Annotated in this window: 51 protein-coding genes and 2 tRNA genes (2 of these 53 only partly in view); 28 read left to right on the top strand and 25 right to left on the bottom strand. The window is 43.1% G+C overall.

Annotation, left to right across the window (positions count from 1 at the left end; genetic code table 11):
* From NI389_RS01005 to dapA, 8 genes are all read right to left on the bottom strand, one after another.
* On the bottom strand, positions 1–176 hold the start of the coding sequence (locus tag NI389_RS01005) for an ornithine cyclodeaminase family protein (protein ID WP_308361186.1). 760 nt of this gene lie to the left of the window's left edge; 176 of the gene's 936 nt are visible here — the first part of the coding sequence; it begins with the start codon at positions 174–176; the stop codon falls past the left edge of the window.
* Between the two features lie 3 nt (positions 177–179).
* The gene (locus tag NI389_RS01000; protein ID WP_308361185.1) at positions 180–1259 is read right to left on the bottom strand and encodes a M24 family metallopeptidase; all 1080 of its coding nucleotides are present in this window, start codon (positions 1257–1259) and stop codon (positions 180–182) included.
* Positions 1256–2281 carry a proline racemase family protein gene (locus tag NI389_RS00995; RefSeq protein ID WP_308361184.1) on the bottom strand — a complete coding sequence of 342 codons (1026 nt, stop codon included), beginning with the start codon at positions 2279–2281 and terminating at the stop codon, positions 1256–1258. Before NI389_RS00995 ends, NI389_RS01000 begins: the two co-directional genes overlap by 4 nt.
* 99 nt (positions 2282–2380) lie before the next feature.
* The gene (locus NI389_RS00990) at positions 2381–5377 is read right to left on the bottom strand and encodes a TonB-dependent receptor (protein WP_308361183.1); all 2997 of its coding nucleotides are present in this window, start codon (positions 5375–5377) and stop codon (positions 2381–2383) included.
* Positions 5378–5763: 386 nt separating this feature from the next.
* Positions 5764–6426, bottom strand: a complete 663-nt coding sequence (locus NI389_RS00985; protein ID WP_308361182.1) for a GntR family transcriptional regulator — start codon at positions 6424–6426, stop codon at positions 5764–5766.
* Between the two features lie 193 nt (positions 6427–6619).
* The gene (locus tag NI389_RS00980; RefSeq protein ID WP_372588639.1) at positions 6620–8119 is read right to left on the bottom strand and encodes an aldehyde dehydrogenase (NADP(+)); all 1500 of its coding nucleotides are present in this window, start codon (positions 8117–8119) and stop codon (positions 6620–6622) included.
* A 9-nt stretch (positions 8120–8128) separates the two neighbouring features.
* The gene (locus NI389_RS00975; RefSeq protein WP_308361180.1) at positions 8129–9130 is read right to left on the bottom strand and encodes a 4-hydroxyproline epimerase; all 1002 of its coding nucleotides are present in this window, start codon (positions 9128–9130) and stop codon (positions 8129–8131) included.
* A 4-nt stretch (positions 9131–9134) separates the two neighbouring features.
* Entirely contained in the window at positions 9135–10073 is a 939-nt protein-coding gene (dapA, locus tag NI389_RS00970; RefSeq protein ID WP_308361179.1) for a 4-hydroxy-tetrahydrodipicolinate synthase, read from the bottom strand.
* Positions 10074–10325: 252 nt separating this feature from the next.
* Here dapA and NI389_RS00965 point away from each other — a divergent pair, with 252 nt between their 5' ends.
* The 5 genes from NI389_RS00965 to NI389_RS00945 all read left to right on the top strand — a co-directional run bounded on the left by NI389_RS00965 (position 10326) and on the right by NI389_RS00945 (position 14281).
* The gene (locus NI389_RS00965; RefSeq protein ID WP_308361178.1) at positions 10326–11588 is read left to right on the top strand and encodes an NAD(P)/FAD-dependent oxidoreductase; all 1263 of its coding nucleotides are present in this window, start codon (positions 10326–10328) and stop codon (positions 11586–11588) included.
* A gap of 9 nt (positions 11589–11597) precedes the next feature.
* Positions 11598–12827: a M24 family metallopeptidase gene (locus tag NI389_RS00960; RefSeq protein WP_308361177.1), complete on the top strand. Its 1230-nt coding sequence runs from the start codon at positions 11598–11600 to the stop codon at positions 12825–12827.
* Between the two features lie 113 nt (positions 12828–12940).
* Entirely contained in the window at positions 12941–13141 is a 201-nt protein-coding gene (locus NI389_RS00955; protein WP_308361176.1) for a ParD-like family protein, read from the top strand.
* Positions 13134–13931: a type I methionyl aminopeptidase gene (gene map, locus NI389_RS00950; protein ID WP_308361175.1), complete on the top strand. Its 798-nt coding sequence runs from the start codon at positions 13134–13136 to the stop codon at positions 13929–13931. Before NI389_RS00955 ends, map begins: the two co-directional genes overlap by 8 nt.
* Positions 13931–14281, top strand: coding sequence for a RidA family protein (locus tag NI389_RS00945; RefSeq protein WP_308361174.1), 351 nt, complete (start codon positions 13931–13933; stop codon positions 14279–14281). The genes map and NI389_RS00945 overlap by 1 nt, the downstream gene beginning before the upstream one ends.
* A 213-nt stretch (positions 14282–14494) precedes the next feature.
* Here NI389_RS00945 and NI389_RS00940 read toward each other — a convergent pair whose 3' ends face one another.
* On the bottom strand, positions 14495–15343 hold the full coding sequence (locus NI389_RS00940) for a hypothetical protein (RefSeq protein ID WP_308361173.1): 849 nt from the start codon (positions 15341–15343) through the stop codon (positions 14495–14497).
* Positions 15344–15999: 656 nt separating this feature from the next.
* On the opposite strand from NI389_RS00940, the gene NI389_RS00935 reads away from it, so the two are divergent.
* Positions 16000–18480: a hypothetical protein gene (locus NI389_RS00935; protein WP_308361172.1), complete on the top strand. Its 2481-nt coding sequence runs from the start codon at positions 16000–16002 to the stop codon at positions 18478–18480.
* Between the two features lie 102 nt (positions 18481–18582).
* Here NI389_RS00935 and NI389_RS00930 read toward each other — a convergent pair whose 3' ends face one another.
* Positions 18583–19815: an amidohydrolase family protein gene (locus tag NI389_RS00930; RefSeq protein ID WP_308361171.1), complete on the bottom strand. Its 1233-nt coding sequence runs from the start codon at positions 19813–19815 to the stop codon at positions 18583–18585.
* Positions 19816–19826: 11 nt separating this feature from the next.
* Positions 19827–21209, bottom strand: a complete 1383-nt coding sequence (locus NI389_RS00925; RefSeq protein ID WP_308361170.1) for an amidohydrolase — start codon at positions 21207–21209, stop codon at positions 19827–19829.
* 354 nt (positions 21210–21563) lie between these two features.
* On the opposite strand from NI389_RS00925, the gene NI389_RS00920 reads away from it, so the two are divergent.
* Entirely contained in the window at positions 21564–21914 is a 351-nt protein-coding gene (locus tag NI389_RS00920) for a DUF3718 domain-containing protein (protein ID WP_308361169.1), read from the top strand.
* 62 nt (positions 21915–21976) lie between these two features.
* Here the strand turns inward: NI389_RS00920 and NI389_RS00915 are convergent, their stop codons facing one another.
* On the bottom strand, positions 21977–22669 hold the full coding sequence (locus tag NI389_RS00915) for a DUF445 domain-containing protein (protein WP_308361168.1): 693 nt from the start codon (positions 22667–22669) through the stop codon (positions 21977–21979).
* A 120-nt stretch (positions 22670–22789) separates the two neighbouring features.
* Here NI389_RS00915 and NI389_RS00910 point away from each other — a divergent pair, with 120 nt between their 5' ends.
* A complete protein-coding gene (locus tag NI389_RS00910) occupies positions 22790–23644 on the top strand; it encodes a fructosamine kinase family protein (protein ID WP_308361167.1) in 855 nt (284 codons plus the stop codon).
* Between the two features lie 73 nt (positions 23645–23717).
* Entirely contained in the window at positions 23718–23921 is a 204-nt protein-coding gene (locus NI389_RS00905; RefSeq protein ID WP_208843230.1) for a CPXCG motif-containing cysteine-rich protein, read from the top strand.
* On the opposite strand, the gene NI389_RS00900 is transcribed toward NI389_RS00905, so the two are convergent.
* Positions 23918–24547: a riboflavin synthase subunit alpha gene (locus NI389_RS00900; RefSeq protein ID WP_308361166.1), complete on the bottom strand. Its 630-nt coding sequence runs from the start codon at positions 24545–24547 to the stop codon at positions 23918–23920. The two genes, NI389_RS00905 and NI389_RS00900, sit on opposite strands and share 4 nt — an antisense overlap.
* A 130-nt stretch (positions 24548–24677) precedes the next feature.
* Here NI389_RS00900 and NI389_RS00895 point away from each other — a divergent pair, with 130 nt between their 5' ends.
* The 4 genes from NI389_RS00895 (at position 24678) to NI389_RS00880 (ending at position 27325) form a co-directional block, all read left to right on the top strand.
* Positions 24678–26033: an MATE family efflux transporter gene (locus NI389_RS00895; protein ID WP_308362595.1), complete on the top strand. Its 1356-nt coding sequence runs from the start codon at positions 24678–24680 to the stop codon at positions 26031–26033.
* On the top strand, positions 26005–27024 hold the full coding sequence (locus tag NI389_RS00890) for a DUF3080 family protein (protein WP_308361165.1): 1020 nt from the start codon (positions 26005–26007) through the stop codon (positions 27022–27024). Before NI389_RS00895 ends, NI389_RS00890 begins: the two co-directional genes overlap by 29 nt.
* A 137-nt stretch (positions 27025–27161) precedes the next feature.
* A tRNA-Val gene (locus NI389_RS00885) sits at positions 27162–27238 on the top strand.
* Positions 27239–27248: 10 nt separating this feature from the next.
* Positions 27249–27325: transfer RNA gene (locus tag NI389_RS00880), tRNA-Val, on the top strand.
* A gap of 145 nt (positions 27326–27470) precedes the next feature.
* Here NI389_RS00880 and ltaE read toward each other — a convergent pair.
* Positions 27471–28484, bottom strand: a complete 1014-nt coding sequence (gene ltaE / locus NI389_RS00875; RefSeq protein ID WP_308361164.1) for a low-specificity L-threonine aldolase — start codon at positions 28482–28484, stop codon at positions 27471–27473.
* A 189-nt stretch (positions 28485–28673) separates the two neighbouring features.
* On the opposite strand from ltaE, the gene NI389_RS00870 reads away from it, so the two are divergent.
* Positions 28674–29153: a DUF1842 domain-containing protein gene (locus NI389_RS00870; protein ID WP_308361163.1), complete on the top strand. Its 480-nt coding sequence runs from the start codon at positions 28674–28676 to the stop codon at positions 29151–29153.
* 47 nt (positions 29154–29200) lie between these two features.
* Here the strand turns inward: NI389_RS00870 and NI389_RS00865 are convergent, their stop codons facing one another.
* Positions 29201–29974, bottom strand: coding sequence for a peptidylprolyl isomerase (locus NI389_RS00865; protein WP_308361162.1), 774 nt, complete (start codon positions 29972–29974; stop codon positions 29201–29203).
* Between the two features lie 203 nt (positions 29975–30177).
* Here NI389_RS00865 and NI389_RS00860 point away from each other — a divergent pair, with 203 nt between their 5' ends.
* Positions 30178–30621, top strand: a complete 444-nt coding sequence (locus NI389_RS00860; protein ID WP_308361161.1) for a BLUF domain-containing protein — start codon at positions 30178–30180, stop codon at positions 30619–30621.
* Positions 30622–30638: 17 nt separating this feature from the next.
* On the opposite strand, the gene NI389_RS00855 is transcribed toward NI389_RS00860, so the two are convergent.
* The gene (locus NI389_RS00855) at positions 30639–30878 is read right to left on the bottom strand and encodes a DUF2960 domain-containing protein (RefSeq protein WP_308361160.1); all 240 of its coding nucleotides are present in this window, start codon (positions 30876–30878) and stop codon (positions 30639–30641) included.
* A 287-nt stretch (positions 30879–31165) separates the two neighbouring features.
* Between NI389_RS00855 and NI389_RS00850 the strand changes: the two genes are divergently transcribed.
* A complete protein-coding gene (locus tag NI389_RS00850) occupies positions 31166–32272 on the top strand; it encodes a 5-methyltetrahydropteroyltriglutamate--homocysteine methyltransferase (protein WP_308361159.1) in 1107 nt (368 codons plus the stop codon).
* A complete protein-coding gene (locus NI389_RS00845) occupies positions 32265–33218 on the top strand; it encodes a GGDEF domain-containing protein (RefSeq protein ID WP_308361158.1) in 954 nt (317 codons plus the stop codon). The genes NI389_RS00850 and NI389_RS00845 overlap by 8 nt, the downstream gene beginning before the upstream one ends.
* Here the strand turns inward: NI389_RS00845 and NI389_RS00840 are convergent.
* The 4 genes from NI389_RS00840 to NI389_RS00825 form a co-directional block, all read right to left on the bottom strand.
* Positions 33215–34357, bottom strand: a complete 1143-nt coding sequence (locus tag NI389_RS00840; protein WP_308361157.1) for a DUF4124 domain-containing protein — start codon at positions 34355–34357, stop codon at positions 33215–33217. The genes NI389_RS00845 and NI389_RS00840 overlap by 4 nt on opposite strands.
* A 35-nt stretch (positions 34358–34392) precedes the next feature.
* Positions 34393–35478, bottom strand: a complete 1086-nt coding sequence (locus NI389_RS00835) for an HNH endonuclease (RefSeq protein ID WP_308361156.1) — start codon at positions 35476–35478, stop codon at positions 34393–34395.
* Between the two features lie 2 nt (positions 35479–35480).
* Positions 35481–36071 (bottom strand): class I SAM-dependent methyltransferase, encoded by a 591-nt coding sequence (locus NI389_RS00830; RefSeq protein WP_308361155.1) that lies wholly within the window; start codon positions 36069–36071, stop codon positions 35481–35483.
* 175 nt (positions 36072–36246) lie between these two features.
* Positions 36247–37764 carry a calcium-binding protein gene (locus NI389_RS00825; RefSeq protein WP_308361154.1) on the bottom strand — a complete coding sequence of 506 codons (1518 nt, stop codon included), beginning with the start codon at positions 37762–37764 and terminating at the stop codon, positions 36247–36249.
* Between the two features lie 187 nt (positions 37765–37951).
* Between NI389_RS00825 and NI389_RS00820 the strand changes: the two genes are divergently transcribed.
* Positions 37952–38407, top strand: a complete 456-nt coding sequence (locus NI389_RS00820; protein WP_308361153.1) for a hypothetical protein — start codon at positions 37952–37954, stop codon at positions 38405–38407.
* Positions 38408–38543: 136 nt separating this feature from the next.
* Positions 38544–39392 carry a hypothetical protein gene (locus NI389_RS00815; protein WP_308361152.1) on the top strand — a complete coding sequence of 283 codons (849 nt, stop codon included), beginning with the start codon at positions 38544–38546 and terminating at the stop codon, positions 39390–39392.
* Between the two features lie 60 nt (positions 39393–39452).
* Here the strand turns inward: NI389_RS00815 and NI389_RS00810 are convergent, their stop codons facing one another.
* A complete protein-coding gene (locus NI389_RS00810; RefSeq protein WP_308361151.1) occupies positions 39453–40883 on the bottom strand; it encodes an alanine/glycine:cation symporter family protein in 1431 nt (476 codons plus the stop codon).
* A 101-nt stretch (positions 40884–40984) separates the two neighbouring features.
* Positions 40985–42010, bottom strand: a complete 1026-nt coding sequence (locus NI389_RS00805) for an energy transducer TonB (protein WP_308361150.1) — start codon at positions 42008–42010, stop codon at positions 40985–40987.
* 388 nt (positions 42011–42398) lie between these two features.
* Between NI389_RS00805 and NI389_RS00800 the strand changes: the two genes are divergently transcribed.
* From NI389_RS00800 to NI389_RS00770, 7 genes are all read left to right on the top strand, one after another.
* A complete protein-coding gene (locus NI389_RS00800; RefSeq protein WP_372588638.1) occupies positions 42399–45338 on the top strand; it encodes a TonB-dependent receptor in 2940 nt (979 codons plus the stop codon).
* Between the two features lie 65 nt (positions 45339–45403).
* Positions 45404–46945: a tryptophan halogenase family protein gene (locus tag NI389_RS00795; RefSeq protein ID WP_308361148.1), complete on the top strand. Its 1542-nt coding sequence runs from the start codon at positions 45404–45406 to the stop codon at positions 46943–46945.
* A gap of 16 nt (positions 46946–46961) precedes the next feature.
* A complete protein-coding gene (locus NI389_RS00790) occupies positions 46962–47669 on the top strand; it encodes a SapC family protein (RefSeq protein ID WP_308361147.1) in 708 nt (235 codons plus the stop codon).
* A 3-nt stretch (positions 47670–47672) separates the two neighbouring features.
* A complete protein-coding gene (locus NI389_RS00785; RefSeq protein ID WP_308361146.1) occupies positions 47673–48689 on the top strand; it encodes a cupin-like domain-containing protein in 1017 nt (338 codons plus the stop codon).
* A 20-nt stretch (positions 48690–48709) separates the two neighbouring features.
* A complete protein-coding gene (locus NI389_RS00780) occupies positions 48710–50200 on the top strand; it encodes a tryptophan halogenase family protein (protein WP_308361145.1) in 1491 nt (496 codons plus the stop codon).
* Between the two features lie 90 nt (positions 50201–50290).
* Positions 50291–50506: a hypothetical protein gene (locus NI389_RS00775; RefSeq protein WP_308361144.1), complete on the top strand. Its 216-nt coding sequence runs from the start codon at positions 50291–50293 to the stop codon at positions 50504–50506.
* Positions 50507–50578: 72 nt separating this feature from the next.
* Positions 50579–50848 carry a hypothetical protein gene (locus NI389_RS00770; RefSeq protein WP_308361143.1) on the top strand — a complete coding sequence of 90 codons (270 nt, stop codon included), beginning with the start codon at positions 50579–50581 and terminating at the stop codon, positions 50846–50848.
* Positions 50849–50908: 60 nt separating this feature from the next.
* Here the strand turns inward: NI389_RS00770 and NI389_RS00765 are convergent, their stop codons facing one another.
* The 3 genes from NI389_RS00765 to NI389_RS00755 are packed head-to-tail and all read right to left on the bottom strand — an operon-like array spanning position 50909 to position 55700.
* Positions 50909–51850 (bottom strand): glycoside hydrolase family 16 protein, encoded by a 942-nt coding sequence (locus NI389_RS00765; RefSeq protein ID WP_308361142.1) that lies wholly within the window; start codon positions 51848–51850, stop codon positions 50909–50911.
* 52 nt (positions 51851–51902) lie between these two features.
* Positions 51903–54428 carry a glycoside hydrolase family 3 protein gene (locus tag NI389_RS00760; protein WP_308362594.1) on the bottom strand — a complete coding sequence of 842 codons (2526 nt, stop codon included), beginning with the start codon at positions 54426–54428 and terminating at the stop codon, positions 51903–51905.
* A gap of 33 nt (positions 54429–54461) precedes the next feature.
* Positions 54462–55700 carry a sugar MFS transporter gene (locus NI389_RS00755; protein WP_308362593.1) on the bottom strand — a complete coding sequence of 413 codons (1239 nt, stop codon included), beginning with the start codon at positions 55698–55700 and terminating at the stop codon, positions 54462–54464.
* Positions 55701–55874: 174 nt separating this feature from the next.
* On the opposite strand from NI389_RS00755, the gene NI389_RS00750 reads away from it, so the two are divergent.
* Together NI389_RS00750 and NI389_RS00745 are read left to right on the top strand one after the other, a co-directional pair.
* Positions 55875–57239: a GH1 family beta-glucosidase gene (locus NI389_RS00750; protein WP_308361141.1), complete on the top strand. Its 1365-nt coding sequence runs from the start codon at positions 55875–55877 to the stop codon at positions 57237–57239.
* A gap of 27 nt (positions 57240–57266) precedes the next feature.
* Positions 57267–57671, top strand: the 5' portion of a protein-coding gene (locus tag NI389_RS00745) for a glycoside-pentoside-hexuronide (GPH):cation symporter (protein ID WP_308361140.1). The gene runs 936 nt beyond the window's last position; 405 of the gene's 1341 nt are visible here — the first part of the coding sequence; the start codon lies at positions 57267–57269; its stop codon lies beyond the right edge, outside the window.

Raw genomic sequence — 57671 nt, 5'->3', positions numbered from 1 at the left:
GCCTCATTCCACGCTGGAAGCACCGCGAAAGCGTCGTGATTATTCGGACTAGGATCAAGAGGAAAGACTTGCCTTTTGGGCATTGTCGCAGGCTTGCTAAAACCTTCTTTTAGTGTTTCAACTAAATCTTCAAAATTCAAACATTGTTGAACTTGCTCATGAGATATTACTTTCATCTTTTACCACCGTATCGATTTTGGCGCATGAGTAATGAACTCAAAGCCGTGTTCTGTAATAACCACATCATCTTCAAGCCTTACGCCACCAAAGTCGGGTACATAAACCCCAGGTTCGATTGTTATCACGTTGCCAATTTCTAATTGATGATCGGTTGTACGATTAATAAATGGGAATTCATGAAGAAAAAGCCCAACACCATGACCTAACCCTTTCCCCATATAACTTTCATAGCCAAACTGTTTTAAGACGTTTTCGGACGTCGCATTTAATGTTTTGCAATCTAAACCTGAACGCAAAATATCAAAACAGGCCTGTTGTGCTTCTTCTACTGCTCGAAAGAGGTGCTTTTGCTTTTCTGAAGGATCGCCAAACACATAAGAGCGAGTCATGTCAGAGCGATACCCGTTAATCACCGCACCAAAATCAATTAAGACAAAGTCACCTTCGTTCAATGTTGTGTTACCAGGCTTGCCATGCGGAAGTGCGCTTCTCGCACCAAACAGCATGATCGTGTCGAACGAAACACCATCGGAACCGAGTTTTTTCATGCGATAGTCAAGTTCGGTTGCTATTTCATGTTCGGTACAGCCAGCGTCAATATACTTAAGCGTTTCGGCGAGCGCTTCATCTGCGATTGCAGCAGCTTTTCGCATTGACGCCAGTTCCCAAGATGATTTCACAACACGAAGCGATTCGATTAGTCCATTTTTGGCAATAAGGGTAAGATGAGACAGGTCCTTTGCCACATCGTGCCAAGTTGCGACAGAGACGAACGCGGATTCAAAACCCACCTTAGTTTCGTCAATCAAAAAAGATGCTATCGCAGAGCCTAACGTTTGAGCTTCGCGATCTCGCTCAAATAACTCTGCGCCATGAGTTTCCGCTTTTGCTCTTTCAAAATAGCGATAGTCAGTGATGAGCACGTTGCCTGACGGCTTGAGAATTAGATACGCTGCATTCCCGCTATAGCCTGTTAAATATCGAATATTTTCATACCCAAGAATGAGTAGTGCTTCTAACCCAGCTGAATGAATTTTTGTTAGTGCTTGGGCTTGTCTTTCTAGATACATTGCTTTCATTTAAAAATAAAACCGTCAGTTAGTGGATCATCTTCTTCAAGAATAAATTCATGCTTGCCTGTAATGTAGGCCTCCCCAGACACTTTTGGGATCACAGCATCATAATTTGCATACTGTATACCACCAGTAACACTAACTTCAAAGCAATAACCTAGAATACTTTCAATTTTGATAGTGTCGTTTAACGCAAGTGAATCTTTAGCATGTAATAACGCAGCTCGAGCACTTACACCCGTTCCCGTTGGGCTTCTATCCAATTCACCATCCGCAAAGATACAGACGTGCTTACTGTGGCTAGAAGGTCCGTTTACCTGTTTTGAAGAATAGAAAATAACGCCATATAGGAAACTCAGCTCTGAGTAATAAGGATGTAGGCATAATAAAGTTTGGGCTATTTCACATTTAAGTGTGTACCCGAGGTGCTTAAGTATTTGATGGTTTTCTGCGCTCAAGTCAATGTTATGCAAATCCGCATCAATGAAAGCGTAAAAAGCGCCGCCGAAGGCGATGTCGAATACATAGATCTTGCCTCTAACCTCGATGTTTAAATCGGTTTTATAAACAAAACTTGGAACGTTAATGAACTCTGCAAATGCCCCCATACTTTTTGAGATGACTAAACCCGCAGGTGTGTCTATTCTGAGCGTTTCACCTGTCCCAATGTGGCCAATTTTATAAGCCAACTGAGTCAGAGCGATAATCGCATGACCACACATCGTGCTGTAACCTTCATTATGTGTAAAAAGCACACCAAAATCACTGTCATCGCGCTCCTTGCCGACTAAAATCGCACCATACATATCGGCATGGCCTCGAGGCTCAAACATTAGTTGTTTGCGTAAGTGGTCGTGATTTTCTAGACAGTCTTTGCGCTTTTCGATAATACGTCGACCACTAAGCAACGGAAATCCTTTATAAATAATTCGAAGCGGTTCCCCTGCTGTGTGCATATCAATAGTATGAATTGTAGAAATCGCTCCCATTGACAGACTCTGATCGATTTGATGTGCGAATTTAATCACTCCGTACTCCAATAAAAAATGTCGAGCTCGAAGAGCCCGACATTGACTTTACTAAAAACAACCAGTACATCCGTGTACATGTTTAACACAGGGAAAAACTTAGAACGTTAACCGAGCAACAAACGACACAAAACGTTCTTCTTGGCGTTCAGTGACTAGACCGTAATTTGGATTCAATGCCAAACCATCATCACCGAAATACGTACGTTCTTCGTTGATGTTTGTCGCAGAATCCGCGTCAAGTAGGTTATACACCGTGCCCTTAAGCGTTAAATCGTTACCATATAATGTGGTTTGATACGCAATCGACATATCGACATTTGTCACCCATGGTAGGTTTCCTGCACTACCTCGCGGTGCTGGATTGCCATTTTCATCGTAATGCGATGCGTGGTCGTAATACACACTCGCACAATCTTCCCATGGTGATCCTGCGGCACAGCTATCAACACCTGTTGGGTGCACTGAGAAATAGCTTTTTGGACGACCGGATGTGGTGCGTGCTACCAAACCTAACGTCAAATCGTCTGTTAAACGATAGGAACCTGAGAACTTAATCGAATGGCGGTGATCATTTGGAAGACTACCGTAGCTGTGGTCCATCAAATCTGCATAGTCGTAAGATGTTGTCCAGCCTGGATCCGCTTGGTTATTGTCGGTTTTTACAAGACCTTCTGTATTTCCATAGCTCTTAGACCAAGTGTAAGACGAGTTAAAACGTAAATCGTCGTTCCAATTCCCTTCAAGCGTAAGCTCAACGGCTAGATAGCGACGTTTTGGCTTTGGTAACGCCAATTCCTCAGATGTCAGCGTGACATTATCAATCTCACCATCGCCATTGAAGTCATAAGACATCAAAATGTCTTCACCCGGGTTGTTTAAAACGTAGTACGAGCTTTGGCCGACGTTATCAACAATACCTAGCTCAGCGAGTTTTTTCGCAAGGACTGGCGCTACATCCGTGTCTTCAAGGCTGCGACCCAAATCACGATAAATACCTCGGATCCCCGCTTTCATGCCATCACCAAATTCTTGTTCATAGCCCAATGTAAATTCATCCGAATACATTGGTTTCAAAGAGCTAGAAGCGATTAGACCTGGTTCGGTAATACCACGTTGGCGCCAGCGTTTGTCTCGTAACATGTCGCCGCGACTTGGTGAGCCGTCTGCAAGCAGAACTGGGTGGCCTGCACCATCAACGTCATCCAAAGCAAAATATTCAAACCACTCAACCGACGCGGAACCTTGCGTAATGTTCATGTTTGCTGATACGGGTTGGAAATAACGCCCAAAAGTCGCAAACACCTTCGCACTACCATCGCCATGTAAATCATAAATCGCTTGTAAACGAGGAGCGAACTGTTCATCCAATTTCGCAAACGAGCGACCATCCGTAACCGTGTTTTCAAATTCACTGTATCTAAGACCTAGATTTAGGACGAGCTGGTCATTTACCTGCCAAGAATCATTGATGTAAATCGCTTTGGATTTCACATCTGAATCAACATCGCGTGTGCGTACACGGCGCTCAATGTAAGGTACGCCTTGTAATGCACCTGAAATATCATTGGCGCCAGCATTTTTTACAGACCACCAACCTTCAGCTTCGCCGATGCCGTTTTGTCCTTCATGAAACTTTACGCTTACGTTGGTGTAGTCCAAACCAAATTGCAACGCGTGGTCATCTAAATCCCAAGAGAAATCTAAGCGTGCTTGGTCACGAACAAACTTTTCTTCTTTTACGCTTGAAGCAGTATGAGAACTCAAAATGACTGTACCATCTTGATAGTCATAGACACTTGGATCCGTAGAAGCAACAACGTTCTCAACATTTTCTGTTACACGTCCTACAACAGCGGTCATCGAGAAGGTATCCGTGATATAACCTGAGTAGTTTAGACTCAGCACTTTGCCACCGTCTTCACCGGGCGCATCTACCCCCTTCTGGTCCCCAACAACGTTTGACTCCCATTCGTATTCGAATGTTTTATTCGTCCAAGTACGTTTGTTGTTCATCGCTGAAAATCCGACTGAGTGATCTTCATTAATAAACCAGTCAAGTTTCGCAAACCAACGATCTTCATCGCGGTCACGCGACGTTTTGGTCGTTTGTCCTGCCCATTCCTCTTGTTCACGACGAGGTGCGAAAAGTGCGTAGCCAAACACTTTATCTTCGATTAGCGCGCCACTTGCCCAAATTTGAAATTCTTTAAAGTCGTAATAGGATTGTTGTTCGTTCGTATCGATAGTGCCATTCGTCTGATACACCGAATCATGCTGTTCGCGAAGCGACTTCGGATCCCAACGCGTTTCGATACCGAAATCGAAATCATTATCTCCCGATTTTGATACCGCATTGATGATCCCACCCAGTGCACCACCAAATTCTGGGCTCACGCCTCCAGTTTTGATTTGCGTTTGAGCGACAGCTTCCCAAGGAAGGCGAATTGCACCTAGACCGGTACGAATACTTGTTACGTTTAGCCCATTGAAATAGTAGCTGTTCTCAGCTGCTGAGGAACCGCCAAAACTCGACGTGCCTTTAAACTTGTCACCACCAGGCAGTGCTGTACCTGGTGCCATCAGCGCCATATTTTCAAAGCCCGTGCTGACTGGCATTAATCGTAGGTCATTATCTGTAATCGTAATACCAGCCGTTGAACTCGCCATGTCAACGCGTCGAATTGCAGCACCCGTAACAGCGATACGTTCCATTGAACCTTGTTGTTGCATGGCCACATCGAGTACCACTGCTTGCCCAACCGTTACAGACACGTCTTGTTGAATTACTTGTTCGTATCCGTCTTTTACGATGCTCACATCATAAATACCGACAGGTAAATTACGCAGAATGTAATCCCCTTCGCCATTTGTGACCACGGTGTACTTGAGGCCCTTTGACTTGTGAGAGAACGTTAATGTCGCGCCGATGAGTTCCGAACCTGACACGTTTTCTATATGACCACGTACCATACTGTTGCCATCAGCAGCATGAGCTGGCATCTGCCAAACGAGTGCACCAGTTAACGCAGTGGCTATTGCTAAAGAAGTTAAAGATCGCGCGGGTAGAAGGCGATTTTTATTATTGCTCTTCATCTCTTGTCCTTTGTTTTTATCATGGGTAAATACATTCTGTTGATGGACAAAAGATACACATATTACATATTGTATACAATATATTTTAGTTTGTTTTTTGCAAATATATATCAAAAAGCATCTATCTGATTGTTTTCAATGTAATATTTAACTGGTTAGACCAAAACGTATTAGCTGTGATGTGACTTAAAACGATGAATTAACAGGTAAATTCTGAGACACAAAATGAAGAATAATCGAAATCTATCCGAATTAGCCGAGTTTTTGAAATGGTGTCATTGTGGTGAAATGAGGATTTTTCACTAGGTAATTAAGTGCGATCACCTTACAAGTGGCGGTCTGTCTTAGAATAAAAAAAGAGCACTGAGTGCCCTTTTCTTGACTACCTACTTGTTTTCGATTTTAACAAGTAGATGTTTGATGTCTTCTTTTGCCCCAAGTATGTGCTTTTTCAAATAGTCACATGCTTCATCGACTTGCTTTGTTTTACACAACTCTAGCAATTGTCGATGTTCTTCTGGCGCAGTTTTAATACCACCGGCGAGCAAAATGTGCATACGTACATATCGTTCAGAATTTTTGCTGTATACCGCGACAAGTTCTTTTGTCTGCGGTCGCTCAGCTTTGCTGTAAAGCTTACCGTGAAACTCTGCGTTTAGCTTACCAGTCGCTAATTGAGTATCTCCAGCTTCAGTCGCCGCTTCTAAATCAAATAAAATCGCCTCCGCTTCGAGAAGATCTCTTGGCGTAAGATTTGTAATAGAGTGGCGAAGTAATTCAGCTTCTAACAATGCTCTTAAGTCAAATATTTCATCGATTTGGTCGGAGTTAAGCTGAGTTGCTGTTGCGCCTTTATGAGCTTCAAAATTAACGAGCCCTTCTGCTTCCAACTGCAATAGTGCCTCACGTACAGGAATACGGCTTACGTTAAGCTCCGCTGCAAGCGCGGCTTGACGCAAAGGCTCTCCCGCTTTTATTTCACCCGAGAGAATTTTTTCACGAATTGCTTCTGCAACTAACTGTGTTCTTGTTTTATGCTCAATCGCCATAAAGCACTCTTTTTAAATACAATCTCGCATACATTATACATAATAAAATCGTATTACCAATCCTAAAACAAATGTTGCGTAAAACAGACTAACAAAAACCAAAAAAGAGGTAACTCATTCAGATTGAATTACCTCTTGGGGTGCTACTTAAAATACCTAATCGTTTACAATAAGTGTATTCGAAACGTCAATATTAGCGTCCTTGATAACAGATTGGACGAACAAAACGTAATAGCGCGCCAGAGCCGACCGACGTGCTACGAACATCACTCGAGGACGGAAATGGACCTCCATGGTTCATCGAACAACAGACTTCGACGCCCGTTGGCATTTGATTAAAGATCAATCGACCAACCGTATACTGCAATCGTTCGATTAACGCTTGATTACGTGATATCGCCAATTCATTGCCATGAACCGACGCCGTTAACTGCCCTTCCAGTTGGCTCACGAATTGGAACAACTCAGCTTCGTCCTGATAGGTCACTAAAACCGCTTGCGGGCCAAACACTTCTTCATGTAGTGCCTTCGTTTCAAGATAGGTCTCTAGATCTGTCTTAAAGACATGTGGTGTTGCATGAAACGATTCAACCTCTTGACCCTTCGCTAATAGTGAAACGCCGCCTAATTTCGATCGTGTTTCGATTGCGTTTTTGTAACTTGACACAATTGCGGGAGTTAACAAAGTGTCTGATTTACTCGTCTCAATGCCTACTTTAATTTCTTCAATCAAACTTTCTTCTCGATTGTGCACAAGCCAAACTCCCGGGCTTGTACAAAATTGTCCATTACCCATGAGCATTGATTGAACTAAGGCTTGTCCTAACCCTACTTGAGCATCGTCAGCACTTGCAGAAAGTACGAATTGCGGGTTTACAGAGCCCAATTCACCATAAAACGGTATCGCTTCTGTACGCTGGTTAATCGTTTCAATGAGTTTTTTGGCTACATTTAACGATCCCGTAAAACCAACCGCTTTCACGAACGGATGAGCGACTAGCTGATGAGAAATTTCGTAGTGTTTAGCTTGGATCATTGAAAACACGCCTTTGGGCATATTACATTTTTTAATTGCCGCTTCGATCGCACGCGTAATAAGCTCTGAAGTACCTGGATGCGCGGTATGGCTTTTCATAACTACTGGACAACCTGCTGCGAGCGCAGAAGCCGTGTCACCGCCCGCAGTTGAAAATGCGTACGGGAAATTTGAAGCACCAAATACCGCGACAACGCCCACAGGCAAATAGTCAAGTTCCAACTGAGGCTTAGGCAAAGGCATTCTGTTAGGCTCTGCCTGATCAAATTCGCGTAGTCGATAAAGTACGTTATTTTCTTTGCCCAACTCGGATGCGAAAAAGCGTAACTGATTAACCGTTCGACCACGCTCACCTTGAAGTCGCATTATTGGCAAGTTTGTCTCTTGATGAGTTGTTTCAAGTAACTTATCACCGAGTTTTTCGATTTCATCAGCAATACAATTTAGAAAGGCCGATTTTTGTTCGCGTGTCGTTTGTCGATATTCGATAAACGCTCGCTGCGCTTGATTGATCGCATCCGCGACCATCAACTCGGTTGCGTTAAAAAATGGGGTGTCTAGTGCGCAGTTTTGGCTTGGCGAAAACGCATTAAATACGCCATTTGTCGCATCACCCTGCCAAATACCTGCTATAAATGATTTTCCTGTTAGCATAATTCAACGCCTTTATATTACTTGAAATCCGAATGCATACGGATCTGCATCATCGATTGTGATAGCGTTTTTACCTGTCATCCGTGCCCAGCCACGAATACTTGGCAGAATCGCGGCTTTTCCTGCCACTTCCGTTAGGCCTTCAACTTTTCCGATAAACTGGCTACCAATGTAACTTTCGTGAACAAATTCATCCCCCTCGCCGAGTAATCCCTTCGCAAACCGTTGCGCCATCCGTGCGGAAGTACCTGTCCCACAAGGCGAGCGGTCAATCGCCTTATCACCGTAAAACACAGCATTGGCACCATCAGAATTTTGATGTTTACATTCGCCTGTCCAAAGTAGATGTGACGCTCCGCGCACGGTGCTATCAAGTGGATGAACGCAATCCAGTGAATCATTGATGATTTGCCGAACAATGGGACTGAAATGCAATATTTTTGCTGCATCCCAATGCTCAATACCCGGAAAGTTCGTTTGTGGTTCCACGATAATGTAAAAGTTTCCGCCATAAGCGATATCGACAGTGAGTTCGCCTAAATCTGGTACATTAATCGTCACGTTTTCATGCAATAAAAATGAAGGCACGTTGTAGAGCTTTACCCATTCAACTTTATCGCCGACACGATGGAATTCTGCATTGACACGCCCTGCTGGCGTGTCAATTTTAAGCTCATTAGGGCTTTTCGCTGTCAGAAGGCCACTTTCAAGCGCAAACGTTAATGTACCGATCAAGCCGTGTCCGCACATAGGAAGGCAACCGGACGTTTCAACGAACAATACGCTCGCGTCCCCATCGACTGTCGTCGGTGGATAAATAAATGAACCTGACATCATGTCATGCCCACGTGGCTCAAACATTAGTCCTGTTCGTATCCAATCAAACTCCTTTAGAAAGTGCTGACGTTTGTCACTCATTGTCGCACCAAGCAAATTCGGATGACCGCTGGTGATCAGTCGCACAGGGTTTCCACATGTGTGACCATCTAGGCAGAAATAAGTCCCCTTACGCATAGGCTTAATCCAAATTAAACTTGCTGAGGTCGATTCGATTCGACATTGCCTTGTCGTACATCGAGTTGATTTGTGCTTTTTCGTCATTGGTAAGAGGTAAACGAGGTGCACGCACGGTTTCTTTGCCACGACCAGCTAACTGTTCCGCGTACTTAATGCATTGAACCAAAGTTGGAATGGTATCAAGACGAAGTAAAGGCAAGAACCAACGCCATATCTCAAGCGCTTCGTCATAACGTCTTTGTTTCGCGAGTGTGTAGATTGCTACTGATTCTTTTGGAAAGACGTTAGTTAAACCTGAAATCCAGCCATGAGCGCCAAGCATTAAACTTTCAAGAGCAATATCATCAACACCACAAAATACGGTAAAGCGATCACCAAACTCGTTAGCCAACTCAGTCAGACGACGCGTATCTGTTGTAGATTCTTTTATTGCAACAATATTTTTCTCATCAGCCAGTACTTTCATACTCTCTAGGCCTAAATCAACGCCGTAGGTTACTGGGTTGTTGTAAATCATGATAGGAAGTGACGTTGCACGCGCAATCTGTTGGTAATGATGAATAGCCTCACGTTCCGTTGAACGGTACACCATGCCTGGCAACACCATTAAACCGTCGACGCCAATTTCTTCCGCCGCTTGAACAAACTCAATGGCAAATTGCGTGGTTGTTTCTGCAACACCGCTTATAACCGGAATACGGCCTGCCACAAGTTCTTTTGCTCTACGAAGTACTTCACGCTTTTCTTCGATGCGTAACGAACAGTTTTCACCAACCGTCCCCATAACGATTACACCGTGAATACCATCTTCTATTAGTGCTTCAATCATGTTCGCCGTTGCATCGAAGTTGATGCTACCGTCGTCGTTAAATTGTGTTGTCACAGCAGGATATACACCATGCCAGTTAATAGTCGGGTTAGCCATCTGAGCTAAAGCCATTTTGTCTTCCTCATTAAATGCGCATCGTGAATTGATTTATGTTTGTCACTAAACGCGGATTGAACTTGAAACATGCATGCTTACGTTTTGTACTTGCCATAATAAGCATATTGTATACAATATTCAACATTGAATTTAGTTTCATATTAGAACTTCCTGAAATCAACTTCGATTTGCTGGCTATCCAAATGATTTTGCGGAAATATTTTTTTGTAAGTTGTTAACAAAGCACGAGCTCAACGTGGATACAAAATGATAAATAAAAACAAATTAGATGAACAAAAGCCAAAAACTGTAGCAATTGTAGGTGCAGGTATCATTGGATTGTGTATCGGGTTGCAACTAATAAAACGAGGATTTCAGGTGACCTTATACGACCCCAATGGTGTCGCAAATAAGTGTTCTTTTGGAAATGCTGGTCACTTTGCAACAGAACAAGTGTTTCCCCTTGCCAATCGCTCACTGTTACCGAAACTACCAAAAATGTTGCTGGACCCCAATGGTCCTTTGCGAATAGAGCTTCGCTACCTGTTTAAAGCGATACCTTGGTTTACGCGATTTGTACTGAATATGACGCAACGCAAACAACAGATGCTAACCTCTGCCCTACGAAGTCTAAACGAACCGAGTCTTGCTGCGTATGAAAGGTTATTAGACACTTCGTATGATGTGTTCATAAGTAACAAGGGGAGTTTACTCACGTTTGAAAACGCGGATTTTAGTGAAGTCGAATCGGTCAAAAATCACTACATGAGTCAAGGCGTCAATGTTCAACTACTAGAGCAGCAAGATATTTTGGCTCTAGAGCCAAATCTCTCACACAACATTAAGTATGCCTTGCTGTTCAACGACGTAGCGCATAGCGCTGACCCTCATGCACTGTGCCTTCATCTTTTCGATGAAATTCAGTCTCGCGGTGGACAGTTCGTACAACAACGTGTTGAACACCTATCGTCCACGGCAGAAGGCGAAGTGATCAAACTAGCAAACAACAATAAAGCCCTCTTTGATAAGGTGATAATCGCAAGCGGCGTATGGAGTAAATCGCTGGCAAAACAATTGGGATATAGCGTCCCTATTGACGCCGAGCGAGGTTATCACAGCATGCTCAATATGGAAAACCCAATCACGCGTCCTGTGGCATCCGCGGACAGACAATTTATAATTACCCCGATGGATAATGGACTTCGGTTAGCAGGAACGGTCGAATTTGCAGGTGTCGATGCAAAAGAAAATCACGCAAGAGCAACCATGCTGCTTACTCACGCTAATGCACTTATTCCCGCCACTCAATCTCTGGAAATAGAGTCTACATGGATGGGTTGTCGCCCTTCACTGCCGGACTCCTTGCCAGTGATTGGCTATTCACCGAGTAACAAAAACATTGTGTTTGCATTCGGCCACCAGCACCTAGGACTAACTCAAGGTGCTATTACATCTGAACTGGTCGCAGATCTCTTACAAGATAAAGAACCAAGTATTACACTCACCCCCTATCGAATTGACCGATTTTAGGAGAACGTCATGATTGATTTAAATTTACCGATTGGTATCGGCACCAAAACACAAGAACAAGCACTTGCCGAATTAACTGACATGACAACTGATTTGGTACCCATTCAACGAGAAGAGTACCAAGCTCGAATTCATCAAGCTCAAGCTTATATGCAAGCAAATAATATCGACGCGCTTTATTTGAATGCAGGAACCAATCTCAAATATTTTACCGGTATGCAATGGTATGCCAGTGAAAGAATGGTGGGCGCAATCCTACCTGCCAATGGACAATTTCAATATATCGCGCCGACGTTCGAAATTGGTTCGTTGAAAGATTTTCAATTGATAGAAGCCCCTATTCGTTCTTGGCAGGAACATGAGAGCCCTTACCAACTTTTTGTTACTGTTTTAAAAGAGATGGGACTTTCTGATAGTGCAACCATCGGCATGGACGAGAGCGCATCGTTTTTCTTATTTGATGGCGTACGTCAAATTGCTCCTGCATTAAACTTTATCAACGGCAAAGCGGTAACCGCACATTGTCGTATGCATAAATCTGAGAATGAACTTGCTCTTATGCAACGCGCAATGGATATGACATTAGAAGTGCATAAGGCCGCAGCCAGTATTCTAAGAGAAGGCATAACCACGGTTGAAGTTGAAGCGTTTATTAATGAAGCGCATAAACGCGTTGGTGCGCCCGGTAATTATTTTTGCATCGTTCTGTTTGGCCTAGCGTCCTCTTTTCCACATGGCGTTAAAGAACCGCAAACCTTAAAACGCGGTGATGTCGTGTTAATCGACACGGGTTGCAAGGTACACAGCTACCTATCCGATATCACAAGAACTTATGTGTTTGGTGAAGCCTCGGAATACCAGAAACAAATGTGGCAGCATGAAAAGAACGCGCAAGCAGCCGCATTTAATGCGGCAAAACTCGGCCTTCCATGCGGTGACGTGGACCTTGCGGCTCGCAGTTATCTCGCCTCTGTTGGTCTTGGGCCAGAATATGATTTGCCAGGATGTCCTCATCGCACCGGTCATGGGATTGGTCTCGACATTCATGAATGGCCTTATTTAGTAAAGGATAACCCCCAACCTTTAGCCGTTGGAATGTGCTTTAGCAATGAACCTATGTTGGTGATCCCTGGAGAATTCGGTATTCGACTAGAAGATCACTTTTACATGACTGAAAGCGGCCCTAAATGGTTTACCGAACCTTCCTTTAGTTTGGACGATCCGTTTGGTTTAAGTTAGTACGCTTCGATTTGCTCTAAATTGAACAGCAATACGTAACTATCCAACGTTTTGCTGTTCAATAGCGCCGCTTGAATATATGATGTATATATAAATCATATACGGTACATTTAATGGGTATAGTCAAAATTTCTGACGAACTTCATGAAGAACTTCGCATCGCCAGCGGCATTATGTCTCGCTCAATCAACGCTCAAGCAGAACATTGGATTAAAATTGGTAAGTTATTAGAGCTTAATCCAAACCAAACCTATGCCGATATAGTTAAAGCCCAGTTTGAACTCCTCTCTAAGGAGATGAATGCCAATGAGTAACGTTGTTATCAAATCGGCTGACGACATCGACAAAATGCGTGTCAGTGGCAAACTCCTCGCGCGAGTATTCGCGGCGCTTGATGCTTATATCCGCCCAGGGCTTTCAACAATGGACCTGAATGATTTCGTCGAGGATTACATTGTAAACACGTTACACGCTCGGCCTGCCTCTAAAGGTCAATACGGCTTTGCCTATGTGCTAAATAGCTCCCCCAATAACGTGGTTTGCCATGGTGTACCTAGTCAAGAGGTTATCCTTCAAGACTCGGATATCATTAACATAGATATCACGCTCGAAAAGTACGGGTTCATTACTGATTCCAGTAAAATGTACGTGATGCCAAAAGCACCTGACAAGGCAAAAAAGCTTGTGGATTCGACGATACACGCACTTTGGGAAGCGATTAGTCTCGTTAAACCAGATACTCGTCTTGGCGATTTAGGTGCCGCTATTCAATCGAAGGTTGAGAAACTTGGCTATTCAGTCGTTCGCGAATATTGTGGTCATGGTATTGGCCGTCAAATGCACGAAGAACCAAACGTTTTGCATTATGGTTCAAAAAATACTGGTATGAAATTAAAGCCTGGCATGACATTTACGATTGAACCCATGGTAAACGAAGGAACTTACCGTACAAAGACACTGAAGGATGGTTGGACGGTCATTACAACCGATGGTGGTCTCTCTGCACAGGCTGAGCACACATTACTCGTGACGGATAATGGCGTTGAAGTACTGACTTTGCGCGATGAAGAACACGCATTACACAAAAATTACCTAGGAAAATAATGAATATCATACGTTTAAATCCCACAAAACGCTGGTCAGATGCAACTGTTTTCAACGGAATGGGTCACTTTGTTGAAGTGGCTAACGATGAAATGGCCGATGCAAAGTCACAAACATTGCAAATTTTTGCTCAAGCAGAACAAACGATGGCTCAAATTAAGAGTGACAAAAGCAAAATTTTGTCAGCGACAATATACCTAACGGATTTCGCGTACTTAGCTCAATTCAATGAAGCGTGGGATAGTTGGTTACCTGAAGGATGCGCACCCAGCCGAGCGTGCATCAAAGCCGAATTAGCCGACCCAAATTACAAAGTAGAAATTGCTTTTGTCGTTGCTTGTGAAATATAGCCAATAGAATCACCGCCTTTAACGTAAAGGCGGTTTTGATCTTCAGCTGTGGCTTACGAATATCGTTTCATCCCAAGCATTAAAGTTTATTGCGACGGTGATCGGTGGCTGTTCTGTCAGTCAGCTAAGTGCCAAAAGTGGACTATGAACATTTATATCCTGCACCGTGCAAGACTTGACCCCGATGTTCAAGACGTTGAAAAACCACAGGCATCACTCTGCGGAATTTTTAACGAAAAGATGAACTTTATCTTTACTGTAAACTGCTGGGAAAGGATCTAATTTCACATACACAGCTTTTTCACTAGCTGCAATTCTATATTTGTGTGGAGGAACATAAACATACTGTTCTTTACTCAGACTTGCTTGCATTTTCTCCAAAGTAACGTAACCCATAAAACCTCTACTTCGAGCAATTGCCGAGCTATCGAGTAAACCTCCCGCAAGATTAGATTCCGGTATACCCATGCGAACATAGCAACCGTAGTCTTTGACAAAATTTAGGACTCGACTTTCCGCGTTTGTATCTTTTAGCAATGATACATATTCGAGGGTTCTTTCTTTGCAGTTGCCAATGTCAAAACCAATTCTTAACTGAAATACTTTTCCTGCGTTAAATTCTTCATAATCAATGTCAGATTTGCTGACGTTGTAAACTGACATAAAATAACGGTATAACTCTTCCTTAAATGCGTCTGACGCCTCTATATTATCAGTTGCGTTTAAACCGACAATGAAATTGAAACCAGATGCATCGCTTTCAGGAGAAAAGAATCCAACTGTCAATGCACTTAGACCTGAAGTCAGAAGTGAACCTCCAGAAGCAAGCGAATTACCAAAAGCTGCCCAGCCAGTTCCACCACCATAAGTAGAATCATTAGGGCGTTTGGCATCTAAAACGCCATCCATACCAGTTGTTCGTACAAGTCGATAAGCAAAACTATCGGTGCTATCAAAGCGCCAATTAGATTGTTCTAATGCTTCTGGCATTGAAGGCGTCGAGCCACATGCACTCAACATGATTGTTGTTAAGACTGGTAATGCAAGTTTTCTAAGTTTCATAGGAAATATCCTGTTGTCTTTATTCGTATCCATAGTATCAGAGTTCAAAATAGCGCAAGTCTAAGGCCCTTTACTCCGGTATGTGCAAACGGGAGGTGGGTTCGACAAAGAGCAATCAACATTCAAACCATCAATCAAACACTTGGGGTCAGATCTTGCATTTTGCACTCAGGTTCAAATTCTAGCAAGATCCGCTTCTCGCTCTAAACAGCCTTAGAGTATAAATCCTTATTTCTTGGGAAATCATGTGATTCAACGGTAATCAACTTTCCGTAAGATGCTTTATCTTTCAAGGTTGACTTTACCTGCCGAAATTCGATGTCGGCAGAAGATGTCAATGTAAAATATTATTACAACTACAGAAAGAACGGAATTATGCCCTGAATCGCCCCCCGCTCTACATTACTAAAACCAACTCCGCCATGCTCAACCGGTGTTGTCATGTATATCGATCAGACCGCAAAGAATTCATACCATGCTAACCGTTCAACTGTTTCCATGAAGTTCGCGTCCAACCAAAGTGACTAACTATCGCGCCTGACTTTGCGACGTCTTTTGAAGTGATATCCATAGTGAGTATTGTTGTTTGATAATTGCTTTTTATATTGCATACAATATACACTGCTTGCAGTGCGTTAGATCAAGGTAAAACAAAAATGAAAAAAACACATCCACGTTCCCTACTTGCGGCTCTCATTTCAAGTTCGCTTTTGTTAAGCGGTTGTCAGTCTGAACCTACACTTAGCCAATCCTTAACGTCAAACGAAACGATGTTGTCCGTCCCCACTCCAAAGCAAATGAACGCTGATATTACCGTCGCAGGTCGAGTTTCCACGCTCAACCATATTGATATTCAATATCTTGGGAAAACCATTCCCTACACTTACAGCGAAGGCAAGATCACAAATAGCCGTGGCTATAATTGGTGGGTCAGTAAGCATTTCGCGCTTAAAAGCGATCTTCCTGAAGAAAAAGTAAAACTGTATTTAGAACTGTTAGAACTGTCCTATCCTCATTATGTTGCTCTTTTTGGTGCTGAACCTTCAAACATTGATAATCAACGAATCGCGGTGGTGTACGGTTCAACTCGAGCACGCGTTAAAGAGGCAATGCTCGATGATGGCTTCCTGCGTGGCGTTCATGATACGGCGGGTGGTGAAACGATGTTTTATAACCGCGCAGGGTATAATTTCCCCAGTCATCGTTATCATCATCAACGCTATATCGTCATTCATGAAACGATGCACGCATTTCATATGGCATTGACGGGGCATTCAAGCTGGGCACCAAATTGGATTACGGAAGGTCTCGCGGATTCCATCGCCCACCACGTATACGACCCAGACAAAAAGCAGCTTAATGTCATGGTCTTCGACAGAGCACCAATGAACTACCTCATTACTGGGCTTAAACAATATTACGCCGCGAACAAACCCACTATAGAACAAATCAATGATTCACCTCGTTTAGAACGCGGTCTGAACTTTTTCATCATTCACTTTCTGTTAAATGATCCCGAACGTGCGCTTTACTTCCAGCACTTTATGAGACGGTTAATGGCCGCGAATCCGCACAGTGAAAATACATTGCCTGTCGCGAATAAACTGCTTAAAGAAACCTTTCCGAATTGGCATAAAGTAGAAGAGGAATTCGCACAATTCGTGTCAAACGTAGCGCCGACCTTCAATATCGTCGAAGGACCTTGGGAGCAAGATGGCGAGTACTATTGGGTGAGGAATACCGATTCAGGAAAACTTTCGCGACTTGATGTTATTCCTACCATGAAAACGCCGATGCCAATCATGGATTTTGCGCATTCAGCGACAGCAACAAACACGATGGGTATTGATGTTCAATTCGTTCCAGAACAGCTTAAACGTGGTCAAATTGGTATGTCTGTTATTACTAAGCTTGCCACTGAGCGTGAGCAATACCGAAAAACATATCAAGGTAAAGAACCGGAAGGAAACGACGATGCACTTCGTATCTTACTGATTGATGGCGAAACGCTCGAAGTCAGTGCACCATCAAACGAACTTCAAACGTATTCGTTGTCAAAACGTATTTCTGACAAACTAATGGTGGATTCGACGCTTTCCTTACTCGTTGAAAAAGAACCAACCACAGGCAAGTTGATCCTCAACATCAGCGCCTCAGATGAGATACAGCGTATCCCACTTGCACTAGATGATGAGATGGTTAAGCAGGTCACGTTGGATAAGATGAGCATTTTAGCTCAAAACAACAACCACAAGATTTCACCAAAGCTGCCAACCCCCTATACCACAAAAGCAGTAAAAGGAAGCCCGAACCCTTGGGGTATAAATGACTGGCAAACACTCTATCAACTTTTTTCAACCTGCGAGGACTTTTCAGCATTAATCCCTACTTGCCATGAGCAAGTGAAAACGTTACTTGAACTCGCCAAGAAGTCTGATCCGATCCACATGTCGCAACAGCTTGCCTTGACAACAGACTCTTGGCTACAGTTGTTGTCAGCAAATAACAACGAGTCACATAACGACGCGATTCAATCGTTATTTGGTATTTCCGCAAAAATTGATTTTAATAAACAACAGCCTTATTTGTTTGCGACCTACCATTATGGTCAAGCTGCGCACCTCAGTTCGAAAGTCACGTATAGAGACGCTAACCATAATGCGATTAAGCAGGATACTGTCGAAACTCGCCTTTCGAAAAGTAACGTCAAAACGCCATTATCTGTGCCGGCTAACGCTGAAGAGATGATGATTGAATCTCACATACAGGTGGGGAATTTGTCACTCGTCAATAAAATCACGCAACCCACGACCCGTTTTGATGGTGTGTGGTTAAATTCTCACGCAGCAGTTCATGACAAAAACATCCGTTTGGATGTATCACTGACGGGCCCTTATTCTGGTGAAACGCAGGGTGAAATTCGAGTATCCTATGTTCCAACATCAACTTCGCATGCGCAAATTCAAACTCGCCTACCCGTTAAAATCGAACCATACGAGCACAAGCAGTGGCCATTGGTTGTGTCCATTCCGAATGCATTTAGCGAAGATGATTTACTCCGCATTGAAGCTATTCTAGAGGTGGATGGCGAACCCGTAAAACTCGTTAAAACAGCCCGATTGAAAGAACTAATGTAAGCAGTCACGCGTTTAACGCGCGTTGTAAAGGGAAACGGTTTCGACGAAACAAAAAGGCCTGACTAAATCAGGCCTTTTTTATATTTCGCTCAATGATCCAGGTTACTTTGTGTAACCCGCAGGCATGTCCGATTTTTTCATGTATCGGTCACGAAGCTTGTCATGACGTGATTGTGTTGAAATCTCTTCACCATTAATAAACATCTTAACGACATGAGAACTCAGCTCAAGAGGATCGCCATTCCAAAGAACAACGTCTGCTTTTTGTCCTACCGCAATTTTGCCACCCGTTAGTCCAAATACGTCCGCAACGTTTGAAGTTACAGCCTTGATTGCACCATCGTAGCTCATACCATAAGACACCGCGTTACCTGCATCAAAACGCAATTGATACATATTATGGCTTGCATCACCTGCGACTGTAAGCATCACTTTAACACCCGCTTTTTCAAGTTTGCCAGCGTTTGCTAGGTTCGCGTGCATTGAATCGAAATTACCGGGTAAGTTGTCCATCGCGCTGAAAATAACGGGCACATTTGCCTTTGCGATTTCGTCCGCAACTAACACCGCGTCATTCGCTCCACACAGCACGAGATTGAGGTTGTACTGTGCTTTGATTTTAAGCAGCTGCATGATGTCTGCAGCACGTTGTACTTCAACAACAACAGGCAGTTTACCAGCAAGTACTTTGGTTAGAACTTGATCTTCAGTACTTGGTGTTTCGTCTTTTTTCTTGTCATCTTTCTTAGCAAGCTTTTGCTTATGGCTTTCCAACTTATCAACAAGGGTTTTATAAGACATAGCGCGAGAGCCCTTGTCTTTTTCACCCATTTCGACGACTAGCGCTTTCTGGCTACCAATGACGCTATCAAATGCGCCTGTCAGCTCAACCGCAGCAGCAAGACCAGCGAAAATCGTATCACCTCCGGTAGGTGCGATAAGATCTTGTGTGATCCCGCCTTTGCGCGCATAAGCCACCAGTGAACTACGAGGGTTGTAGGCCATGCTCGGATCAAAATCGATACCGGCTTTGTCGTCCCCTGCATCGCGAGAACCACCAACAGCACCAACCTCAACGAGTCCCAATTGGTTCATTGAACTAATAAGACCTGGCGTGACAATACCACCTTGCGCATCGATTACCGTATCCGCTTTGACTTCACTTGGGTTGATAGCCGAAATTTTGCCATCTGTAATCACCAAACTAGCGTTTTTCAGTACACCACTATCTGTCGCTGTGTGAATGGTTGCGTTTGTAATTGCGATTGAACTTGCAAACGCAGAACTAGATGCCACTAGTGCGAAAGCCAATGTGCTCAAATTAAACGTTTTCATAATTGGCCTCCTTACTTCTGACCTAGCATAAAGTCGCTAACTGCTTGATATTTTTCATCGTCGCGGTCGTACACTTTTGCACCATCGATAAATACTTGTTGCGCTTTTGCGTAAACGCTAAATGGACTTTGGTTCCAGATAACCACGTCAGCATTTTTACCCGCCGCCAATGAACCGACTTTATCCTGAATACCCAAACTCTTCGCCGCGTTGTAGGTGATCCACTTAATTGCGTCTTCTTCTTTCAAGTTGAAGCCCACGTCATTCGCGCGATACATCACCTTGCCTGCTTCTTGGTTCAAGCGTTGAATTGTTGTATCAGAATCAGAATGAACAACCGCACAAGAGTTTTTGACTGCATCAACAATTGCAACGTTTTCTTGTACCATGTCATAGGCTTCCATTTTGAAACCCCACCAATCCGGCCAAAGTGCCGCACAGTTTCCATTTTCTGCAAGCAAATCAGAAATTTTATAAGCTTCAATGCCATGGTGGAATGTACCTGCGTGATAACCAAACTCTTTCGATAAGTCGATCATCATCGCCATTTCTTCTGCTTTATAACAATGGTTATGAATGAGAATGTCGCCATCTAACACACCACGAAGCGTGTCCATTTTAATATCGCGCTCTGGTGCTTCTGGGTTTAAGCCCATTGCATATGCTTTATCGTATTCTTCCCAAGCGCGTTTGTATTCTGTTGCAGCAGCCCAAGACTTACGGTAACCCGCCATATTACCCATACGGGTTGAAGGTAACACGCCTTTTCCACCATAAACACGTTTCGGGTTTTCACCACACGCCATCTTCAGGCCGTATGGTGCATCAGGAAATTTCATACCTTGCATGGTTGGCGCTGGAATATTCTTAAGCGTTACGCCACGACCACCAAACAAGTTTGCAGAACCCGGTAGAATTTGTAATGTCGTAATACCGCCTTCACGAGCACGATTGAAACCAGGATCTTGAGGCCACACTGAATGTTCAACCCACACTTCCGCGGTATTAGGCGAAGTCATTTCGTTGCCATCTTGGTGAGACTCAACTTGTGGACTTGGATAAGCACCAAGGTGCGAGTGAACATCGATAATACCAGGTGTTACCCATTTTCCATTTGCGTCAACGGTTGTATCTGCGATGGCGGATAAATTTTGACCCACTTCTTTAATCTTACCATCGACAAGCAGAACGTCCGTATTGTCTAAACGTTCACCAGTGCCCGTAAGTACTGTTGCATTTTTAATAAGCGTGGACGAACCTGAATAAGGTTTATAGGTGCTCGGATAAGGGTTTTTATTTATTTCGACCTTTTCTCTTTTTGGGCCTTGGTCTTGGCACCCTGTTAGCGCGACTCCCAGTGCCACCGCTAAAATGGAAGGAACAAATTTTTGCATTGTTTTTTCTCTGTTGTTTTTTTAGGGAATGTATCGGATCTACGTATTAAATGCTAATAAACAAGCCTAAAAAGCAATTAATTACGATGAAAATCACGATACATTGCTGCTTAGTTAATTAAAGGTAGCAACCTCGAGGAAATAATCAAAGGTTAGCGATGAATCAACATAAGCAAACGAAAAATATTTTGGTGAAATTGTGTCAAAAAACACAACTTAAGTCGTTGGAATAAGCCCGTTTATTTAAAGTGTGTCGAGGTTGAAATAGCTACTTACATCCTGTCTCAGTTGGTTAACAGCAATTTAGATGGAAATTGCCATACTGGAATTGCCCATACTGATACAAGGAATACCATGATGAAACGTTTACTATTTACTTGCACAGCACTATTCGGTTTTATAGTAACATCAGCTAACGCCAATAACTTTGTGGCAAATGATGATTCAGTTGCGACAGCACTTTGCATGGCCGTCGCATCCGATAGCATCGATACGCTTCGCGATACCCTGACGTTGACGCGTGTAACTAAAAATACCGTGACAATGAAACTGCGTTGTAATGACAACCGTGTTGAAGATTTTGCTAAGAAATACGACCTTTCAAAAACTGCACGTCTTCTTGGACTCTCACTTGAGACCAACACATCGATCAAAGACCTTGCGAACAATGCACCTAAGACAATTTACATTAGTGGCAGTCGCTAATGTTCGAGAACCGACATGGCATGCGGCTTGTGCTCGCATGCCATATCGACGATAACGGTAAATTAAACTAAATGAGCGGCAAGGCCGAATAGACCACCAAACACACCACCCCATACCACTAACCAACCTAAGTGGGTTTTAATCATGGTTTGAATAATATCTTTGACCATCTGGGGCGTAAGCTCTGCAAGTCGTTTATCCACCAAATCTTCTACCGTTTCGAGTAACTCCTCATTGGCTTTACCCATCTTTAGCTCTTCGGCTAATAACGCATGAAAGTCATCACTCTTCGCAATATCGCTCATTGCTTCTTTCATTTTTTCTTGAAACGCGTCACGCATTGGCTCTACCGCTTCTTTGCCACCAAACATACCGAGCATTGCCCCAAACTGTGATGCTTCAATTACGGCCACCAGTTTGTCAAATGCAGGGCTTAAATCGACTTTTTGAATAACAGGCGCTAAGTCAAACTTTTGTTGTTCTTGTTCTATAAATTGGGCGATTTTATCACGATTAAAAAACTCTTTTAAAATTAAATCGCGAATGCCGGATTTGAATTGTTCAAACTTAATAACGATTACGCCTGAGCCATAAAGCAAAGGGACCTTTTCAAATAGCATATGGATTGCAAGCCAATTTGTTACCGCGCCAGATAATGCAAATAAGCCAACGGAAAACACGAGTGCATTATCGATAATATAACCAAGCACCACGAATGCGGCAGCAAACAAATTCGTAACGACGCTTTTGTTCATACAAACTCCTTAATTCTCAACGTTTGTTATTCTATATCAATAATTTTTCTGCTCAATGTTTTGTGCTTTGGCAATCTTCAGCCATTATTGTAAGTACGTTGATAGATAAAGTGACTTGTCATGTGGAATGCTGTTTGCCAACAACTGTCTGAAGTTCTTCATCAGCCTTTCGAAATCGTCAAAAAGTCAGAGATTCCTGGCCACGACTACGAACGCCGATTCAAAATAAGCAACGGTACGGTAAATTATCTTGTAAAAGTAGCTCGCGTAGAAGCACTCGAACGCTTTGAGTGTGAAGCGGGTAACCGAGCACTGTTGATTCGGGATAGCGACTTTTTGATAGCGGACTCAATTTTAATTGGTACGACCATGGAGTTTGCTTATCACGTCATTGAATGGGTGACAACCGAGCCCCAACAAGATAATTGGTTTGAGTGCGGTATTTTACTCGGCAAAATGCACAGCCGCAACGAACAAAAAATGTATGGGTTAGAATCAGACAACTATCTTCATACTCAAATTCAGCCAAATCGATGGCACAAAAAATGGGATACCTTTTTTGCCGAGGAACGCATAGGCTGGCAACTGCAGTTGTTAGCGGAGCAAGGGGTTGAATTTGTCGAAATAGATGCATTCGTTGAAACCATTCGCGCAATGCTGCCGCATCAAGTCGAACCGAGCCTGCTGCATGGCGACTTTTGGCGCGGCAACATCGGCTTTCATGAGTCTAAGCCCGTCCTATTCAAACCTGCTTGCTATTACGGCGACAGAGAAATCGATCTCGCGACAAGTGAGTTGTTTGGCCCGCTTCCAGACGCTTTCTATCAAGGATATGAGAGCATAGCTCCTCTTCATCATGGTTACGAACAGCGAAAAGCACTTTACCAACTTTACCCCATTCTTCATCAAGCAAACATGTACGCTGGTAACTATCTTGTTCAAGCTAAAAACAAAATTTATGAAATCTTAAAATAGCCTTCACAAAAGTGCCATTATTGACTTTCGAGCTATAATTAGGAGGTGTTTAATGGCATAAAAAGGTAGCGTGATGAGAGAGCTCTATTCACAACGCATCGAGTGCCCTCATTGTGGTCATCATATTCACGTTTCACTTGATACCACCTGTGGAGACCAAGATTTTTACGAAGATTGTGCGGCCTGTTGCAATCCAATACATCTCAATATGCACATCGATGATTTACGAAATAAACTTGAACTCCACGTTGACAGTGACGATGAGCAAATTTTTTAGGTGGATTGTTTTCGTAGGTAATTTTCGACTGTATTAACGATGGTCAGAGTGTGTTGATCCACTTCGATGTTGACGGCGTCACCTACTTCAAGCAAACCAATATTGGTGATTTGTAAAGTCTCTGGGATGAGGTGCAGCCAAAAGCCAGTATCATCCATGTTGCCAACAGTCAGACTAGCACCGTTAACCGACACAAACCCTTTATACATAATGTATTTCATCCATTTGCTCGGTAATGTGAGTTTTATACGACAATTGTTCTGTTCATGGATAATTTCTTCCACTTTTGCAGTATCGTGAATGTGACCCGAAACGATGTGACCACCCAGCTCTGTGCCGAACGTGACTGAGCGTTCAAAGTTCACTTTCATTCCGCGACGCAAATTACCCAAATTAGTAAGCAGCAACGTTTCATCGATTACGTCGAAGTGAACTTGACCTACCACATCTTGAGGGGGAACTTCAAAATGCACCACGGTCAAACAACATCCGTTTATCGCAATGCTTGCACCAATATCCAAATGCCCCAAATAGCCTCTTTCCACTGAAAGTACGAGCCGTTGAACGCCGTCTTCCTGATTTGCATTAATCACTGTTGCTTGCGTTTGAATAATTCCTGTGAACACACGATGAGTCTCTCAAATACGGATGGACAAATGGTATAGTTTCATCCGCTTTTTGTCATCTCTTGTCTCAGGAAGATGAAACTTAATCTGCTTTAACTTACTATACGCCTTTAAATGTTACGTCGAGATAATCATGTTTTCAGCTTGGGAAGCCAAAAGACTTATCCAACTCGCCACTCCGGTATTTTTCGCTCAAGTTACACTGGTATTAATGTCTGTAGTCGACACCATGATGGCGGGTCAAGTAAGTGCCGAAGACCTTGCTGCACTCTCCATTGCGGTAGGTATTTGGAATCCTATTTTGTTTGGTCTTCAAGGAATCTTGCTCGCCCTGACGGGGGTTGTGGCCCATTGCCATGGTGCTGGTGATAACTCAGGGATCCGCCACTACTTTCAGCAAAGCATCTATTTAGTGCTTATCTTAAGTACACTCGGCTTATCCATTGCGCCCTTTACCGAATTAGTCATAGCTCGATTAGATACTGCACCCACAATTGTTGAAAAATCACTTGGCTACATTTGGTTCGTGAAATGGGGCATGCTCGGGTTTTTAACATTCACAATCTATAGAAACGTCACCGAAGGGGTTGGCCTAACCAAGCCTGCTTTTTACATTAGTTTGCTTGGATTACTGCTCAACATCCCTGTGAACTATATTTTTATTCATGGGTTGTTTGGAATGCCGGCATTAGGCAGCGCTGGTTGCGGACTTGCAACAAGTCTTGTCTTCGCGTTTATGGCGATTTTACAGCATACCTATAGCCAAAGGTCCTCCGTACTTTCTGAACTGAAACTGTTCGATAATTTTCAAAAACCTCAGCCTAAAGAGCTGAGTTATTTGTTTAAACTGGGTCTACCGATTTGTCTTGCAACGTTTTTTGAAGTCACCCTGTTCGCCTGTATTCCGCTGTTCATAGCAGATTTAGGTCCTATCGCTGTTTCAGGTCATCAAATAGCGGCGAGCGTATCGACTGTTTTATTTATGATGCCGCTAAGTTTATCGATGGCAATCGCGATTAGAGTCGGCAATTTATCGGGCCAAGGGCACCTGAGATCTTTACGCACAGCAATATCTACCGCATTTATGCTGGCATGTCTGGTTGCTGCAATTGTTGCAACATTCACATTTACTCTGCGCGATGTCGTTGCTTCGTTTTACTCAAGCAACGAGCAGGTGTTAATACTGGCTTCATCAATTTTGGTTTTAGCCTGTATTTATCAACTACCTGATGCGCTTCAAGTTGCAGCCAATGGTGCATTACGAGGTTTGAAATTTACGAAGCCGATTTCACTTATTACTTTTTTGAGCTATTGGGTCATCGGTTTTACACTTGGCTTCGTATTGGCAAAGACCAATTACATTGTGTCAGCGATGGGACCACAAGGCTTTTGGATAGGTATTATAGTGGGACTCTCAGTTGCTGCGATTTTATTAATAACTGCCGTGAGGAAACGACTTGCGACGCTTACTGCTAACATCCACTAGCGTATTTGGCCTGTTGTTCGGCTGCTCTTCGCAGCCGAGTGATGACTATGTAGACTATCAAAAGCGACTCGCAAACGTTGTTGATGTCTCCTTCAACCCGATTTCTTACTCTGGATTAGTAAAGTTAACACCACCGAGCTTACCCAATGAGCCGACTATTTCGTTGATAGAGCTTGCTTCAATTAACCATTGTGAGGTGTCTCGCTATGTTGCCGAGCATAATAACCAACTGGGTAAAGTCGCCGTACCTAGTGAGAAACTCAAATACGCAATTAGATTTATTCAGTTAATGCCTAAATGCATCGAATCACTCGATGACAAAAATGAGCTGTTAAAATCAACACTCGCCGATGCGCTTATAGCGAAGAAACAAGCCGTGTCGACGATGTTTCAGCTCATGTTGTCCTCAGAACGAGAAATGCAGTCGTTACTCGTCGCAACGTCAAAAGAAATACCAGTACTCGGCATTGAAGGGAAAGAAGCAGCCCGAGAAGGACTCACAAGTCTCGTGACTATCAAAACGAAAATTGATACCCAAGACTTTGACTCAATAACGCCACAAGACATCACTTTAGCGCTAAAAAACCTAAACCAGAATAGTTACGTGAGCGCTCTGGTATCAAGCTCAGTGAAACAAGCTAATTTAAATGAACAAACGACGTTTTCACTCAACACCATCGATATACAAAAGACACTTTGCAAAAAAGGACGCGCTAAAAATAAAGCGGAAATACTTAGCAATGTTTTTCAAACCTTTTACATAGCACCAATTCAACCCTACCAAAGTCAGCTTGTCGGTTCATTAGAGCAAATTTCCCCTCTTCTTTTTAAGCTTTATGAACAAACACCGAGCCTCGCTGTAAAATTTGCCCCAACAAACGAGGCAAGCTTACTTGCAAAATTAAAGGATTCAGCCAAACAACATGTAAAGTGGTGGCAGGCTTTTTACAAATCCTGTGAAATCAATCCCTTCAATTCTAAAGCTCACTAAGATCTGATTTAGCCTAATTCTCATTCATTGTGATTTAAAAATCGCCAATCAGTTAAAAAATCGATACTTGAGGCTTGCATCATCAATTTAGTCACTATATATTAGCGCCCTGTTGAGGCATAAAGCCCTAACGTAGTACGACCGTAGCTCAGTTGGTTAGAGCACTACCTTGACATGGTAGGGGTCGGTGGTTCGAATCCACTCGGTCGTACCAATCTTATAATACAACCGTAGCTCAGTTGGTTAGAGCACTACCTTGACATGGTAGGGGTCGGTGGTTCGAATCCACTCGGTTGTACCACCTCATGTTTTAGCCTTAAACAAACTTCCAAAAAATCGACGCCAAATCAAGCTTTAGATTATCTTGCTCAGAAAGGCCTATTCCCGAAGGATTTCGAGTGTTTTGGGTGGTAAAACGGACTCGCCCTACCACCGCGTTCCTAAGCCTAACGAACAGAATGACTGAGTTTTTCGATTAACACATCAATATCCCGTTTAGAAACATCTTTGTGTGTAACCAAGCGCATGCCTTGGTACCCTGGCGTAAAGAGTATTCCTTCTTGTTTTAGCGAATCTGCGATAAGTTGAATGTCCACCGAGTCTTCGATATCAACAAAAACTATGTTTGTTTGTACGTTGTAATTAACCGTAGAAAAACCTTTAAGCTCATTCAATCGTTCAGCTAAATACCGAGCATTTTGGTGATCATCCGCTAATCGGGTAACATTATTCTTTAAAGCAAATAGCCCTGCTGCTGCCAAAATTCCCGCTTGGCGCATACCACCACCAACCATTTTACGCAGCCGCCTCGCTTTTGCGATATAAGCTTTATCGCCAAGCAACAGAGAGCCTACTGGTGCCCCTAGGCCTTTCGATAAGCAAATCGTCATAGAATCAAATTGACTGCATATTTCTTTTATATCTACCTCAAGCGCAACGGCTGCGTTGTACACTCGAGCGCCGTCAAGATGCAGCGCGAGACCATGCTCGTTGCAAAATGCTCTTGCCTTGTTTAGATAGTCGATTGACAGTACTTTTCCGCCAATCGTGTTTTCTAAACTCAATAACTTAGTGCGAGCAAAATGAAAATCATCTGGTTTAATGGCCTTTCTCAACTTTTCAAAGCAAAGTGTTCCATTGGCGTTGTTTTCAATAGGCTGCGGTTGCACAGAACCTAGTACAGCAGCGCCACCCGCTTCATATAAGTAATTATGCGCTCGCTGTCCGCATAAATACTCGTCTCCGCGTTCACAATGACTCAGTATCCCGAGTAAATTCGCTTGAGTGCCAGAAGTAACAAACAGCGCGCTCTCAAAACCGTGCCTTTGTGCAGCAAACTGCTCTAGCTCATTAACTGTAGGATCATCGCCATAAACGTCATCGCCAACCAATGCGGTCATCATGGCGTTCAACATATCGTTACAAGGTTTAGTTACTGTATCTGAACGAAAATCAATCATTTTTATTTCCTTTGTTGACGCGTATTTTGACCTTATCAACTTTGAAGCTTAAAAGCATCTGAAGCGCGCTAGAAACCTGCTGCATTACACCTAAAACTTGTCAAAAAACCGAGACAAGCTACCCTTATAAACCATCTGGCTGTTATTTGACCACGTTTTGATTGATTTAGAGAAAGTTAGGAGTAACTTGTGCAGGAAAGCAATTCAAATTTAGACTTTGTACCAATCAAATTTCACGTTATTACCCCAAAACTCCATGACGCCAAGAAAATAGTTCCGTGCTTAAAACTGTCGCTTGTTGTCGATATTAAAACAGGTCAAGTAACAGGCCTTGGGCAGGTATACAACACTGAGCGGCCAGATGTCATCGTTATTTCTAATTTGCAAGGTAATTGGAGTTACCAACGGACATCTGAAACCGTTAATATTGTATTACTCGCTAAAGGGTTTGGGCCTTTGTTCAAAGAAAACGTGGCGCAGATGGGAAATGTAGAAAATTTGCGCGTGCACATACATTTAGCCAATAACTGGCGTACAGGCGTTGCTCAATACGAGTTTTTATATGAAGAGTGTTGGACGTCAATTGACAATGGCATTATTTTTGTTGACGGCCAGTGTCAAGCCGCTTCGTCAGAACAACTGACAAAAGTCCAACGTATAGGATCTTAATAGTAAGTTGCCGGCGTTAAAACACGCGGCAACCTATTTTGTTCAATCTAAGCGCGATTGAATCGTCTGCAAACTAATGAACTTGCAAGCATCAACAGCGCAAAATACAGAGTTCCTCCAGAACTAGAGCCATTGTCTGTACTCGGCTTTTCAATATTTTTAATAAGCGTATTTTCTTTTGGGGTCAAAGACGCTGCCGTATTTGGGTCGTTGTCTAAAACCTTCACTGAGTACACAACGACAAGGTTTTCTTTCGCAGGTTTTATGTCTGCATTGCTGCATTGTTCGTCTGAAAAATTAATTACAGGCACTTCCCCACAACGCGTTAACCCATTGATTTGGTCAACTACATTCATGCCACTATCGATTACTTCACCAAAAACCGTATATCCCGAATTTTGTATGTCCAGTTCCGCGCTGTTGTCTTTTACGTTGATAAACCATTGGCTAGTGGCTGAATTAGGACTATTCGGAATCTTCGCCATCGAAATGGTTCCACGCACGTTAGAATACTTAGGTTCGTTCTTAACCGCCGCGAATGTTTCGATGTTAGCAAGCTTGTCTTCGTCGTTATAAACGATGCCGCCACCTTGGATAATAAATTGTGGAATAGCACGGTGAAGCACGCTCTCATCATAACGATTGGCTTCAACGTATTTTAAAAAGTTGGCAACCGTTTCAGGAACTTGGTTGTCGTACAAGTTTACTTTGAATGATTGTTGCGAAGTTTGAAATTCTACAATGGTCGCTTGAGCGCTTGCAGACAAGACTAATGCGCTCAGTAGAGACGCCACTTTTGTTGCGTTTTTAATTTTTATCATGGTATTTTTATAATTCAAGTTTGAGCAAGAAGGAACTACTATACTGCTAGGTATCTGTTTTCAAAGGGATGATAACAATTAAATACAAAGTTTAAAATTGCTTTCATTTACAATTTGCTAAAATTATTTTTGTCACTCAATTTACAACAACCAAACTTTGTCTATTCTTTTTCTATTAGTCTACTATTTTACGCTAATACAAAATGCTGATTGAATTTATTTATGTGAGCACCGCTTCCGAAAGCTATACATGGGCAGATCTTGAAGTGTTGCGCCATGAGTCTTCATTTCGAAATAAATTAGAAAAAATCACGGGTATGCTGTTATTTGATGGGCAACACTTTATGCAGGTATTAGAAGGTGAAGAGCCAAAAATCTTGGCACTTTTTAACAAAATAAAAAAGGATAAGCGCCACTTTGCCGTCGAACCTCTTATACACAACCCGATTAACAAACGACATTTTGAAACTTGGTCTATGGGTTTTATTTCATGCAATGGCAACCAAAATATGGCCAATTTTGACGAAATGGCTAAGCTCAAGAAAAAACCATTGAGCTTTAAATTATTAACGGCATTTGCGCGACATCAAATTCTGTTCGATGAGCCTATTGGCGCGAGCCAAAATCATCAAAATTCGGTCGCTTAATACAACCAATCGATATGTTATTCTTTGATAAACTGAATATTGCCAAAGCCTAACTTTGCAAAGTATTCATCTCTAAAGTTGCGTACTGCAGCCTTACGTTTAGAGGTCATCGCAACAGCTTGTTCCATTTTCACATAGTCACCTATATCTACACCTTCAGCGGCCGCAATGGCTTCGAACATGTCGTGATATTTGTCTTGTGCAAAGTTAATTTCGCGCTGTTGCTTTTTGTAAGTGTAACGAATACGTTTGGCCATGAGGGCTCCCTATAAAGTAGGCGCGGATTATAGAAGAAATTACTCGCAATTTCACCTAACTTCCAGCGTAATCTTAGCTCCCGTACGCAGCGAAACAACAACAATGTGAGCACGGAACGTCATTAGGAAGAAAAAACACCAGAACTCTCCCCCTCACTGGCGCATCCTCAACAGATAAGAACGTCTAAATAATTCAACGCAAAAAAGAATTATTTAGTCTAAATTTATTATAGAGAATCTAGGTGTAGAGACCTAGTAGCAACTTGAACTTAATCAAGGGTGATTGCATGACGCAGATGCTACTTCCATCTGAACAAATTGGTTCAATTCCTAGAAATCGAGTGTTAATCGAAGCCTATCAGACATTTAAAAGCGGTCTAATTGATTATGAGCAGCTCAATCTACTTGCGCAGAAAGAAACTGAAATCGTCATCAATGAATTAACGAGCTTAGGGTGTCCGGTTATTTCTGATGGAGAACAGCGAAAGTTCGATGGTTTTGCTCATTATTGTTTGCATAACTCTTGTGCATATCACCAACACGGTTTGCTCGTTGACTTTTCGGATGGCCATAAACGGCTTTTTGCACCTCACTTAAAAACGCCCCCCTTTAAATATGAACACACCGCAGACGAATTTCTTGCGTTTGCCGTTTCTAAAACCAAATTGCCTGTGAAGCAAGCCGTGATTTCGCCCTCAATGTTAAGCCTTGTATATCCACCAGCAGGCATTGATGGCTATAACCATCATCAATTTGTGAATGATTTGATTGAGCAACATGTTGGCGAGGTTCGCCGCTGTCTCGAACTTGGTGCATACAAAGTGCAAATAGACTTCACCGAAGCGCGGTTGTCTTTAAAATTTGATCCTTCCGGCAATTTACTTCGCTCGTTTGTCAGTTTAATTAACAAATGTTTAGCCCATTTTAATGTAGAAGAACGGCAAAAAATCGGTATCCATACTTGTCCAGGTGCAGACATCGATGCAACACATAGCGCAGATATTGAATACAAATATTTGCTGCCTACTTTGTTCGAAATCCAAGCTGGCAATTTTTACGTTGCACTCAAAGGAGAAAAAGACAAAGAAAAAACACTGCAACTTCTCGGCACCATTATTAAACCCTATCAGAAAGTCTTTGTTGGGGTGATAAATCCCATTTCCAACGAAGTAGAAAGCCCAGAGGAAATAAGAGACCTTCTCTTGCTTGCCGCTAAATACATTCCGCTAGACCAACTTGGTTCAACCGATGACTGCGGCTTTTCTCCGTTTGCCGATGACGTTTCAACGGCAAGAGACATTGCCTACGCTAAGATAAAAGCACGTTTAGAGGGTACGCGATTAGCCAGCGAGATCCTGTTTCCACGAAACAACGTTGTGGCCTCCAATGAGTAAGTCCATAAACCGCTTTTACTCTACTTTACAAACTGACTTGATACACCATCAACTGTCTCAACGTATTAATGAATTGGAATTCGAGCGTCACACCCTTAAAAAAATTCAAAAACTGGCGAATGTGGGGGTTTGGAAATTAAACCACTTAAGTTACGACGTTGAACTCTCAGATGAACTCATCGAATTACTGGCGCTTGGCATTAAATCTAACGTCTTAACATGGGAGCAATTTGTCAATCTGCTTGACCCTACAGGTAGCAACAACATGCATACCATTTTAATGGAACAAATCATTTTGGCAGGCAAAAAGCGGGCGTTTGAACACTGTTTTTTTAAAGCCAATGGACAATGCAGCTATTTAAAATATGTATGTGAAACGTTCAACAACACCATCGGCCAACCGCTCGTCACCGTTGGGCTTATCCAAGACATAACTGAAGAAAGGCACAAGTCACTTCAATTACAACAGCGTTCAGTTACCGATGAGCTGACAGGGTTGTACAACCGAAGAAAACTGAATGAATCACTGTACGAACTCATCGCAACGCCCGTCGAGTTTGCAATTATCTTAATGGACATGGATTGGTTTAAAAACATCAATGACCAATATGGGCACCTCGCTGGTGATGAAGTGCTCATGAAAACCGCTAAAACGCTCATGCAAACATGTAAAAGTAGCGACATTATAGGACGTTGGGGTGGCGAAGAGTTTTTAATTATCTGCCCCAAGAAGTCGCAAGAAGAGGCATCAAAATTAGCCGAACAGATCCGTGCCAGTGTTTCACAAATGCTGTTTACATTTTCAAGTAATGTCACTGCCAGTTTTGGCATCGCCGAATTTTCTAAATCTGACACCGTTGATTCACTCATCATTCGTGCGGATAAAGGATTGTACGAAGCTAAACATTCTGGTCGAAATCGAGTGTGTGTGCATAAACCCGTTTAAATTCGATGCTTTTCTATTTTAGATTTTGTGAAAATATAAAAGTTATCCTCGGTCGATTGTTCTCGGTATTTTAGTAACTCATTAATCTCGGAATGCGTTAGGACGTTACATTTATCCTGACTTTCGCGTTTTAACAACTCACCAAATGCCTTTCTGGTTTTATCACTCATCATCAAAAAGTGGACGTAAGCCCAGCTAGAACTATACATCAACGGTACTTCATGTTCTTTCCATGTATTACTGTGCCCTATTATCGCAGCTGGCATTAAGAGTTTGTCTCTAATGTAACCTTTCTTTGTCCAGTCGCTGTTTGCTCCGACCTCAGCATAATGCATCGTCGTTTCGAGTTTTTCAAAGTATTCCGCTGAACCTTCATTTAACCAACGATTTGTTTTGCCAAGCAAAGAATGATTGATTGCGTGTACGGCTTCATGTATCGCTGTTTGGATAGTGGATTTGTCGTCGCGATAAAGCACAAACGCCTTTTTTAATGTATGCGTGTAAAAACCTCGAGTGTTTGAACTAACTTTAAACGGACGTCTTGCTCTTTCGTATTCTTTCTCGCTCGGTAAGATAACAATATCTAGCTTCACGCGTTTAACATTTTGTATACCAAGCAGTTCACTGTAGGCTCTAAATACAGCATAAAGTTTAGACTCTACTTGGTTTTTAAGTTCAAGTTTACTTCTTGGTACGCTAACATTTAAGTCAAAAAAATCTAAGGCGTCTTTCGATACAAAGACGTGTTCTTTCGCCGTCACCTTTGGCTTCTGATCGCTAAAATTTTTGACGCCCTTTTCATCGACCCACGAGTAGATCCCCTTTGTTTTTTGATGTGTTACAGAGCCCAATGATGGTGCATCACATATAAACGCTTCGCGGTATTCATGAACTCGGCTCGCATATTGACTTGTTGAGCTATCCGAACGTTGGGTTTCAGTTTGCTTGTCGACTAGGTTATCGATTATCTGCGGCTCACCTTCTTGAAAAGAAAGCCATTCCAAGCAATGGTCGATAATTTGGCTAAGTTTAACGGAACGCAAATAATTACTTTCTGACAGATATAGAAATATCGCAATTGCACTGATCAGAACCAATAGGACTCGAGGTCGAGCGACACCTTGTACATTAATTTTCATCGCTTATCCTTAGCGCTTTTAACTATTATTCAATTTTATTCAGCGACCATATCCAAATGTGGATTACCCCTGATGGTTTGATATTCATTTTTCGAGATCCATAATTTAGCGTTAATCTCATTTGCTTGAGCATAAGCCCAATTACTAATCGCTAAAGAGAGCGCGGGTTCACTGTGCACATGCTGCTTTAGCTCTTCATCAATCACATGTCGATAGGTGTCTAAATTCTGTCGCAACCATCTATCTCGGTGCTCGAAAGCGGCTAAGTAATCGCTTTTTGCATTGTTACAACTTGCATGAGCCATTACAAAATTATGTGCGGTATCATTGGAATATCGAGAAAACGGAATAAAATGGTCGACGTTGGACTCATCAGGTGAGGATACGGCTTTTTGGCAGTAGAAACATTTATTTGATTGTATTTCAGTGAGGACAGGTAATATTGAAGATAGGTTCTTTCTATCACTCGAAAACAAAAATGCCTCAACACTCGGATGGTTACTTAAAATTCCTTTCTTTTTATTAATCGAGATCACTTTTTTCGTCCACGCGTTGCGAGCAATATGAATCACTAAGTCGTAGAACTTTCTAAAGCAATCTGCAATTCCTTCGTTGAGTACAATCGAGTAACTTTGCGACGCTGACCTCTTAAAGTGGATAGGATACAAAAAGGCATCACACTGCCCTGAAAGCGTTTGCAAACGTTCAATTGGCCCTGTTTTTATCGAGTCGAATAGTGACTTTACCGTTTCGATACGAAATGGTGCACGTAAGAACATACTGAAACTATGTGTACCAGTTGCTTTCAATTGATTGATCGTTTTGATGATTTTGACTTGGCTCGCACTGTTTTGATAGAGAATATTTGGTGTCTCCGAGTCGTTCATATTGTAGGGGCTTGCCTGATCCCAATAGAGTTGGATCATTTTCTCAATGATCCGAGTAAACGGGATCTCAAGTTTCCTCGAGAAACCATTTTGTGGAGTTTCGATACAAATGTCCGCAATCGCATTTAGCAAAGCAAATTTGTATGTTGCCGAAAACTCGCCCTCGGAAACGAGTCTTTGAATATAGCTAATAAATTGGAGCTGCAGTTCTGCACTTAAATTTTGGACTGTCATGCTCAATTATCCTTGAGAAAAATAAAGTTTAACCAACAAGTATTACTTTCTCCCAAGCGATAATCGCTATTCTGCCAGGTGTCGACTAAGGATATTTTGGGATTCCTCAACATTGTCTCGACCAGATTATGTTCTGTAAAAAAGGTAAAATGGCGGCCACCAATATTTTGTTCACCATTCCCTTTTTTCACCGATATGTACAAAACACCATTTTGTTTAAGTGATTGAACAAGATTATTGATTACAGAAGGCAACTCGACTGTTGGCACGTGCAACAAACTGGCGCAACACCATATTCCATCAAACTCATCGTTAAAATTTAACGCTTGAAAGGTGGTATTTAGAACGTTTAAGCCCGTATAAGCGCTAGCAATATCACGCAATGCTGGGGTAGGTTCAGTAGCGACAACCTTAAAACCCTGTTTAATAAAATACAAGCTGTCTCTTCCGCTGCCACACCCGATGTCTAGAATCTTTCCCTCTGCAGAAACATATTGAACAAATTTTCTATAGGCTTCATACATATCAATATTTAGGGTTTCAGCGGCGTACTCTTGGGCTTTGTTTTGATAGTATTCGATTGTCGAGTTCATATACGGCGTTTAAATGTCCATTCCTTTTCAACAATGACAAGTTAAACAAAATTAATGAACTGCAGCAATAAATTACCGCGATTTAAACGACTGGTGGAAATAGAAATGAGAACACATAGAATTATAAGGTCGGGTGAAGGAAACCAACCGACCTTTTAGAAGGGTTAACTAAAAATTAGTCACACTCTATCGTGCTACCCGTTTTGTCATAACACATGGCTTCGCGGGTAATGTAATGACGGCATTTCCAGACATCGGTGCCTTCCATGCAATAAGTGTATTCACCAGTAATACCACTACCAACATCGTAACTGACTTTCCATTCATAATAGTAGTATGGAGTCAGATTCTGATTTTCTTTCCATTTATCAAAACTGTAACCTGAAACAATATCATATAAGGCGTAAGGTCGCTGATTCCCACCGTAGGTGCGCCATCCATTTGGGAAACCCGTTACGTTACCTTCCATCGTAACTACGCGGTTTGCGGCTTCATAATATGGGTTTGAAAAGTTATCGCGTTTAATTAATTTAGTGAGCATGCCTTGGTAATCTGAAACCCACGTTGTTCCCTCACAATTGTTTAAAAACACCATCCCTTTGTCATCGCCACTACCACAGCTCCCAACAGGAAACGCATCGCCAGACCACAAGTAGTCACCGGCATCGCCGCCATACATTTCCGCTTCATAGTTAGAACTGACCGCAATAATAGCGTCGTTGTTATCACCACCACTTAGATAAGAATTCGTATCTTCAGACACAATCAGGTCGTCGCCATCGTTGCCCCAGGCTTTGTGCCACTTGTTGCTGTTTGGGTTGTTCTCTCCAACTTCAACGAGCAAGTCTTTGCCATCACCACCGTATAGGCGGTCTTCATAGCCATCGTTGCCTGTTAAGTAATCATCGCCTGCGTCACCGTAGAGTTTATCATCACCCTTATCGCCGCTGAGAACATCATCACCATTGCCACCGTGAATGATGTCATCACCATCACTGCTACTAGAACAACCGCTTACTGTAAATATTTGTGAACCGTTACCATTCTTCAAAGCACAGCCGCCACCCAGATAATCATTGCCATCATCGCCATACAGCACATCTTTACCTTGGCCGCCCATAATGAGATCTCCGCCCTCATTGCCAGACAAATTGTCATCATTTTGAGCACCATATAAATAGTCATGACCGGTACCTCCTGAAATAGTGTCATTGCCGTAGCCTCCGTCTAATTCATCATCACCGTCGTTACCTTGAATGACGTCATTGCCGCCTTTACCGTAGATTTTATCATTGCCAAAACCACCAGTAATAAAGTCATCTTTAGATCCAGTGGTAATTGTGTCATTACCAGTGTCTCCATCTACCGTTTGCGGAAGTGCTACATCACTTGCATCATAGATATCATTGCCCGCACCCAATTTAGCCAACACAACATCCACACCACTGTAGGTAAACGTCGCACAACTACTTGAACCACTTTCTGAGCGCGTCACCGTGAGTATGTCGCCCGCTACCGTTAACTTGAATGTTTCGTCACTCGATGTACCGGCAATGTTTAAAATCGTACCGAGTTTTGAATTCGTTGTTGTTTTTGCACTCGCACCATTGGCAAGTCCTGTACATGCGGCCATTGCGTTATTGCCAAACGCGAGGGCTATCGCCACAGCGGTTAGTTTGTACGTTAGTTTCATGTAAGTTCCTCGAGAGTAGATAGATCTAATTTTTCTTTATTCGAGACACAACTGTAAAAGCCAAATTTGCAAAAATAATGGATGGCGTAATTTGCGCTTACACGAATACACGTTTTGCTACACTTTTAAACAATTTGAAAACCCAAATACGGTACACTTTTCTGAAACTAATCAGGAATGAAATACAATGAAAAAACATGTGGCATTTTTGGCCTTTTCTTTACTCGCATCCAATGCCTTTGCAAACAACATCGATTGGTCTTTGGCCTCTGGCTATCCGTTCTTCGTCGTACCCTCCATTTCTACAACCAGTGATGATGTGCGTTACTACGCAAACTATAAGTTAGGCTTAGATGACGGCGTGAGCGTTGGAGCAGAATGGCTTCAAGGTCAACATGCGATGGGGGTATTTGTGGGTGCTGTGGGCGCACGTCGAGTAAATGACAACTGTTTGATTAGTTCTATCTGTATTTCGTTATTTGATGACGAAACAACGAACGGCGTTGGTCTGTCTTATGAGTATAAATTTTCGAATACAGCGGCAAACGGCTGGGCATTACGTTTCGAAGGTGGTTACGGTAAAGAGTCCAGAAATGACGAAAAGCGATTTGATGGCAACATCCAAGTGGTGTACCACTACTAACGAAATCGACTAGGATTAACACCTTATATTTTCGTTAAAAACAACGTTTAATGCGTTGAATTTTCTTAAAACTAGCTAAACTTTAGACTAAAAATGTGCTTTATTAATATTATTCATTTCAGTCTAAAGGTTAGCTATGCGTTCAATATTTTCCCTATGCCTATTTGGTGTAGTGCTAACATCATTTTGTTCGGTAAACGCGAATGCTGAGGCACCACTGGTGATCATTGACGCAGAATCTTGGCTCAACACTGAAAATCAACATTCCTTTCAATCACAAATTGCAAGACAAGTACTCAATGAGTTTAAAGGCCAATTTGAAATATCAATTATGCCTCGCAATCGGGCCCGTCAAACTTTAGAAAGACACCCATCAGCGTGCTCGCCTTGGATGCTCAAGAACAAAGCGCGTGAACAGCTTTACGCCTACACCTTACCTTATATGATGGAATCAAGTTTAAAACTTGTTTTATCAAAGGATTCTGCTTGGGGAAAATTGCTAGCAACCCAACAAAATCAAGAACCTGTATCGCTGTTTAACCTTCTTGTGCAAGATACAGCCCCTGTCCTCGGTATTGAATCTGGTCGAAGTTACGGAGACACCACTGATGCCCTACTTAAACAACTTGAAAATCATCATTCAATTTACGTAAGAACAAGTACCGCCGATTCGCTTGCACCACTCAAGCCCATGTTGCACCACGGTTTTATTGATGTGCTAATTGAATACGACAAAATAAATGAAGAACTTAAAGACAAATTTTATGTGTTGGAATATCAAGAAACAGAACCATTTCAGCTCGTTTACTTTGCTTGCTCAAAGACCGAACAAGTGAAACCGCAAATCCAATTGTTGAACGATGCCATTCGTGCGTTGAGTGTCAACGAATCCTACATTAACAAGATACTCAGCCATTTACCTGAAAAGGACCGAGCCAAAGCCCGCGCCTATTGGCAACTAGCGCTTGATAATACGAGGCCATGACGTTTTAATATACTGACAACAACGCTAACCGACCAAACATTGAGCAGGCAAAGCGGCCTCTTAAGACTTAGACTCTTCAACTTTTTTTTGTTCTGCCCACACGTCTCTGGCCAGTATCCCCTGAACGTCAACATCGGTATTGGTAAAATCAGGTGTTTTAGCTTGTCCATGCTGTGTCCAATAATCATTTAACGCGGCTTTGATAGTCGGAGTCAGTAAGAAAATCGCATAAACATTTACGAGCGTCATTAGTCCGAGCGCCATATCTGCAAGACTCCACACTTCCTTCAGCGTGGCATTCGCCCCCCACACCACCATCGCTAAATAGATTGCAGTATAAATGTGACGACCTATTTTATTGTCCAATTTAAAGAAGTGCAGATTGCTTTCCGCATAAGCATAATTTGCCACCACAGAACTAAACGCAAAAAGAAAGAGGATTAACGCGACAAAACTTGTCCCCCAATCACCTAAATGCACACTCATCGCATCTTGTGTAAGGCGGATCCCTTCCATTTCACCACCATAGGTTACACCTGACAGTAAAATAATGACGGCGGTACAACTACAAAGCACGATGGTATCGAAAAACACACCAAACATTTGTAAGTAACCTTGAGTAACAGGATGGTTTGGGTTTGGTGTTGCGACGGCAGCAGCATGAGGCACACTACCAGCCCCCGCCTCATTGGAATACAACCCACGCTGTACACCATTTTTTATTGCCGCACCAAATGCACCAGCTCCTGCCTCACCAAATCCAAAAGCATTCAACACAATGGTTGAAATCATTTCAACTAGCATGGTGATATTAAGCAATGCAATGACTAAGGCCGTGCCGACGAAAAGCACGCCCATGATAGGCACGATAAGTTCGGCAAACTGAGCAATACGTTTCATACCGCCCAAAATAATTACGCCAGCCACGCTCGCAATAATGAAACCTGTGAGCATAGGAGGTACATTAAACGCATGCTGTAATGCATCGCTGATGGTGTTGGCCTGCATAGCGCTAAAACTTGAGCCATAACCCATGAACAAACAGATTGAAAATGCGATAGCAAGCCATGGCTTTTTCAATCCAAGCCTTATGTAATAGGCGGGTCCACCTCGAAATTCACCATTACTGTCACGCACTTTATAGATTTGTCCGAGAACACTTTCTGCAAAACCTGTTGCCATACCAAGAAGTGCAATCACCCACATCCAGAAAACCGCACCTGGACCGCCCAGCGAAACGGCAACCGCAACCCCCGCCAGATTCCCAGTTCCAACGCGCGCAGAAAGCCCGGTACACAACGCCTGAAATGAGCTTATTTGCCCTGCATCACTTTTTAAACTCGTTTTGAGCAAATGCAACATATGGAGAAAATGCGTAAGCTGTATAAATCGAAACGAAATTGAAAACCAAATCCCTGCGCCAATAAGCAAAAAAATGAGTATTTGGCCTTTACCCCAAAGGATTTGATTTATGAATTGGACGAGTTCCATGGTGACAGCCTATTGTTATTTTTTAACCACCCTAACGAATGCAAGGCGAGATAACAATAGGCGATTTAGATGAGATGACTTAACTGTATGAAAGCATATAACTAGATTTTAAAAAGCGGTGCCGTATGTCCCGACTCTTTAATCGTAATACGTGCCGAACCATTTGTTTTCACTAATAACTGGCAAATACCGTCTTTGTCATTGATATGAATAGGCTTATTAGCTTCAACTGACTCAATACGATAGTCACACCGCAATTGTGATTTCTCAACTGCTCCCTCAGTTACTTCAAACACCACCTCTCGTTTTGCAAGTCCAATTAAGCGAGTTGAAATTCGACTGAACTCATAAGGTCTGCTCGTCGTAGGTTGACTATCGAGCTGCGCTAGTATGTCAGCATACGCCTTTTCAATTACCTCTTGCTTTATATTGAGCTTGGGATTTTTTTTCGTCTCACGCAATACACGAAGTGCCCCAAGATAGTCCCCTAAGTATATGTATTGCTGAATATAAGCTTGACTAACAGGGAATTGAAATTCCTGAGGTAAAAACCGCTTTAAGGTATACGTTCTAAAAAGCGCTTCTTCATAGCGACTCTGTTCATTTTTTGTTTGAGCGATATTCATTTCGAGGAAATAGTAAAGCGCTTGCTCGGCAGTGTTTTTGGTATTCGCTTCATACAAGCTAGTTAATTTTGTTTCGAGATCAAACTGAGTGTTATGAAGATTTTTATAAATATTGGCAAAACGACGATAGAACCCTGAACTCACTGAATCATTTCTATACCCGACAAACCCAATATTTTCAGACATTAGAAATACGCGACTAGAGGAAACAATTTCGTCATTCTGTATTGCGGGTGAATAAATGAAGTTCTGTAATTGTGTTGCAGCTTTGTCTTCAAATGGCTTTACGTTGGAGGTAAGAAGGTAATCAATATCCGTTACCTTACCTTGCTTATCCACGATGTAGGACATCAATGCAAAACCTTCTAAGCGATTAGTTTGTGACGTCTCAACAAATTTTGGATTATTATTTTTTATCAACGTTGCTGGTTGTGCGACGACAAATGACGTTGCGGCAAGACAAAATAATGGCACAATCCTTTTTAATGAATTGATTATCATCGATATATTCCCTCTTTTTATATCGGCAGATTTTAAAGCATTTTCCTGTCTATTACGCTTACACCAATTTTTAATTAGTAAAATTTTGTAAACGCCTATCATAAATGTGCTGACGTCGCAGGCATTGCATACGTATGCATGACTCTTTCGAAGAACGCTTAGTTGTTAACAATAAACAAGTAAAAAAGGATGACTTATCGCGAATCCCTCGCTCCTTCATTTGTCACAAAATCAATTAGATATAAATATTACCATCACAAACTTGTAATAAATGTGAATTCTTAATTGACGATTAAATTCTAATCGCCTACCCTAATGAAAGCGCTTACATTTGATTTCAAAAATGTAAGCGCTTACAGTAATAATAATACACAAGATGAGAACAATGATGACAACCAAACGCTTGCAAAGAACCCAACTAGCGACTGCTCTATCGCTAGTCCTCGGAACGCTGACAACCGTTGCTTATGCTGCGGATGAAGAAGCGATGGAAGTGATTGAAGTAAAAGGCATCAAAGGCAGTTTAATTAAATCAATGGATTTGAAACGAAATGCCAACGGTGTTGTAGATTCGATTTCTTCTGAAGACATAGGTAAATTCCCAGACACAAACCTTGCTGAATCGCTACAGCGTATTTCCGGGGTTTCTATCGATCGTACAAACGGCGAAGGTAGCCGCGTTACCGTACGTGGTTTTGGCCCTGACTTTAACTTAGTCACGCTAAACGGTCGTCAAATGCCCGCTTCATCGCTTGAAGCGACAACCGCCTCTTCTTCTCGTTCATTTGACTTCGCAAACCTTGCTTCTGAAGGCATTGCGGCGGTCGAGATCTATAAAACAGGTCGTGCAAGCGTACCTACAGGCGGTATGGGTTCTACGATTAACATCATGACCACTCGCCCATTGAATGCACCAGGATTGAAAGCAACGATTGGTGCAAAAGCGGTCATGGATACCTCTTCAGAAAAAAATGACGGCATAACTCCTGAGCTTTCTGGACTTTACAGCAACACCTTTGCTGATGACACGTTCGGTATTGCCTTGTCAGGTAGCTATCAAAAAAGAAAAAGTGGTAACCAACAAGCAAATGTAGGCACCGGTTGGCGTAGCTTCCCAGGTTCGGTGGACCAAGATTGGGGCGCTGGCACAGCGGATTGGGGTGGCATTCCTGACGGGCCTGATTCTGGTCATGTCAACCGCCCAACAGAAGATTCAATCTATTCTGTTCCACAAAGCTTAGGTTATGCCCTCCATGAAGTACAAAGAACCCGTACTAATGGTCAATTAACGCTTCAATATCGTCCTGTAGAATCAGTCACTACCACGGTTGATTACACTTATTCAAAGAATGACGTTGCAACGCAATTTAATGACCTGTCTGCATGGTTCAACTTTGGCCCATCTACGGGCGAATGGACAAATGGTCCAATTGCTTCGCCACTTATTTACTCTGAAGACACAAGTGGCGGCCCTGCTGACTTTTCAATGGGTGCAGGTGACTATGCAACGACAAGTGAAAACAAGTCTGTGGGCTTTAATCTTGAGTGGCAAGCAACAGATAACTTAAAACTGGAATTTGACTACCACAGTTCATCGGCAGAATCATCTCCTGACAGCCCTAATGGCAGCAACAACGTAGTCAGCGCCGCAACGTGGGTTCGTGCAGTCACCACCGCACATTTTGACAAAGACTTCCCTGTATTAGAAATTCAATATCCAGATGGCGTGTCAAACATTCGACCTGAAGATATGCGTGTAACGGGTAGTTCATTCCGTAACTCGATGATGCGCAGTGAAATCGATCAGGCTCAATTCCGCGGCCAATACGTATTTGACGATGGCATTATTGAAAGTATTGATTTCGGTGTGTCGACAACAGAAGTGTCTAACCGCTCAGCGTTCTCAAACGTACAACGAGATACATGGGGCGGCGTGGGTCAAGCTGGTGACTTTGATGACTCTTTCTGGCCATTAGAATCAGTGAAAGACCACTTTGATATTCCTGGTAGTAACTCACCTGCGCTTATCAATGAATTCTTCATGTGGGACTTTAACAAAGTTCGTGCTCGTGCTGCTGACTTATACGCTGTTGAAGGTGCTGGTGACTGCGGTAATGGTTTCTGTGCGTCGTCGAACTACACAACGGACCGTCGTACAAAAGAAGAGTCTACTTCTGCTTACATTCAAATGAAGATTGCGACTGAAATCAACGCGATGCCACTAACTGTAATTACAGGCGTACGCTACGAGAAAACAGATGTTACATCTCGCGCACTTGTACCAACGTATAGCAATATCGGTTGGGTCGCTGCAAACGAGTTCAATTTAGTTGCAACAGGCGCGCAAGACTTCACTGAATTGAAAGGCGATTACAGTAACGTTTTACCCAACATCGATGCGAGCCTTGAAGTGGTTGACGACGTCATTGTTCGTGCCTCTTACAGCAAGACAATTGCTCGCCCAGGCTATGGTGACATTCAAGGTGGTTTAACAGTCGATTCGCTCGTTCGTATTGATGGTGGTACAGGTGCTCGTGGTAACCCTGCCCTAAAACCATTTGAATCAACTAACTTAGACCTTTCATTGGAGTGGTATTACGATGAAGGAAGTTACGCGGCAATTGGCTACTTCCACAAAAATGTTGAAAACTTCATCGGTACTAGCATTGTACGTGAAGCCGTGTTTAACCTACCGCATCCCGCGCAAGGTTCTCGTTATCAAGAAGCGGTTGCAGCCGTTGGTTTGAATACGGATGCAATCCGTGAGTACATTTTAGCGAACTACCCTGATTCAACGGATGGCTCGACTATTTTTGGTATTGAAGGCGATGATGCTGCGGCACTGTTCAACATCACCGTTCCGGTAAACCAAAAAGAAGCGACGTTAAAAGGTTGGGAAATTGCCGCACAACACGTTTTTGACAACGGCTTTGGTTTAATTGCGAACTTAACCTTCGTTGACGGCGACATTGCGTATGATGACTATAGTCTCGAACAACAGTTCGCGTTGTTAGGTCTAAGTGATTCTGCAAACTTTATCGCTTTCTATGAAATGGACGGATTGCAAGCACGTATCGCCTACAATTGGCGTGATGAATTCTTATCATCAACAGGTCAAGGCACAGGTGCTCATCCAACGTATGTAGAAGCCTATGGTCAATGGGATGCGAGCGTAAGTTATGACATCAACGAGAAATTGACCGTGTTCTTCGAGGGACTAAACTTAACGGACGAATACGGCCGTTCACATGGTCGTTCAAAAGAGCAAGTATTAAACGTAACTCAAACTGGGCCAAGATATAACATTGGTGTACGTTATACCTTCTAATTTGCGTTTATCCCCCCAAGGGCTAGTGACATAGCTAGCCCTTTTTTAACTTAGTGCGGTTTACTATGGAAAAACACATCAAGCACGTTGTCGTTTTAGGTGGAGGGACGGCTGGTTGGCTTAGTGCATCACTTATTCGTGCTGAACTTGCCTGTCAATCAATAGAAGTCACCCTAATCGAATCCCCCGATATTCCTACCATTGGCGTAGGAGAAGGCACGTGGCCCTCAATGCGACAAACTTTGGCTCGCATCGGCTTTCCAGAATCCTTGTTGTTTACCGACTGCAACGCGTCATTTAAGCAAGGTTCATTGTTTTTAAACTGGTCAAATGATGACATTCCTCATCGTTATCACCATCCTTTTACCGCTCCTTGGCAAACATCGAGTATTGATACCAGCCTGTTTTGGTCACAACGCGCAAAAAAGACGCTACCATTCGCGCATACAGTAAATGCGCAAGCTCGTCTGGTGGAAATGAATATTGCACCTAAAGACATTACCACGCCAGAATACGCTGCTATCAATAATTACGGCTACCATTTCGATGCGGGTCTTTTCGTTAAGCGCTTGACCGAGTTTGCAGTATCCACTTTGGGGGTACGGCTAATCACAGCAAACGTTACACAGGTACATGAAGACAGTGATGGGTTTATCACCGGCCTAAGCACTGACATTAGTAAAAAAATTGATGGCGATTTTTTCATAGATTGCAGCGGCCAACATGGTTTGCTTATCGATAAACACAGCCAAATCCCCTTTATTTCCGTTAAACACGAGTTATTTAACGACCGTGCAATCGCGATGCAACTACCTTATGAAGAGACCAATTCGCCTATTGCTTCGGCCACGGTGGCTACGGCATATGAAAGCGGATGGGTGTGGGACATTGGGTTACAACACCGACGCGGTATTGGGTTTGTCTATTCGTCGCAATTCTGTACAGAGGAACAAGCTCTTTCTCAACTCCACAACCACATTCAGCATGTCACGAATCAAACACCGCTCGGTAAACCAAAATTCATCCAATTTAACCCAGGCTATCGTGAAAAATTTTGGCATAAAAACATCCTTGCAATCGGCATGGCAGCAGGATTTGTCGAACCCTTAGAAGCCTCCGCGTTAGTAATGATTGAGCAAGCCGCTAAGTTTTTTGTCGATCATTTCCCCCATGCCTATGATCAATTAGCACTGTGCGAGACACGCTACAACCACCTTACAACCGAGCGCTGGCGAGACATCGTCGATTTTCTGAAATTGCACTATGTGCTCAGTAAGCGCACAAGTGACTATTGGCAACATCATCATAATCCAGATACGCAGTCTCCAAGACTCACACAGTGGCTAACTCACTGGAAAACACATCGTCCTAGCCGTTTTGACGTACCACAAATTGAAAGCCTTTTTCCTTCGGCCAGTTTTGAATATATCCTCCATGGCATGGGGTTTGAGCAGCAATTGCAATTAACCCAATCAGAACTTGCGATTGTAGAACAAACCGAAAAAGAATATGGCAACTTAATCAATGAAGCAAAACGACTTTTGAATTTGCCTACAAACCGTAGTTTACTAAACAAAATAGCCATTCATGGCCTGCCAAAGATTTAAGATAAGCGAGAAAACAATGACAACAACCGTCCTCCTGAATCACCAGCAGCACAAAGAGATTAAAATCATTACCCGAAAATCGGCAGAGCTTGGTGATGCACAAATGGCCGCCTATACCTTTGTTTCCGAATTCCGCCAAATCCAAGCGCATTACCCGATTTTATTTCAAAAAGATGCAACCAATGGCCAATTTTTCCCAGTCGCGTTACTTGGTCTCGAACCACACTCCAACTTGTTTCTAAGTAGCGCTGGCTGGGAAGCTTCGTATGTACCTTTGTCGATTGAACGATTGCCTTTTTCGATAGGTCAGCAACACGACCAACGCGTAATCCATATCGATATGAGTAGCCCTAAAGTTTCTCACATTGAAGGCGAGCCGTTGTTTAGCGAGTTTGGGGAGTTTACGCCCTATCTTGAACGTGTTGGCCAATCACTGGAACTATTGCATCAAGGCGTTCAAGAAAATGCACATTTTGTCACTCACCTGCTCGAATTTAGCTTGTTAGAATCATTGTCACTAGACATTGACCTTAGCAACGGTGAAACAACGCAATTAACGGGTTTTTACACTATCAATGAAGACAAACTAAATGCTCTTTCAGACCAACAACTTTTAACATTGCAACACGAGGGACATTTAGCGGCAATTTACTTTGTACTCGCGTCACATTCACAGCTTCTGACGTTAATCGACAGAAAAAATAGACAAACCCAAAAGGCGTAAACCATGGGTTTGGATATCAGTCAATTACAACCGATCCCAGAACGCAACAACGTCGCCTTTCGTGATTTAAAGACTGTATTGGCAAATCAAAAAACGCCAATCGTACTGCGGGGATTCGTTGCGCATTGGCCATTAGTTGCCAAGGCACAGAAATCCGCTCTAGCCGCACTGAATTATTTAGACCAGCATTCGACCCAAGAACCAGTCACGGTGTTTAATGTAGCGCCAAATGCAGCTGGCCGAGTGTTTTATAACGAAAGTTCGACGGGGTTTAATTATCGCGTTTTAAATGGACCGTTTAGCCGACTTGCAAAGCAGCTCGGCACACCAAATAGTGAAGCGCTTGGCGCGTTTTACTTAGGTTCTACGTTGTTTGGACGTTGGTTCCCCGAGATTGATGCCGAGCACAGTACTGTGCTTGATGAAAAATCACCACTTAAAAGCCTTTGGCTTGGACAAAAAAGTAAAGTGGCCATCCACAGTGACTTTCCCCTAAATCTCGCGTGTAACGTCATTGGTAAACGTCGATTCGTGCTATTTCCACCAGAACAAATCAGTAACCTCTATATCGGTTCACTTGATTTTACGCCTGCGGGTCGCCCAATCTCGATGGTCAATTTAAATGAGCCAGATTTCGACGCGTTTCCGCGTTTCGCTGAGGCGTTAAAACACGCTCAATGTGTTGATTTGTCCCCTGGCGATTGCCTTTTTATTCCGAGCATGTGGTGGCACTATGTTGAAGGTCTTGAGGAGATCAATGCCCAGATCAACTATTGGTGGCGAGAAGAACAGAGCGTCATTGGCAGTCCAACAGACGCCCTCACACACGCACTGCTTGCCATAAGGCAATTACCGTCGCACGAAAAAGAGGCTTGGAAAGCCTTTTTCGACTACTACCTATTTAGTGATGAATTTGATACTAACCACATTCCAAATGAATTACTCGGGGTATTTGACCGTTCGAATACTCAACAACAGTTAAACGTTAAAAAACAGCTCGCCAAAAATTTAGGGCGCTAAATCCAATGAATGAGAACGCCATGAACGTAAATGCAGTAAAAAAAGTGGTCATTGCAGGTGGTGGTACAGCCGGTTGGATGGCTGCTGCCTCGTTAGCAAAATTGTTAGGTAAAACACTCGATATTACGCTTATTGAATCTGATCAAATTGGTACGGTCGGTGTTGGTGAAGCGACCATTCCAACGCTGCTTACGCTACATCGGCTCTTACACATCAATGAGCAAGAGTTTATGGCAGCGACGAATGCGACCTTTAAACTTGGGATTGGCTTTGAAAACTGGGCAAACAAGCAAGATAACTACATTCACTCTTTCGGGTATACCGGAAAAGATTGCTGGGCAGCTGGTTTCCAACATTTTTGGGTTAAAGGGAAACAAATGGGCATCGCGTCAGAGTTTGGCGACTATTGTCCAGAGCTTATAGCGGCAAAACAAAACAAGTTCGCGCACCTGAGTAAACAATCGTTAAATTATGCCTACCACTTAGATGCTTCGTTGTACGCGAAATTCTTACAGACGATGGCGTTTGAGCATGGCGCGAAACGCATTGAGGGTAAGATTTCCCAGGTAAATTTAAACGAAGTCAGCGGTTATATAGACAGTGTCACGCTCGATAGCGGCAATACCATCGAAGGCGATTTGTTTATTGACTGTACAGGATTCCGTGCTTTGCTCATTGAGCAGGCGCTCCACACAGGATTTGATGACTGGAGTCATTGGCTCCCGGCGAACTCGGCAATCGCTGTGCAAACGATGCTAGATCAGGAACCAAAACCTTACACGCGCGCCATTGCCCATGACTCGGGTTGGCAGTGGCAAATCCCTCTACAGACACGTATGGGTAATGGTATCGTCTACTGCGACCGTTTTATCCGTGATGAAGACGCTAAACGTACGCTAATCGAAAATTTACCGAGCGATCCCATCACCGATCCTCGCGTGATCAAATTCACTACAGGTCAACGACGTAAACATTGGAATAAAAACTGTGTCGCGATAGGGTTATCTTCTGGCTTTATTGAGCCATTAGAATCCACCAGCATTCACCTTATCCAGCGAGGCATCGTTCGCTTGATGCAATTGTTCCCTCAAGCAGGTATTCAACAAGCTGATGTCGACGAATTTAACCGTCAAACACAAGAAGAAGTGGATAACATTCGTGATTTCATTATTCTTCACTACAATGCGACTGAACGCACCGATTCCGCATTCTGGCGTCACTGCAAAAACCTAGAGATCCCAGACACATTGCGCCACCGCATAGAATTATTCCGTGAAACTGGACGTGTTTTTAAGGCTGGTAACGAGCTGTTTGGCGAGAATTCCTGGACGCAAGTAATGATGGGGCAAGGAATTTTACCTAAAGCTTATCACCCAATTGTCGATGTAATGAGTAATGATGAACTATCACAGTTTTTGAATCAGATTAAATACAGCGTGGATAGAACGGTGCAACAGTTGCCAAACCACCAAGATTTTCTCAAACATTACTGTAAAACACACAGCGAATAACTCGTAACACAGACCCTCTCCCTTTTTCCAAGTCTGGCTTTTAAGGCTAGACTTGGAAATTCTTTTTTATCACGTAAGTGGACAAGTCGATTGACCAATTTTGTAAAACAGGAAGCCGTAATCTTCGCGCCACACACGCATCGTAAAACAGGCCCAGTTTTAGACAATAATGCAATGAAAGTACGTGTCGATGTACATCGTTACGTTAGCTCTATATCAGTGAAACAAGAACATGGAATGCCTTATCTGCCATCAGCTTGTTCAAATAGAGATAAAAATCTATCAACTATCGGCTTACAGTCATAGCCATGTACAATGGTCCGAAGTAAACTGTTTTATTGAAAATCGCTTACAAGTCTTAGGTATCACGAAATTAGAATGAATTTTACTGAACAAGAAAAACAAACCATCGAAGCGGCGAAACGCAATCTAAGAAAAGCAAATTTCATTCGTATTATTGCCGTGTCGGCCATGTTTATAGTGCTGACTTTATATGCGCTCAACGTTTTGCCACAACAAACGCTTTTTGCTGCGTTGGTTGTCATCGGTGTTGTCGCTTTACTCGCACCCAATTTAGGCTTTGGCCCAAAATACGATGAATTAGTCTTGATTTTACAAAAAAAATTGGAAGAAACGGAACGTCATTAAAGCGCGAGATTAATGACGTTCTAGGCACATCAATGTAGCGTTAGTGGACCGTTTTCTCTATCAATCACACAGGTCGTAAACTCGAACCCAGTCAACTTGCATTGTGAAAGGGAGTTTAGACTCATCTACACCTTTTTCATTGACCTTACCTGCCCAATCACCGCCTACAGCAACATTTAGTAGTAAGTGAAATGGATGATTAAAGGGGGCGTTGTCAGGTAGCGGTGTACTGCCCTCAGGTTGGCTAAACCAACCTTCTGAACCGGTCGTTTTTGGATATTGTGTTGAATAAAGTACCCCATCGACATACCAGCTAATTTCATCCTTTTTCCAGTCCAATCGATAGACATGAAATCCGTTACTAGGCGAACGCACCTTTTCCAACCGATACGATTTACCTGTATATACATTTTTGGGAGGTCTTGTGCCGTAATGAAGTGTACCGTGAACGCGTGTCTCAGGTTTGTCTTGATAAGACGCATCTTTGTCGTCTGAGCGAGTACCAATATTTACCGCTTCCATAATGTCAATTTCACCCGATTCTGGCCAAGGACCATATCGATTGTCTTCAGGTAACATCCAAATCGCAGGCCAACTCCCTTGGCCCTCCGGCAGTTTTGCACGGATCTCAAATCGACCGTAGGTAAACGCCGCTTTTGATTTGCTGTTGATTCGACCGCTAATAAACGATTTACTCGATGTTTGTGTAGGGTCGTATTTAGAATGCCCTTCTGGAAAGGTAGGTCCTGTACCTTGTTCTTTAAATGCCGTCAGAGATAAAACGCCATTGGCAACGGTAATGGTACGCTTATCATTAACATAGCATTGAAGCTCATGGTTACCACCACCCCAACAATTTTGTTCAATATTCCATTTATCAGGGTTTAATTTCTCATCGTTAAATTCATCCTGCCAAATAGGGTCTTGTATACACAATTTGCTTTGTGCAATGGGACCTGTAGATACAAGTAAGAGTACATAGAAGTAACTAGTTCGTTTCATTCGATATTCTTCTTATTCTAGTTATTAAAAAAGGGAGCTAATGCTCCCTAAATCAGTTTTTACAGCTTATTGTAACCGCGTTTTCACTACGAGCCCCTACATAGACATCCGCGATAGAGATGTTCAGTGACTTGTCAGAGGAAAGTTTAAACAGGTGCATCACTTTTGATAAATCGTTTTGAGGCGATGTAAAACAACTGACAGGGACAGATACGTCATACCACCCAGTTGGTTTTTCAACAGCGACTTGAACGGTCTTTTCACACTCATTATTACATGGACCCGCGATACTAAATGACTGCCCCCCATCAGTATGGTTGACTTTCAAAGCGAAATTTAAAGCCGCGTCAGCCTCGAGTAAATTACGTAAATCGGATGGAAATGCAGCCAGCACTTCAAAACTCGCTTCAGCCTTTCCAGTAAACACGAGATTACGCGCGTCTTCCTGTACGGTTTTATCTTCCGTTGTGACCTCCAGCGACGCTGTACGAGTGACACTGGACGAAATTCGAGTCTCACCTGATGCGTCGCGAATTTGAGCCCAACTTGGTGCTTTAACGTCTCGGACAAGGATCTCATGATTAGCAAGTTCACCTTGCACGGTGTTAAATTCTGTCGGCAAGTTGTCTAGATTAACCGTTGGTGATTGCTGGCCATAACTTAACCCGTAGCCATAAGGTAACAATGGGTTGTAGTTACTATCGCCACGATTAACCGCGGTTTGTGTTGGCAAAGCGGGCCATGAGAAGGTTAACTTGCCTTTAAAATCATACGCGACTGCGTCGTTTTTATCCTTTAATAACACATCAGCAATCGCACCACCTTCACTACCTGGAAGCCACGCCACAACGAACGCGTCAGAGGCATTTAATTCCGGATTTACCCAAAGCGGACGACCTGTCAAGAAGACTGATACAACCGGAATACCCTGCGACTTTAATTTTTCTAAAAGCGTCAGGTCACGTTTGTTGCCTCGCTGATATTCTACATTTGCAAGGTCGCCATTGCCTTCTGCGTAGGGGTCTTCTCCAAATACAACCACGGCTACATCCGGCTTTTGAGAAAACTCACCAGATACCGACAGTTCAACTTGGCCACCTGCATTTTCGATTTGTGTCTTAAATCCATCAAATATGCTGGTTCCACCCGGAAAATCGTCATTCGTATTCCCCGTACCTTGCCATGTAATGCTCCAGCCTCCAGATTGCTTGCCAATGTTGTCTGCGCCATCTCCGGCTAATAAAACGTGTGAATCTGGATTTAGTGGTAAAAGCTGGTTATTGTTTTTTAGCAACACAAGTGATTCACGAACAGCTTGTTTGGCAATGTCACGGTGGTCTTTCGCGCCAATCAGTGACATATCTCCACTTAAAGGTCGCATTTTAGGGGTTACTGACTCGAACAATCCCGCTCTAACTTTTACACGTAAAATACGACGTACTGCATCATTGAGTCGAGATTCAGAAATTGCCCCACTTTTCACTTGCGCAATCGTGTTTTCAAGCAACGGTTTCCACTCCGGTCCCGGCACCATGAATACGTCAAGACCTGCGTTCATTGCATTCGGACAACTCTCATTACTGCAACCGGGAACTTGCCCATGACCATTCCAGTCCCCGACAACAAAGCCGTCAAAGCCCATTTTATTTTTAAGCACTTCAGTTAATAGATAGTGGCTACCATGCGCTTTTTCGCCTTTCCAACTGTTGAACGACGCCATCACTGATTGTGCTCCGGCCGCAAGACCACTGACGTAACCTTGTGCGTGGATACGATAAAGCTCGCTTTCCGATGCCAGATTGTCTCCTTGGTCATCACCCCCTTCCGTACCACCATCACCTAAAAAGTGCTTCACGGTGCTAATCACCTTATCGTCCGCGAATAGACCGTTTGCAGGCTCGCCCTGTAACCCTTTCACCATCGCCCCTGCATAGGCTTTTACAATTTCAGGGTCTTCGGAATAGCCTTCATAAGTTCGTCCCCAACGATCGTCACGTACCGTTGCGACGGTTGGCGCAAACACCCAGTCTATACCTGTCGCACGCACTTCTTTCGCCGTAATAGCCCCAATCTGCTCAAGCAATTTGGGGTTATTGGTTGCCCCCAAACCGATGTTGTGAGGAAAAATAGTCGCCCCAATAACGTTATTGTGGCCATGTACCGCATCCGTTCCCCACATGGTAGGGATGGTAGAGCCATCTAAGCTTGCATCTATTGATGCTTGATACATCGCATCGGCAAGATCGATCCATTCCTTCGGTGTCGCATGTTTGTTACCGTTTGGAAATGAACCGCCCCCATTGAGATAAGAACCAAAACCATAGCGGCGCATGTCTTCGACACTAATTGACTTGATCTCCGGTTGGATGGTTTGCGCTACTTTTTGCTCAATCGTCATTTTTGCAAGAATAGCGTCAACCTTCTGCTCTACGTTCTCGTCTTTTGGGATCACAGAATTGACGTGAGCCCAAAGCGACGTTGAATCAACTGGTTGACTTGATACCGTCGTCGATTTGGATTGTTCGTTACAGCCAACAAGCAACACACTCAAAACCGCACTCGCCACCAACGATGGCATTATTGTTCTAATTTTCACTGTATTATCCTTTTCCTAAGCGTGGTTTTGTTTCGTCAAAAAGCGACCGTAAAACGCGATGAACGCGTAGCATACAATGGGTAAAACTAAGGCATGTTGGATGCCTATCGAATCTGCAAGTAAGCCTTGGAAAAGAGGGATCACTGCACCACCCACAATCGCTAAACACAATAGGCCTGAACCCGTCGCCGTTTTCTCACCTAAATTACCAACAGCCAAACTAAAAATGGTCGGAAACATCACTGAATTACATAGGCCAACAAAAATGAGCGCCCACATAGCTAAACTGCCTTGGCTAACGACTGCAATCGCTATCAACACAATCGCGATGAGGGCATGGGCAAAGAGTACTTTAGCGCCCGAAATTTTTTGCATCAATAATGCACCAGCAAAACGACCAACCATCGCACCACCCCAATAGTACGCGAGATAACCCGCAGCCGCTTTTTCTGAAAGATTTCCAATGTGCTGTTCCATCAAAAAATTTACCATGAAACTACCAATCGACACTTCGGCACCGACGTACACAAAAATTGCGATGACACCAAACGCCAGTCGCTTATCTTGTAGCGTCTCTTTGATGGATGACGAAGACGTTAAATCGGATTTTTGCTGTTCGATACTTGGCAGTTTTAAAAGCGCAAAGACGGCTGCCAACACGATAAAACTGAGCGCTAAACCAAGATAAGGCAATTGCACACTACTCGCGTCATTTGCACTGTTCGCTGCGCTATCCAATATCAATAACGCACCAAAAAATGGCGCGACTGTGGTACCTAACGAGTTAAATGCTTGCGTCATCGTTAATCGCGAAGACGCTGTTTTGGCATTCCCTAATTTCGCAACATAAGGATTGGCCGACACCTGCAATATCGTAATACCCGATGCCAACACAAATAAGGCCGCCAAAAACAAGCTGTAGGTGTGAACCAATGCTGCAGGATAAAAAAGTGCACATCCCAATCCGGCAATCACTAACCCTACGACAATACCTCGTTGAAAACCGATTTTTTCAACCAATTTGCCCGCGGGTATTGATACCAAAAAATAGGCACCAAAAAAGCAAAATTGGACAAGCATGGCTTGCGAGTAATTTAAATCGAAACTGTTTTTTAGATGCGGGATCAAAATGTCATTTAGACAGGTTATAAACCCCCACAAAAAAAATAACGACGTCAGCCAAGCAAGCGATATTGGCTGTGATTGCCCGCCCGATTGCTGTTGCGACTGTGATTCAAGCACGGAAATCGCCATTGGTAGTTCTCCCATTATCTTGGTCTTTTGTTCTTTTAACCTTGACCAATGTTTAGTTTGTTTTGTAATCTAACATTAAAATGTAAGCGCTTTCATAATCATTTAAACCCTTATAGAAACGCTTTTCAAGCATTTTTGTAACCGCTTACATTTATGGACTAGATCGGAAAGCTAATGACAAACACAACAACTATGCTGCAACTTCCTACCAACAGTACAATGCGCCGTGCTGATTTTACTTTTGGCGTTGCCACGGCTTCATTTCAGATTGAGGGTGGAGCCGAACACCGATTACCGTGTATTTGGGATACGTTCTGCGACACACCGAATACGATTGCCGATAGTTCAAACGGACTTGTCGCATGTGACCATTTTAATCGTTGGGAAGAAGATGTTGAGCTTATTGCATCATTGAACGTCGATGCCTATCGCCTTTCTATCTCATGGCCTCGAGTTATCGATAAGCAAGGCAACATCAATTTCGAAGGCGTCGCATTTTACACTCGCTTATTACAGGCACTAAAAGATAGAGGCATTCGAACGTTTGTCACGCTCTACCACTGGGATTTACCACAACATATTGAAGACCGAGGCGGATGGGTAAATCGAAATACCGCCTTTTTATATGCTGACTATGTCGAGCAATTAGTTCCTCACTTTGCCGGACTTGTAGATTCGTACGCCACATTTAACGAACCTTTTTGTAGTGCATTCCTAGGCTACGAACTTGGTGTACACGCGCCAGGCCATTGCTCCCAGAAGGAAGGTAGACAAGCTGCACATCACATTTTACTCGCACACGGCCTTGCAATGCAGGTATTGCGTAAGCTCACACCCCACACAATGAATGGCATCGTATTAAACTTTACGCCTTGCTACAGTAATACCGATACGCCTGAAGACATCGTCGCTGCGATAAATGCCGATGAATATCATAATTTGTGGTATTTGATGCCTATCATGACCGGTCACTACCCGAACGTCCTAAATCAACTTGACGACAGCGTAAAGCCAAACGTGATGCCTAACGATATGCAACTCATTAGTGGACCGATTGATTTTTTAGGGATCAATTTCTATACCCGCCGTTTCTATGCACAACCGTCTGAACCGACAAAACTGTTTGAAGAATTGGCACATCGCCCACCCTACACGGATATGGGTTGGGAAATTTATCCTGAATCCTTTACCAAATTGCTACTTGATCTGCATAACCGATTCAACTTGCCACCCATTTACATCACGGAAAATGGAGCTGCAATGCCAGACGTGATCATTGACGGCGAAGTTCACGATGACGATCGTTTAGCCTATTATCAGAGTCATTTGATTGCACTCGACAACGCAATCCAAGCAGGCGTAAACATCCAAGGGTATTTTGCTTGGAGCCTAATGGACAATTTCGAATGGGCTGAAGGCTACGTTAAACGGTTTGGCTTGGTTTATGTCGATTACGAAACACAGAAGCGAACCATTAAAAAAAGCGGTATAGCGTACGCAAATATGCTGGACGCAAAGCGTCTCGATTTGCGAAAGTAACCTAAATTCAAAAATAGGTAAGGCAACATGATAACGATAAAAGAAAAAATTGCCTACGGACTTGGTGATACGGCGAGTAACATCATCTTCCAAAGCGTAATGATGTTTTTAATGCTCTATTACACTGATGTAATGGGCTTAAATCCGGCCGTCGTCGGAACCATGTTTTTGGTCGTGCGTATCATCGATGCCATAACGGATCCACTCATGGGCACCTTGGCTGACAACACTCGTACCAAACATGGACAGTTTCGCCCATACCTACTTTGGCTTGCCCTTCCCTTTGCAATTATAAGTGTGTTGGCGTTCACCGTCCCAGACCTCTCCTCAAGTGGTAAAGTGGTGTATGCGTATGTCACGTACGGACTTTTGATGCTTGCCTACACCGCGATAAACATTCCCTATTGCGCCTTGGCTGGCGTGTTGTCAGAC

Origin of the sequence: Pseudoalteromonas xiamenensis (assembly GCF_030994125.1) — a bacterium.
GTDB lineage: Bacteria > Pseudomonadota > Gammaproteobacteria > Enterobacterales > Alteromonadaceae > Pseudoalteromonas > Pseudoalteromonas xiamenensis_B.
This window is presented reverse-complemented; position numbering and strand designations above follow the sequence as displayed.

Bases quoted from the DNA above. Each gene is read 5' to 3' on its own strand.
- NI389_RS01000 (WP_308361185.1), bottom strand. From the start codon at position 1,259: ATGAAAGCAATGTATCTAGAAAGACAAGCCCAAGCACTAACAAAAATT.
- NI389_RS00990 (WP_308361183.1), bottom strand. From the start codon at position 5,377: ATGAAGAGCAATAATAAAAATCGCCTTCTACCCGCGCGATCTTTAACT.
- NI389_RS00985 (WP_308361182.1), bottom strand. From the start codon at position 6,426: ATGGCGATTGAGCATAAAACAAGAACACAGTTAGTTGCAGAAGCAATT.
- NI389_RS00975 (WP_308361180.1), bottom strand. From the start codon at position 9,130: ATGCGTAAGGGGACTTATTTCTGCCTAGATGGTCACACATGTGGAAAC.
- dapA (WP_308361179.1), bottom strand. From the start codon at position 10,073: ATGGCTTTAGCTCAGATGGCTAACCCGACTATTAACTGGCATGGTGTA.
- NI389_RS00965 (WP_308361178.1), top strand. From the start codon at position 10,326: ATGATAAATAAAAACAAATTAGATGAACAAAAGCCAAAAACTGTAGCA.
- NI389_RS00960 (WP_308361177.1), top strand. From the start codon at position 11,598: ATGATTGATTTAAATTTACCGATTGGTATCGGCACCAAAACACAAGAA.
- NI389_RS00955 (WP_308361176.1), top strand. From the start codon at position 12,941: ATGGGTATAGTCAAAATTTCTGACGAACTTCATGAAGAACTTCGCATC.
- map (WP_308361175.1), top strand. From the start codon at position 13,134: ATGAGTAACGTTGTTATCAAATCGGCTGACGACATCGACAAAATGCGT.
- NI389_RS00945 (WP_308361174.1), top strand. From the start codon at position 13,931: ATGAATATCATACGTTTAAATCCCACAAAACGCTGGTCAGATGCAACT.
- NI389_RS00940 (WP_308361173.1), bottom strand. From the start codon at position 15,343: ATGAAACTTAGAAAACTTGCATTACCAGTCTTAACAACAATCATGTTG.
- NI389_RS00935 (WP_308361172.1), top strand. From the start codon at position 16,000: ATGAAAAAAACACATCCACGTTCCCTACTTGCGGCTCTCATTTCAAGT.
- NI389_RS00930 (WP_308361171.1), bottom strand. From the start codon at position 19,815: ATGAAAACGTTTAATTTGAGCACATTGGCTTTCGCACTAGTGGCATCT.
- NI389_RS00925 (WP_308361170.1), bottom strand. From the start codon at position 21,209: ATGCAAAAATTTGTTCCTTCCATTTTAGCGGTGGCACTGGGAGTCGCG.
- NI389_RS00920 (WP_308361169.1), top strand. From the start codon at position 21,564: ATGATGAAACGTTTACTATTTACTTGCACAGCACTATTCGGTTTTATA.
- NI389_RS00915 (WP_308361168.1), bottom strand. From the start codon at position 22,669: ATGAACAAAAGCGTCGTTACGAATTTGTTTGCTGCCGCATTCGTGGTG.
- NI389_RS00910 (WP_308361167.1), top strand. From the start codon at position 22,790: ATGTGGAATGCTGTTTGCCAACAACTGTCTGAAGTTCTTCATCAGCCT.
- NI389_RS00905 (WP_208843230.1), top strand. From the start codon at position 23,718: ATGAGAGAGCTCTATTCACAACGCATCGAGTGCCCTCATTGTGGTCAT.
- ltaE (WP_308361164.1), bottom strand. From the start codon at position 28,484: ATGATTGATTTTCGTTCAGATACAGTAACTAAACCTTGTAACGATATG.
- NI389_RS00865 (WP_308361162.1), bottom strand. From the start codon at position 29,974: ATGATAAAAATTAAAAACGCAACAAAAGTGGCGTCTCTACTGAGCGCA.
- NI389_RS00860 (WP_308361161.1), top strand. From the start codon at position 30,178: ATGCTGATTGAATTTATTTATGTGAGCACCGCTTCCGAAAGCTATACA.
- NI389_RS00855 (WP_308361160.1), bottom strand. From the start codon at position 30,878: ATGGCCAAACGTATTCGTTACACTTACAAAAAGCAACAGCGCGAAATT.
- NI389_RS00850 (WP_308361159.1), top strand. From the start codon at position 31,166: ATGACGCAGATGCTACTTCCATCTGAACAAATTGGTTCAATTCCTAGA.
- NI389_RS00845 (WP_308361158.1), top strand. From the start codon at position 32,265: ATGAGTAAGTCCATAAACCGCTTTTACTCTACTTTACAAACTGACTTG.
- NI389_RS00840 (WP_308361157.1), bottom strand. From the start codon at position 34,357: ATGAAAATTAATGTACAAGGTGTCGCTCGACCTCGAGTCCTATTGGTT.
- NI389_RS00835 (WP_308361156.1), bottom strand. From the start codon at position 35,478: ATGACAGTCCAAAATTTAAGTGCAGAACTGCAGCTCCAATTTATTAGC.
- NI389_RS00830 (WP_308361155.1), bottom strand. From the start codon at position 36,071: ATGAACTCGACAATCGAATACTATCAAAACAAAGCCCAAGAGTACGCC.
- NI389_RS00825 (WP_308361154.1), bottom strand. From the start codon at position 37,764: ATGAAACTAACGTACAAACTAACCGCTGTGGCGATAGCCCTCGCGTTT.
- NI389_RS00820 (WP_308361153.1), top strand. From the start codon at position 37,952: ATGAAAAAACATGTGGCATTTTTGGCCTTTTCTTTACTCGCATCCAAT.
- NI389_RS00815 (WP_308361152.1), top strand. From the start codon at position 38,544: ATGCGTTCAATATTTTCCCTATGCCTATTTGGTGTAGTGCTAACATCA.
- NI389_RS00810 (WP_308361151.1), bottom strand. From the start codon at position 40,883: ATGGAACTCGTCCAATTCATAAATCAAATCCTTTGGGGTAAAGGCCAA.
- NI389_RS00805 (WP_308361150.1), bottom strand. From the start codon at position 42,010: ATGATAATCAATTCATTAAAAAGGATTGTGCCATTATTTTGTCTTGCC.
- NI389_RS00800 (WP_372588638.1), top strand. From the start codon at position 42,399: ATGACAACCAAACGCTTGCAAAGAACCCAACTAGCGACTGCTCTATCG.
- NI389_RS00795 (WP_308361148.1), top strand. From the start codon at position 45,404: ATGGAAAAACACATCAAGCACGTTGTCGTTTTAGGTGGAGGGACGGCT.
- NI389_RS00790 (WP_308361147.1), top strand. From the start codon at position 46,962: ATGACAACAACCGTCCTCCTGAATCACCAGCAGCACAAAGAGATTAAA.
- NI389_RS00785 (WP_308361146.1), top strand. From the start codon at position 47,673: ATGGGTTTGGATATCAGTCAATTACAACCGATCCCAGAACGCAACAAC.
- NI389_RS00780 (WP_308361145.1), top strand. From the start codon at position 48,710: ATGAACGTAAATGCAGTAAAAAAAGTGGTCATTGCAGGTGGTGGTACA.
- NI389_RS00770 (WP_308361143.1), top strand. From the start codon at position 50,579: ATGAATTTTACTGAACAAGAAAAACAAACCATCGAAGCGGCGAAACGC.
- NI389_RS00765 (WP_308361142.1), bottom strand. From the start codon at position 51,850: ATGAAACGAACTAGTTACTTCTATGTACTCTTACTTGTATCTACAGGT.
- NI389_RS00760 (WP_308362594.1), bottom strand. From the start codon at position 54,428: ATGCCATCGTTGGTGGCGAGTGCGGTTTTGAGTGTGTTGCTTGTTGGC.
- NI389_RS00755 (WP_308362593.1), bottom strand. From the start codon at position 55,700: ATGGCGATTTCCGTGCTTGAATCACAGTCGCAACAGCAATCGGGCGGG.
- NI389_RS00750 (WP_308361141.1), top strand. From the start codon at position 55,875: ATGACAAACACAACAACTATGCTGCAACTTCCTACCAACAGTACAATG.